Annotated in this window: 47 protein-coding genes and 7 pseudogenes (1 of these 54 only partly in view); 28 read left to right on the forward strand and 26 right to left on the reverse strand. The window is 40.7% G+C overall.

Annotation, left to right across the window (positions count from 1 at the left end; all coding sequences use genetic code 11):
* Positions 1–660, forward strand: a 660-nt coding sequence (locus P253_RS16030) for a multicopper oxidase domain-containing protein (RefSeq protein ID WP_023274433.1), incomplete at its 5' end; no start/stop codon positions are given.
* On the forward strand, positions 647–1,567 hold the full coding sequence (locus P253_RS13870) for a copper resistance protein B (protein WP_016658841.1): 921 nt from the start codon (positions 647–649) through the stop codon (positions 1,565–1,567). The genes P253_RS16030 and P253_RS13870, both read left to right, overlap by 14 nt.
* A gap of 56 nt (positions 1,568–1,623) precedes the next feature.
* On the opposite strand, the pseudogene P253_RS15655 reads toward P253_RS13870, so the two are convergent.
* From P253_RS15655 to P253_RS13890, 5 genes and pseudogenes are all read right to left on the reverse strand, one after another.
* Positions 1,624–1,899, reverse strand: a pseudogene (locus tag P253_RS15655) (integrase core domain-containing protein); the annotation flags it as partial.
* A gap of 55 nt (positions 1,900–1,954) precedes the next feature.
* Positions 1,955–2,995, reverse strand: coding sequence for an IS481 family transposase (locus P253_RS13875; RefSeq protein ID WP_016658839.1), 1,041 nt, complete (start codon positions 2,993–2,995; stop codon positions 1,955–1,957).
* Between the two features lie 102 nt (positions 2,996–3,097).
* A pseudogene (locus P253_RS13880) lies at positions 3,098–3,799 on the reverse strand (DDE-type integrase/transposase/recombinase); the annotation flags it as partial.
* A gap of 209 nt (positions 3,800–4,008) precedes the next feature.
* Positions 4,009–5,313, reverse strand: coding sequence for a Y-family DNA polymerase (locus tag P253_RS13885; protein ID WP_016658837.1), 1,305 nt, complete (start codon positions 5,311–5,313; stop codon positions 4,009–4,011).
* Between the two features lie 15 nt (positions 5,314–5,328).
* On the reverse strand, positions 5,329–5,907 hold the full coding sequence (locus tag P253_RS13890) for a LexA family protein (protein WP_016658836.1): 579 nt from the start codon (positions 5,905–5,907) through the stop codon (positions 5,329–5,331).
* A gap of 409 nt (positions 5,908–6,316) precedes the next feature.
* Here P253_RS13890 and P253_RS13895 point away from each other — a divergent pair, with 409 nt between their 5' ends.
* From P253_RS13895 to P253_RS13900, 3 genes are all read left to right on the forward strand, one after another.
* On the forward strand, positions 6,317–6,763 hold the full coding sequence (locus P253_RS13895) for a ribbon-helix-helix protein, CopG family (RefSeq protein WP_016658834.1): 447 nt from the start codon (positions 6,317–6,319) through the stop codon (positions 6,761–6,763).
* A gap of 717 nt (positions 6,764–7,480) precedes the next feature.
* Positions 7,481–7,810 (forward strand): four-helix bundle copper-binding protein, encoded by a 330-nt coding sequence (locus tag P253_RS15665; RefSeq protein WP_016658833.1) that lies wholly within the window; start codon positions 7,481–7,483, stop codon positions 7,808–7,810.
* A gap of 197 nt (positions 7,811–8,007) precedes the next feature.
* The gene (locus P253_RS13900; RefSeq protein WP_016658832.1) at positions 8,008–9,342 is read left to right on the forward strand and encodes an ISNCY family transposase; all 1,335 of its coding nucleotides are present in this window, start codon (positions 8,008–8,010) and stop codon (positions 9,340–9,342) included.
* Between the two features lie 82 nt (positions 9,343–9,424).
* On the opposite strand, the pseudogene P253_RS13905 reads toward P253_RS13900, so the two are convergent.
* The 6 genes and pseudogenes from P253_RS13905 to P253_RS13925 all read right to left on the reverse strand — a co-directional run bounded on the left by P253_RS13905 (position 9,425) and on the right by P253_RS13925 (position 14,077).
* Positions 9,425–9,717, reverse strand: a pseudogene (locus P253_RS13905) (type II toxin-antitoxin system RelE family toxin).
* Positions 9,707–9,952, reverse strand: a complete 246-nt coding sequence (locus P253_RS13910; protein WP_016658830.1) for a type II toxin-antitoxin system RelB/DinJ family antitoxin — start codon at positions 9,950–9,952, stop codon at positions 9,707–9,709. The pseudogene P253_RS13905 and the gene P253_RS13910 overlap by 11 nt, the downstream one beginning before the upstream one ends.
* Positions 9,953–10,042: 90 nt before the next feature.
* Positions 10,043–10,228: pseudogene (locus tag P253_RS15670) on the reverse strand (hypothetical protein); the annotation flags it as partial.
* 32 nt (positions 10,229–10,260) lie between these two features.
* The gene (locus P253_RS13915; RefSeq protein WP_016658828.1) at positions 10,261–11,574 is read right to left on the reverse strand and encodes an ammonium transporter; all 1,314 of its coding nucleotides are present in this window, start codon (positions 11,572–11,574) and stop codon (positions 10,261–10,263) included.
* Between the two features lie 395 nt (positions 11,575–11,969).
* The gene (locus P253_RS13920) at positions 11,970–13,286 is read right to left on the reverse strand and encodes an ammonium transporter (protein ID WP_016658827.1); all 1,317 of its coding nucleotides are present in this window, start codon (positions 13,284–13,286) and stop codon (positions 11,970–11,972) included.
* Positions 13,287–13,477: 191 nt separating this feature from the next.
* A complete protein-coding gene (locus P253_RS13925; RefSeq protein ID WP_016658826.1) occupies positions 13,478–14,077 on the reverse strand; it encodes a helix-turn-helix domain-containing protein in 600 nt (199 codons plus the stop codon).
* 281 nt (positions 14,078–14,358) lie between these two features.
* Between P253_RS13925 and glnT the strand changes: the two genes are divergently transcribed.
* The 8 genes from glnT to P253_RS13965 all read left to right on the forward strand — a co-directional run bounded on the left by glnT (position 14,359) and on the right by P253_RS13965 (position 26,888).
* Positions 14,359–15,750, forward strand: a complete 1,392-nt coding sequence (glnT, locus tag P253_RS13930) for a type III glutamate--ammonia ligase (RefSeq protein WP_016658825.1) — start codon at positions 14,359–14,361, stop codon at positions 15,748–15,750.
* A 44-nt stretch (positions 15,751–15,794) separates the two neighbouring features.
* Positions 15,795–16,706, forward strand: coding sequence for a class II glutamine amidotransferase (locus P253_RS13935; RefSeq protein WP_016658824.1), 912 nt, complete (start codon positions 15,795–15,797; stop codon positions 16,704–16,706).
* Between the two features lie 27 nt (positions 16,707–16,733).
* Positions 16,734–17,459 (forward strand): GltB/FmdC/FwdC-like GXGXG domain-containing protein, encoded by a 726-nt coding sequence (locus P253_RS13940; RefSeq protein WP_016658823.1) that lies wholly within the window; start codon positions 16,734–16,736, stop codon positions 17,457–17,459.
* Between the two features lie 28 nt (positions 17,460–17,487).
* Positions 17,488–18,822 (forward strand): FMN-binding glutamate synthase family protein, encoded by a 1,335-nt coding sequence (locus P253_RS13945; protein WP_016658822.1) that lies wholly within the window; start codon positions 17,488–17,490, stop codon positions 18,820–18,822.
* A 589-nt stretch (positions 18,823–19,411) separates the two neighbouring features.
* Positions 19,412–19,849, forward strand: a complete 438-nt coding sequence (locus P253_RS13950; protein WP_123785435.1) for a hypothetical protein — start codon at positions 19,412–19,414, stop codon at positions 19,847–19,849.
* A 41-nt stretch (positions 19,850–19,890) separates the two neighbouring features.
* On the forward strand, positions 19,891–22,215 hold the full coding sequence (locus P253_RS13955) for a hypothetical protein (protein WP_016658820.1): 2,325 nt from the start codon (positions 19,891–19,893) through the stop codon (positions 22,213–22,215).
* Positions 22,216–22,217: 2 nt separating this feature from the next.
* On the forward strand, positions 22,218–25,400 hold the full coding sequence (locus tag P253_RS13960; RefSeq protein ID WP_016658819.1) for a site-specific integrase: 3,183 nt from the start codon (positions 22,218–22,220) through the stop codon (positions 25,398–25,400).
* Between the two features lie 285 nt (positions 25,401–25,685).
* Positions 25,686–26,888 carry a tyrosine-type recombinase/integrase gene (locus tag P253_RS13965; RefSeq protein ID WP_016658818.1) on the forward strand — a complete coding sequence of 401 codons (1,203 nt, stop codon included), beginning with the start codon at positions 25,686–25,688 and terminating at the stop codon, positions 26,886–26,888.
* Between the two features lie 115 nt (positions 26,889–27,003).
* Here the strand turns inward: P253_RS13965 and P253_RS13970 are convergent, their stop codons facing one another.
* The 3 genes from P253_RS13970 to P253_RS13980 all read right to left on the reverse strand — a co-directional run bounded on the left by P253_RS13970 (position 27,004) and on the right by P253_RS13980 (position 29,682).
* Positions 27,004–27,975 (reverse strand): IS481 family transposase, encoded by a 972-nt coding sequence (locus tag P253_RS13970; RefSeq protein WP_016658817.1) that lies wholly within the window; start codon positions 27,973–27,975, stop codon positions 27,004–27,006.
* 134 nt (positions 27,976–28,109) lie between these two features.
* The gene (locus P253_RS13975; protein ID WP_016658816.1) at positions 28,110–28,385 is read right to left on the reverse strand and encodes a helix-turn-helix domain-containing protein; all 276 of its coding nucleotides are present in this window, start codon (positions 28,383–28,385) and stop codon (positions 28,110–28,112) included.
* Entirely contained in the window at positions 28,378–29,682 is a 1,305-nt protein-coding gene (locus P253_RS13980; protein WP_016658815.1) for a type II toxin-antitoxin system HipA family toxin, read from the reverse strand. Before P253_RS13980 ends, P253_RS13975 begins: the two co-directional genes overlap by 8 nt.
* 262 nt (positions 29,683–29,944) lie before the next feature.
* On the opposite strand from P253_RS13980, the gene P253_RS13985 reads away from it, so the two are divergent.
* The gene (locus P253_RS13985) at positions 29,945–30,649 is read left to right on the forward strand and encodes an IS6-like element IS1008 family transposase (RefSeq protein WP_001067790.1); all 705 of its coding nucleotides are present in this window, start codon (positions 29,945–29,947) and stop codon (positions 30,647–30,649) included.
* A 200-nt stretch (positions 30,650–30,849) separates the two neighbouring features.
* Here P253_RS13985 and P253_RS13990 read toward each other — a convergent pair whose 3' ends face one another.
* Together P253_RS13990 and P253_RS13995 are read right to left on the reverse strand one after the other, a co-directional pair.
* Complete coding sequence (locus P253_RS13990) at positions 30,850–31,749, reverse strand: cation diffusion facilitator family transporter (protein ID WP_023274434.1); 900 nt, start codon at positions 31,747–31,749, stop codon at positions 30,850–30,852.
* A gap of 82 nt (positions 31,750–31,831) precedes the next feature.
* The gene (locus P253_RS13995; RefSeq protein WP_004726718.1) at positions 31,832–32,440 is read right to left on the reverse strand and encodes a recombinase family protein; all 609 of its coding nucleotides are present in this window, start codon (positions 32,438–32,440) and stop codon (positions 31,832–31,834) included.
* 94 nt (positions 32,441–32,534) lie between these two features.
* On the opposite strand from P253_RS13995, the pseudogene P253_RS14000 reads away from it, so the two are divergent.
* Both P253_RS14000 and P253_RS15675 read left to right on the forward strand, forming a co-directional pair.
* Positions 32,535–35,497, forward strand: a pseudogene (locus tag P253_RS14000) (Tn3-like element ISAcsp1 family transposase).
* Positions 35,498–35,548: 51 nt separating this feature from the next.
* Positions 35,549–35,671, forward strand: a pseudogene (locus P253_RS15675) (helix-turn-helix domain-containing protein); the annotation flags it as partial.
* A gap of 91 nt (positions 35,672–35,762) precedes the next feature.
* On the opposite strand, the gene P253_RS14005 reads toward P253_RS15675, so the two are convergent.
* From P253_RS14005 to P253_RS14025, 5 genes are all read right to left on the reverse strand, one after another.
* Positions 35,763–36,182, reverse strand: coding sequence for a PaaI family thioesterase (locus P253_RS14005; RefSeq protein ID WP_000029507.1), 420 nt, complete (start codon positions 36,180–36,182; stop codon positions 35,763–35,765).
* 1 nt (position 36,183) lies between these two features.
* Positions 36,184–36,648: a PaaI family thioesterase gene (locus P253_RS14010; protein WP_000378064.1), complete on the reverse strand. Its 465-nt coding sequence runs from the start codon at positions 36,646–36,648 to the stop codon at positions 36,184–36,186.
* A 56-nt stretch (positions 36,649–36,704) separates the two neighbouring features.
* Positions 36,705–37,676, reverse strand: a complete 972-nt coding sequence (locus P253_RS14015) for a BtrH N-terminal domain-containing protein (protein ID WP_000186299.1) — start codon at positions 37,674–37,676, stop codon at positions 36,705–36,707.
* Positions 37,673–38,299, reverse strand: a complete 627-nt coding sequence (locus P253_RS14020) for a TetR/AcrR family transcriptional regulator (protein WP_000952904.1) — start codon at positions 38,297–38,299, stop codon at positions 37,673–37,675. Before P253_RS14020 ends, P253_RS14015 begins: the two co-directional genes overlap by 4 nt.
* Positions 38,300–38,382: 83 nt before the next feature.
* A complete protein-coding gene (locus P253_RS14025; protein WP_000149466.1) occupies positions 38,383–39,252 on the reverse strand; it encodes a metal-dependent hydrolase in 870 nt (289 codons plus the stop codon).
* Between the two features lie 656 nt (positions 39,253–39,908).
* Between P253_RS14025 and P253_RS16125 the strand changes: the two genes are divergently transcribed.
* Entirely contained in the window at positions 39,909–40,139 is a 231-nt protein-coding gene (locus P253_RS16125; RefSeq protein ID WP_004656998.1) for an IS5 family transposase, read from the forward strand.
* Positions 40,140–40,177: 38 nt separating this feature from the next.
* Here P253_RS16125 and P253_RS14040 read toward each other — a convergent pair whose 3' ends face one another.
* The 3 genes from P253_RS14040 to P253_RS14050 form a co-directional block, all read right to left on the reverse strand.
* Positions 40,178–41,392: an NAD(P)/FAD-dependent oxidoreductase gene (locus P253_RS14040; RefSeq protein WP_001193555.1), complete on the reverse strand. Its 1,215-nt coding sequence runs from the start codon at positions 41,390–41,392 to the stop codon at positions 40,178–40,180.
* 86 nt (positions 41,393–41,478) lie between these two features.
* Positions 41,479–42,972, reverse strand: a complete 1,494-nt coding sequence (locus P253_RS14045) for a cytochrome P450 (RefSeq protein ID WP_001089493.1) — start codon at positions 42,970–42,972, stop codon at positions 41,479–41,481.
* Between the two features lie 76 nt (positions 42,973–43,048).
* Positions 43,049–43,369 (reverse strand): 2Fe-2S iron-sulfur cluster-binding protein, encoded by a 321-nt coding sequence (locus P253_RS14050; protein ID WP_000078398.1) that lies wholly within the window; start codon positions 43,367–43,369, stop codon positions 43,049–43,051.
* 139 nt (positions 43,370–43,508) lie between these two features.
* Here P253_RS14050 and P253_RS14055 point away from each other — a divergent pair, with 139 nt between their 5' ends.
* The 3 genes and pseudogenes from P253_RS14055 to P253_RS14065 all read left to right on the forward strand — a co-directional run bounded on the left by P253_RS14055 (position 43,509) and on the right by P253_RS14065 (position 46,169).
* Positions 43,509–44,570, forward strand: a complete 1,062-nt coding sequence (locus tag P253_RS14055; RefSeq protein ID WP_016658810.1) for a transcriptional regulator CypR — start codon at positions 43,509–43,511, stop codon at positions 44,568–44,570.
* 225 nt (positions 44,571–44,795) lie between these two features.
* On the forward strand, positions 44,796–45,500 hold the full coding sequence (locus P253_RS14060) for an IS6-like element IS1008 family transposase (RefSeq protein WP_001067790.1): 705 nt from the start codon (positions 44,796–44,798) through the stop codon (positions 45,498–45,500).
* 39 nt (positions 45,501–45,539) lie between these two features.
* Positions 45,540–46,169 (forward strand): annotated as a pseudogene (locus tag P253_RS14065) (IS256 family transposase).
* 179 nt (positions 46,170–46,348) lie between these two features.
* On the opposite strand, the gene P253_RS14070 reads toward P253_RS14065, so the two are convergent.
* On the reverse strand, positions 46,349–47,521 hold the full coding sequence (locus tag P253_RS14070; RefSeq protein ID WP_016658808.1) for a replication initiation protein: 1,173 nt from the start codon (positions 47,519–47,521) through the stop codon (positions 46,349–46,351).
* Between the two features lie 856 nt (positions 47,522–48,377).
* Between P253_RS14070 and P253_RS14075 the strand changes: the two genes are divergently transcribed.
* Both P253_RS14075 and P253_RS14080 read left to right on the forward strand, forming a co-directional pair.
* Positions 48,378–49,151, forward strand: coding sequence for a ParA family protein (locus P253_RS14075; RefSeq protein WP_035363640.1), 774 nt, complete (start codon positions 48,378–48,380; stop codon positions 49,149–49,151).
* 14 nt (positions 49,152–49,165) lie between these two features.
* Positions 49,166–50,077: a ParB/RepB/Spo0J family partition protein gene (locus P253_RS14080; RefSeq protein ID WP_016658806.1), complete on the forward strand. Its 912-nt coding sequence runs from the start codon at positions 49,166–49,168 to the stop codon at positions 50,075–50,077.
* A gap of 162 nt (positions 50,078–50,239) precedes the next feature.
* On the opposite strand, the gene P253_RS14085 is transcribed toward P253_RS14080, so the two are convergent.
* Positions 50,240–52,579, reverse strand: a complete 2,340-nt coding sequence (locus P253_RS14085) for a DUF1989 domain-containing protein (RefSeq protein WP_016658805.1) — start codon at positions 52,577–52,579, stop codon at positions 50,240–50,242.
* Positions 52,580–53,089: 510 nt separating this feature from the next.
* Here P253_RS14085 and P253_RS14090 point away from each other — a divergent pair.
* The 6 genes from P253_RS14090 to P253_RS14115 all read left to right on the forward strand — a co-directional run.
* Positions 53,090–53,923, forward strand: coding sequence for a sensor histidine kinase (locus tag P253_RS14090; RefSeq protein ID WP_228130551.1), 834 nt, complete (start codon positions 53,090–53,092; stop codon positions 53,921–53,923).
* A gap of 2 nt (positions 53,924–53,925) precedes the next feature.
* Entirely contained in the window at positions 53,926–54,618 is a 693-nt protein-coding gene (locus P253_RS14095) for a response regulator (protein WP_016658803.1), read from the forward strand.
* A gap of 11 nt (positions 54,619–54,629) precedes the next feature.
* Positions 54,630–55,394, forward strand: a complete 765-nt coding sequence (locus P253_RS14100) for a PAS domain-containing protein (protein ID WP_042119772.1) — start codon at positions 54,630–54,632, stop codon at positions 55,392–55,394.
* A gap of 119 nt (positions 55,395–55,513) precedes the next feature.
* Complete coding sequence (locus tag P253_RS14105; RefSeq protein WP_016658801.1) at positions 55,514–56,878, forward strand: NAD(P)-binding domain-containing protein; 1,365 nt, start codon at positions 55,514–55,516, stop codon at positions 56,876–56,878.
* A gap of 205 nt (positions 56,879–57,083) precedes the next feature.
* Positions 57,084–57,614 carry a dimethylamine monooxygenase subunit DmmA family protein gene (locus P253_RS14110; RefSeq protein ID WP_016658800.1) on the forward strand — a complete coding sequence of 177 codons (531 nt, stop codon included), beginning with the start codon at positions 57,084–57,086 and terminating at the stop codon, positions 57,612–57,614.
* Positions 57,611–57,671, forward strand: the start of a protein-coding gene (locus P253_RS14115; RefSeq protein WP_016658799.1) for a PDR/VanB family oxidoreductase. 884 nt of this gene lie beyond the right edge of the window; the window shows 61 of its 945 coding nt (coding positions 1–61); its start codon is at positions 57,611–57,613; the stop codon falls past the right edge of the window. The genes P253_RS14110 and P253_RS14115 overlap by 4 nt, the downstream gene beginning before the upstream one ends.

Consider the following 57,671-nt stretch of genomic DNA (forward strand, 5'->3'; position numbering starts at 1 on the left):
ATGAATCACGATATGTCTTCTATGAAAGGTATGGATCATGATATGTCTTCTATGAAAGGTATGGATCATGATATGCCGATGAATAGCTCTACTGTTAAGGCGGCTTCAGACAAGAATGATAATACCGTATTTGGATGGGCAAATGCTTCAACACCTGAAGGTAATAAAGCATTGCAATATAGTGATTTGCAATCGTTAGATCCTCAAAAAGACACTCGTGCAGCTGAACGTGAAATAGAGATCCGTCTTGGTGGAAACATGGAGCGTTATATTTGGACAATGAATGGTAAAAAATTTAATGAAGCCGACCCACTAGTGGTGAAGTATGGTGAACGTATTCGCTTAAAATTTGTCAATGACAGTATGATGGCTCACCCAATGCACTTACATGGCATGTTTATGCAGCTTGAGAATGGTCAGGATCCAAGCAATATGCCAAACAAACATACGGTAATTGTTCCACCTGGGAAAACGATAACCACTCTACTCACAGCTGATGAGTTAGGTGAGTGGGCTATTCATTGTCACCTGCTTTACCATATGAGTGCAGGAATGATGAATAAACTCATTGTAGCTCAAGTGGAAGATGGTAATTCTACAAAGACTGTTCCTCAGTCCCAAGTAAATGAGAAGGGAGTAAATCCACATGCACATCACTAATAATTTGTTTTCAAAAACAACTTTGATGATTGCGCTATTTGGATTATCAAATCTAACGTTCGCTAAAAATGAAACTCCTGTACAAGAAAGTAATATTACAAATGGTATGAGAGTCTTATTACAGGAGTCTGGTGGCTTAAGATATAGCCCCCAAGAATTGTATCCAGAATATTATTCAATGGAAAATGCAAATGGGGGAGATAATATTATTTTGACTGCAAGAAAGAGATCAGACGGATCTCAGGATGATCATCTTAAAGAACATGGCGGACAAATTTATCAAGTAACAAATCTTGAAAATGCATGGATAGTTGATGAAGATGGTAAGGGTACACTAGAAACGAAGTTTGCAACTTTGATTGGGACAGATGAAAATCGTATATTTATCGAAGCGAATCTAGCAAAGCCAGAAAGCAGTGATATTAATTATGATATATCTGCACTCTATAGTCGTAATGTAGCCCCATTTTGGGATGTGCAAACAGGTGTTCGATATAGTGAAGATAAAAATAACAGCAGCAGCGATCGAGTGGATGGGGTTATTGGTATATTAGGTCTAGCTCCTTATTTCTTTGAAACACAAGCATATCTTTATGGCGGTGAGAATAATTTTTGGGGAGCAAGTTTTGAATTAGACCGTGATTTGCTTTTAACTCAGAAACTTATTACTCAACCTTATATCGAAGCAGATGTAATATTTAGCGATGATTCTAACTATGCTGCAAAATCAGGTTTATCAGAACTAAAAACTGGTATCCAAACCCGATATGAGATTACTAAGCGAATTAGACCTTTCATTGATGTTGCTTACCAATATGAAAAAGGACAGAAAGCCACTTCTATGCAAGAGGCAACAGAGTCTGAAAAGGGATGGAAATATGGTGCAGGTATCGAATTAGTTTTTTAAAATAATATGACTTGGAATCATGAATGGTAGCTTCGGCTACTATTCATGTGTGTGATTCATAGAGATCGTTTCAATTTAGCGATCTCTAAATCCATCTTGTAATTGGCGTGTTGAATCCGTTCATTAGATGGGTTGTATTGCTTATGGACCTCATCAGAGAAAGGGGTTTCTTCACATAATTCAAAGTACCTTTCCATCGGTGTTTTACCTTTCAAAGCTGAATGTGGTCTCATCCAGTTATAGTAATGCTGCCATTCGGCTAGCTTGTCTTGGATATCTTCAGAATTAATATCGACAGTAGCGTAGAACTCAGATTTATCAGTCTTTTGAGATGTACTAGCTCAAACCTGATCTGACAGTTACCCATTTTTTATTGTGCCTGTCAGGTTAAATTTGAGCTAAATTCTTCTCAGCCCAAATCCGTTTTCCATCAAGTAAAGTTTCAAGTGGTGTACGACCACAGCACATTTTTCCTTGATGAGTCCGTTCAGTATTATAGAATTTCAGCCAATCGTCTAGATCAACTTGTAATTCTTCCAATGAGCTATAAAGCTTCTTCCTAAACGTAATTTGATAGAACTCCTGCAAAATCGTCTTATGGAAACGCTCACAGATACCATTTGTTTGCGGCGAAGCTGCTTTTGTCTTCGTGTGATCAATATCATTAACTGCCAGATACAACTCATAGTCATGTTGTTCTACCTTACCGCAATACTCAGTACCTCTGTCTGTGAGGATGCGAAGCATTGGTAAGTCCTGAGATTGATAGAATGGCAACACACGATCATTGAGTAAATCAGCCGCTGTAATCGGTGTTTTTGTTGTATAGAGCTTGCAATGAACGACCTTGCTATAAGTGTCGATGAATGTTTGTTGATAGATTCGTCCAACACCTTTGAGATTCCCGACATAAAAGGTGTCTTGCGCGCCTAAATAGCCTGGATGAGCTGTTTCGATTTCACCACAAGCAACGTCATCCTCATGCTTACGTTCAAGTGCCGCAATCTGCTGATCATTTAATTCAATACCATCCTGTGCCACTTTAGCCTCAAGTGCTTTTAAACGCTTCTTAAAGTTTTCTAAATCATGACGAAGCCATATAGAGCGAACCCCACTCCCTGAAACGAATACACCCTTCTTGCGTAATTCATTACTCGTACGGTGCTGACCATATGCGGGATATTGAATTGCGAAATCAATAACAGCCTGTTCAGTAGTATCATCTACACGGTTTTTTAAATTTGGTACTCGACGGGACTTATTAATCAGTGCGTCAATATCACCAGACTTCACTAATTCCTGATAGCGATAAAATGTATCTCTTGAAACCCCCATCACTTTGCATGCTCTGGATACATTCTGAAGCTCTTCAGCTAAATTAAGCAGACCTACTTTGTGTTTAATGATTTGATTGTTAGTATGCAACATAAGAAAGTTACCTTTGTTTGATTAAGATTTCGACACCTTTATCAAAATGGGTAACTTTCTCTTTTTCAAGAAGAATGTACGATCAAGTCTGAACTAATACATTTGAGAGCGCTCTACCTTGCCATTCAAATGAGGTGAACCTGGTTTATTTGGCCTAAATTTGATTCCATGCTGCATCAATTTTTTCTGTACTTTCTCAGCAAAAAATTCCCGCCCACGATCGGTCTGTATTCGCTGTATGGGAAAAGGCATTTCTTCAATTACGCAGTCTAAAAAGTCGAGCGTATTCGCCGCTGTTCGGCGTTTATATATCCTTAAAACACGATATCGTGTGCAGTCATCGATAGATGTGTACTGATATAGCCCAGGACCCAGTTTACAGGTATCCATTTGAATTCTATCGCCTGGTAGTGGGCGTTCATAACGAATGAAATCTGCTTTACGACGGAATTTTTTAATTGGTTTGACTTGATGGGTGGATAGTACTTTATGGATAGTCGCTAAGGACAACGTGACTCCGTGCAGCCTCATCAATTCTGTTTGCAAACGTCGAGCACCCAGATTTCTAGCCGAGCGCATTTCCAATATTAAGTCCTCTAGCTCAGCATTGATTTTAGTATTTGGAGATTTTAATGGGCGTTTACTCTGACTACTTAATCCATCAATACCTTGCTCAGAATATCGTTTCCACCACTAGCGTAATGTTGGTCTAGAAATGCCACATCTCCGACAGACTAGGCCAGCATCATTGGTCTCTTCAAATAATTTAACCCATACGAGTCTTTGTTGAATTTCTCTGTTCATAGACACTAATTATATTGAAATGATGTCTATGAATCACACACATAAATGATGTAATGCCCATAAGCAGATAGTGTCTATGAAAACACTCATGTTTATGGGCATTTTTTATGTAGATAATCTTTGATTAGGTAGTTGTAAAATACAACTATTTGGCAATCAATAAACAACTATTGTGAAACCAAAACGAAATCAATTTATAGGCAGGATATTTACTTTACACAAAGCAGTTGATCCCACTTAAAGTAGTTCTGTGTTAGTCGATCTCGTGACATATTCCATGTTCTGTTCAGCATTAAACTCGCGCCTAAGGCAATTTTGGTTTTGCCATACTTAAGATGAATCGCTTCAAGGGAATCCATCAAGGAATTGCTGACTTCGATGTGTTTCATATCAGTGAACATGTCATACACATGGTTTTCCTTTGGTTCGAGACACGTCAGAATCACGCCGCATTTCTTGAATGCTATATCCTTTGCATACAGGCCATCAATCATCGTTGTAGCGAGTTTAGAGAGCACCAATAAGTTGTCGGTAGGTTCTGGTAAAGCTAAAGATAAAGATTTGTTGTAGAAGGGCTTTGAGCTATCAAATGGGTTTGATTGAACGAAACCAATCAGACAACCACACAACAAATTATCATCTCTCAGTCTGCTAACAGCATCCATGACATACAGCGACATGGCTTCCTTGAGATCATCTGTGTGATAGACCCTCTGCCCAAAGGAGCGACTAGCAATGATTTGCTTCTTTGCAGGTGGAGTATGTTCCAATTCAATGCAAGCAATTCCATGGAGTTCCAATAAGGTTCTGTGCATCACTACAGAGAATTGGTCTCGGATCATCAGAGGGGAAGCCAAGACAAAATCCATCACTGAATGAATCCCCATACTGTTGAGCCTCTTCGTATGCTTTCGACCAATGCCCCATACTTCACTTACATCAATTGCTTGATATACGCTCTCGGCTGAGCATGGATCCATTGAAACCAAGTTGCATACGCCATTGAAGTAATCGTTCTTCTTGGCAATATGGTTTGCGAGTTTCGCTTCAGTCTTTGAGCGTCCTATGCCAATACATACAGGTAAACCAAGCCAAGAAAACAAACGCTGACGAATCTGATGGGCATATTCAGTCAAGTCGTAATTCCCTGCATGAGCTGTCAGATCCAGAAAGCACTCATCAATCGAGTAAATTTCCTGCTCTTTAGGAGATACAAAATCGGATAGGATTTTTATGAATCTGCGAGACATTTCTGCATACAGTGCATAATTGCTCGATAGCACCTGAACATTATGGCGCTCTACGATGTCCTTGATCTGGAAGAGAGGAACACCCATTTTGATGCCCAAGTCTTTGGCTTCTTGGGAACGTGCCACAGCACAGCCATCATTGTTGGATAGCACAATGACAGGCTTATTGTTCAGACTAGGGTTGAAGACACGTTCACAACTGACATAGCAATTATTGATGTCTACAAGTGCATAGATCTTCTGGTGAGCTACTTGCATGAGCATGAAACCAATCAAGTATTAACGCTTTCTGAATGGCTTGATGACAAAAGTCACTACACCCCAAATTAGCATTTCCTGCCCATCTTGCAGATGAATGTCGGAATACTCAGGGTTCTCTGCTTTAAGCCAACGATTATCATCACTTTCGATCATGAGGCGTTTTACAGTGAACTCATTGTCGATCAGTGCAATCACGATGTCTTCATGCTTGGCTTCAATGCTACGGTCTACAATCAGTTCGTCATCAATCTCAATACCTGCATCTCTCATCGAAAGCGATGCGACCTTCACAATGAAGGTTGCAGCCTCGTTTTTGATGAGGTGTTCATTCATATCCAAGGTTTTGTCTATGTAATCCTGAGCAGGAGAAGGGAAGCCAGCAGCAACCTTTTCTGAAGCCAAGGGAATACTCATCACCGAGCTTGGATTCACTAAGGTAATGGATGCTATATCGTTGAATTTTGTCTTGGTTGATTCTGCTAGGTAGTTCTTGATTTCAATGACACGAGACTCTGGTACTCGAACGACCTTGGTTGGTTCATCATACAATGGTTTTCTTCCTGCACCATCTCTACTACCACCGCGTTGTCCAGCCATATAATTCACTCCCCAATAATTGAATATGTAACATAATCAAAGAATATGGAGAGATTTTTGCTAAGGCAATGAAATTACGATGAATGGTTGATGTGAATCATCAAATGATGTTCCTTTGAGCAGACCTTTACTATGTCAACGTAGAGGTCAAACCAAGAGGAAGAATAGTTAGTGCCGCCTTCGGCGGTGTTTTGGGATAACCGATTAATGCAAATCCAAACCAAAGGAAACCACTATGAAAATCATGAACCGTACCGGGTTTGTCGGAGAGTCAATATTCTCAGAGACTATCCCGATGACAAAATTAAAATATACCCCTGAAATCAGAGAAAGAGCGGTTCAAAAAATTTGAAACCACCATCTTAATGATATACTCTAATTGATATACATTTAGATTGGGTTGTTTATAATGTTGATGCTTCGATTACCTGTAGAATTAGAAAAACAGTTAGATCAACTGGCTGAAAAGAGTCAAAGAACGAAATCATTTTTAGCCAGAGAAGCTATTTCTATGAGTATTGAGAGCTTATCGAAAAAATATATACATGAAAACAAAGGGTTAAGTTACATGAATATTAATCTATATGAAACTCTCGTTAAATTTTTTTCTACACCAGTTAATTTAGAAACTGAATCTAGAAAATCTAAATTTATTATGTTTAGTGAGGACGGGAAATTATTTGTTCACAATAACAAAGATAATATTCGCCCTTTAAGCACTGATGAAGTTGATAATTTTTATAAGATTTTTAAGGAAACTGGAAGTCGATCTCCATCAACCTATACCGATGTAACCTTCAACTCATCATATATTCTTGCTGCACTATCTCATTTAAAAGAACAAGCTATTATTTAAATAGCTTATACAAATAAAAAACCCCGGCATCCTGCCGGGGTTTTTTATTGGAACATTAGGTCTTTGTGCTCTTGCATGTCTTATATAGCGCCATCCTGGTGCTTATTTTTTATTATATGGAACTTCCTGTTCCTGACCATTCAATAATATGAAAATTCCAGTATGCCGCATAGCAGCAAAGGGCCGAGATTCACGTAAGCCTAGGCCTACAAAATAGCCTAAATTTTATCCACAGCAATTGGGGATAGTTTCGCAACCTGGATCCGCATGGAATGGACACTTTCACTCGAATTGATCGTTTTTTAACCGATTTTACTGGCAAAATGTTACAGATCTGCTTAAAAACTCACCAACTTATTACAAAAGCAGATTTCTGCTGATTTATTGGTCATGACTAAATTTTTAAGTGATTGATTATTATATTAATATACAAGTGTACTTTGTATAATATCCATTATGTTAAATAGAGGGAAAATCTATTTTTAAAGTGATAAAATTATTGCAGTTATTTTAAGAATAGCTGCTTTTGATACTTGATCATCTATCCTAATTAAAAACTGTTTTTTAATAATTTGGAATATAAATAAGATTTAGTTAAAATTAACATTATTCATATAAATTAACATTATGTATTACATTTACTAATAATTTAAAATAATTAGTAGAAAAAAATTATGTTTTAATTATTTCTCTGATTATATAAGTTGAGAGTAAAAAATGATTAATACGGAATTTTCAAAGTGTATTTCTGCATGTACAAACTGTTCACTTATTTGTACTGAATGTGCAACTTCTTGTTTAAAAGAAAAAGATTTAGAGATGATGCGTGAATGTATTCAACGTTGTCTAGAATGTGCAGATATTTGTCAGTTATGTGTGCGTATGCAACAACATAACTCACCTTTCCTCAAAGAGATTTGTGAGCTTTGTGCTAAGATCTGTGAATATTGTGCGGAAGAGTGTGAAAAACATTCACATGATCATTGTAAAAAATGTGCTGAGGCTTGCCGTCAGTGTGCAGAAGAATGTCGAAAAATTGCCATGTAAAATACTTCAATAATGTTAATTATATGGCTCTAGACTAACATAATCATTCTGCTAGTCTAGAGCCTTTCCTAAAATTAACATAATACACCTTATACGAAGCCAAAATGTTAGAACCCATTTAAAGTGTCTATATTCTCACCAATAAAAATGTCTAGTTTATGATGGTTTTTATCACCATGGACTGGATATAAATATAGATGCTGATCACTATGTCTGACAAAGAAATTCAACGACTTGCAGTTCTGCAAGACGTTCGAGATCATCGTATTACCCAGGTCCGTGGTGCTGAAATCCTCAATCTTTCAACCCGTCAAATTACCCGGTTATTACAAAAGCTCAATCAAGATGGTGTCTCAGGTATGGCACATGCCAGTCGTGGTCAACCAGGTCATCGTCGCCATGATGATTTATTAAAATCAAAATGTCTTTCCATTATTTCTGAACATCTGCTTGGATTTGGACCCACCTTGGCCCATGAGAAGCTCAGCAGCATGTTTGACCTAGATATCCCGGTAGAAACGCTTCGGCGCTGGATGACTGCAAATGACCTCTGGATTCCGCGATCCAAGCGCCTTAAACGTCCATATCAGCCACGTTATAACCGGGATTGCTTCGGTGAGCTGATCCAGATTGATGGCTCATATCATGACTGGTTCGAAGGACGCGCTGCTAAGTGCTGTTTATTGGTGTATATCGATGATGCCACTGGAAAGCTGTTGCATCTGCGCTTCTGTGAGGCGGAAACGACCTTCGATTATATGCTTTCGACTAGAGCCTACATTGAGCAATACGGCAAGCCTCTGGCCTTTTATAGCGATAAACACTCGGTCTTCCGAGTGAATCAGAAATCGAGCCAGGACAGCAAGATCACGCAATTTGGGCGGATTCTGAATGAGTTAAACATTGATATTATCTTTGCCAACTCACCACAAGCAAAAGGACGTGTGGAACGTGCCAACAGGACACTTCAGGACCGTCTGATCAAGGAGATGCGCCTGGAGGGTATCAGTTCGATTGCCGAAGCAAATGCCTGGCTGCCCTGCTTTATTGAGCAGTTCAATCAGAAGTTCGCCAAATGTGCGCGAAACTCAAAGAATTTACATCGACCATTAACCGAATCTGATGCTGAGCTGGAGGATATTTTTACTTGGCAGGAACCGCGTAAGGTCACGAAGAACCTGACCATCACTTATGACAAGTGTATTTATATGCTTGAGCCAACAGCACTGAATCACAAACTTGTTGGGCAATACATTTCATTTCTGGAGTACCCGGATGGCACTGTAGCCATCATGCACGAAGGCCGAAAGCTCAATTACAGCATCTTCAATAAATTGGCTGGGCTACAGCAAAATGAGATTGTTGAGAATAAAAGATTAGGCTCAGTTCTGGCGCATATCCAGCAACAGCATGAAGAGTTGGAAAAACAAAATAAACGTTCCCGCCTCAAGAAAAGTATGCCGAGTCGTAAAGCTCAGAAAGCTGTTATTGAACAAAGAAATTTAAATCCTGTTCTTGACTCTTGCAGTTAAAAACAGGACATTTTAAATGGTTTATCGCATAGACATTTTAATTGGTGAATAACACAAAAATGGGAGCTTTAAGCTCCCATTTTTAGTCTTTAATTCGCTTTTTCGCTTCGTCATAAACTATGCTATCAGCTCGTTTTCCGACGGTAATGAGCAGGATAACTACCTGATCATCTTTAACTTGATAGACAAGTCGGACACCAGCTTTTAATAATTTGATTTTATAGCAACCTGCAAGATCGCCTCTAAGCATATTCTTTGGAATATGTGGCTGCTCTATGACTTTGGCTAGTTTCTTTTTAAATTGATCTCGTATAGCAACAGGGAGTTTTCCCATTCTGCTGTAAAGTCCTTGTGACGTAAAAGCTTATAAGTCATCTAATGTGACTTCCTCAAACATCTCTTTAGGATCATTAATGCGCTTACGGACAAGAGTTAATAATTCTTCATCTTCTTCCGAAAGCAAAGCTTTTTTGACAGGCAGTTTCCCAGTCGTAGCAACATACTCAAGAATACTAGTGAAGAAATCAGTAGGTGCAATACCTTGCTCTTTAAGGATTGAATAAGATTTTTCTTTAAGGGCTTCATCGATCCTGAAGTTAACAGTAGCCATCATATTTCCCAAGTATTTAATGTACTAGGAATATTGTAATGCAAATTGCATTACAAGTCGTGTTATTCCCAAGTAGAAATGTCCTACCTACTAACCAAATAGAAATGTCCTATATGGACATTTCCAAGTCAGGGCTAAACGCCAGTCGCGAATAGGCATATTCCACTTTTTAGATGCCGCATCAATTGCTAGGTAAATCACTTTACGTACAGAATCATCCGTTGGAAAGACTTTACGCTTTTTGATCGCCTGACGTATTACGCTGTTTAATGACTGAGCACGAGGCTCTTGTTGTTTACTGATTGGAATTAATGGTTATAAGCACTTTCATTGTGGTCAGTTTTATCAAGCCCCACTTGTTCTTGTTCTTCATCTGCACGTAGTGGCATGATTAGACCGACGATTTTGAATAGAATCCAAGACAAGACACCCACATATAAGAAGGTAAATAGAATACTTGCAATTTGAGCAAGGACTTGAGGCACAATCGAAATACCTTCGACATTACCACCCAGTGCCGGAACACAGAAAATACCAGTTAAGATACAGCCGACAATGCCGCCTACGCCGTGTACAGAGAATACGTCCAAAGCATCATCTACGCCCAATTTACGTTTCAAGACAGTGATTGAGAAAAACACTGCGATACTTGCCAAGAAACCAATCATGATTGCACCAAATGGACCAACGAACGCGGCAGCTGGTGTAATACCAACCAAACCACCAATTGTACCAGAAGCTAGACCGAATGCAGTGACATGGCCTGCAACTAGTTTTTCAATAAACATCCAACCTAGGATACCGCCAAGTGTTGCAAGCATAGTGGTCATGAATACCAGTGCAGTAGAACCATCAACAGCAAGTGTAGAACCCACGTTAAAGCCGAACCAACCTGCCCATAAGAAAGCAGCACCGACTAAAACGAACACAACATTATGTGGTGGATTTGGCGCAGTTGGCCAGCCTTTGCGTTTGCCAAGTACCATTGCACCGACAAATGCAGCTACGCCTGCACCAATGTGAACGGCTGTACCACCCGCAAAGTCGAGTACGCCCCAGTTATGGAATAAAGCACCATCACCACCCCAAACCATATGTGCCATTGGCGCATATACAATAATCGTCCATAGTGCAGAGAACAGCACCATTGCACCAAAATGCATACGTTCAGCAAAACCGCCCATTGCAATTGCTGGGGTAATCATGGCGAAGGTCATGAGGAACACAATCAAGATATATTCAGGAATACCGCCTGACATACTTTCGGGCGTAATCCCTGCAAGGAATGCTGTGTTTAAGCCTCCCACAAAACTACCAAGGTTATATACACCTTCTTCCATGCCAGTGGTATCTGTCGCAAGACTATATACAACCACGATCCATAAAATGCCGACCACACTTGCAATGGCAAAAAACTGACTGAAAATAGATAAAATATTTTTTGAGCGGACCATGCCCCCATAGAACAGTGCAAGTCCAGGGATAAACATGAGTAATACGATCACGATGGATACCATTACCCAGACGGTAGCTGGTGCATCAATCGTGTCCTGAGCAAATGCCATTGCTGGAGACAGCATACAGCTTGCGAGCAGTATTTTTTTTAAATTATCCAACATCATGAATGGCTCCCATTAATTACAATATGAATTACATTTAAAAAACCCGTGTTTTGTTGATTAAGCTATGTAGAGAGTATTCTTAAAAAGAATATTTATTTCATGTTTTGTTAAGCAATACATATGCCATACGTCTTAATAAATATTGAATTTTCAAGGGAATACGAAAGAATAAATAAGTTTGATTTTTATATAAATATATGAAAATAAAAGCAAATATAAATAATAAATGTGCCGAATATAGAAATTACACCAATAGTAGTGCTACTTAATGGTTAAGTAATACTTATATATGTGATGATTTAGGAGTATGTAAAATTGTCATAAAAAAACAAAACCGGAAAATGAAATAATTTCCCCGGTTTTGTTCAGTTTTAAGCTGATTCAATAGTGCATTGTTAATGATTATAAGCACGTTCGTTATGATCGCTCAGATCTAGACCACGATGCTCACTTTCAGGACTTGCACGTAAGCCAATCGTTTTATCAATGATTTTCATGATAATCCAGGTCAGAATGCCAGAATATAAAATGGTGACAATAACACTTGCAATTTGAGCACAAACTTGCGGAATAACACTGACATCAGCAACTTTACCGCCCAAAGCAGGAATACAGAAAATTCCGGTCAGAACACAACCGATGATTCCACCGATCCCATGTAGTGCAAAAACATCTAAAGCATCATCGATACCGAGTTTTTTCTTCAATACAGTGATTGCATAATAGCACCCGATGGCGCTGATAAACCCAATCAATAGTGCCCCAAGTGGTCCAACAAATGCACAAGCCGGTGTAATGCCAACTAGCCCGCCAATAGCTCCCGAAGCCAGTCCTAAACCAGTGACGTGCCCAGTTTTTAATTTCTCAACAACCATCCAACCTAAGATACCTGTACAGGTTGCTAGCATCGTCGTAACGAATGCTACAATTGCAGAATCATTGATTGCGAGCGCAGAGCCGACATTAAAACCAAACCAACCGAGCCACAAAAATGCCATGCCCATAAATGTAAAAATAACATTATGAGGAGGCATTGCAGTTTTTGGCCAACCATGACGTCGGCCGAGTACATAAGCGCCGACAAGTGCTGCAACACCAGAGTTGATATGAATGGCGGTTCCACCAGCAAAATCTAAAACGCCCCAATTATGGAACAATGCACCGCTACCACTCCAAACCATATGGTTGACTGGTGCATAAACAATAATTAACCATAAAACACTAAACAAAATGACAGCACTAAATTTCATCCGTTCAGCAAAACCACCAATGGCGATGCATGGGGTAATAATGGCAAAGGCCAACCCGAAGATGAATAGTACGTATTCAGGTACACCACTGACCAATGTAAATTCATCGATACCAATTAGAAAAGCTTTATCGAATCCACCGACAAAACTACCAATATTATAGAGACCTGCTTCCATACCCGTTGTATCAGCAGTCATACTATAGACAAAAGCCGTCCATAATACTGAGACGACAGCAGCAATGCCCATGAACTGAGTTATGATCGACAATACGTTTTTTTCACGAACCATCCCACCATAGAAAAGTGCAAGTCCAGGAATACACATTAATAGGACCAGTAAGGATGAAATGATCATCCAGACGGTGGATGCTTTATCCATTTCCGTCTCTGAGGCAAAACACAGAGAGGGGATTAGCATAATACTGATGATACAAAGTCTTTGTAGCTTGGATGGGTTCATAGTTGCTCCTCATGACAGAAAATTTACCGACTAAGACAAAATCTAAATAAATAAAATCTATTAAATATTCTCTTTGGGATATTTATTTTCCTGCAAGGAATGCAAAACCTATACCACTGCTAATTTTTAAATCAAATTTGCCTAAAAATAAAAAAAGATGGCAGTAAACCATCTTTTTGAGACTTCATTCTCTATTCGTCATGATATGTAGAATAGTTCACCATAGAGATCAGTCGAATAGGTACTTGAATGAGCTTTTCTGGTCCATGTGGGATTTCTCCTTCTAAGGTTAGGCAATCACCAGGTTGGAGGTGGAAGACTTCATCACCGTGACGATACAAAATTTCTCCTTCAATCATATAAAGCATTTCTGTACCTGGATGGGCGAAAGTTGGAAATTCTTCACTCGCATCATCCATACTGACTAAGTAAGCCTCAAAATTCTTATGCGGGCCACGCGAATGGGTGAGCAAATGATAGGTATGACCTTTGTCTGTGCCACGCCGTACCACCTCCATACCTTCTCCTTGTTTGACCAGCATAGCTTGACTGGCTTGCTGATCATACTGACTAAATAAAGTAGAAAGTGGAATTCCAAGAACTTCACATAAGCGGCTCAGCGTTTCTAGGCTGGTAGACACTTGGGCATTTTCAATCTTACTCAGCATACCTTGACTGATATCTGCGATCTGCGCCACTTCCGCGAGTTTTAGCCCCTGTTCCTGACGGTATTTCTTGATTTGAATACCAATATATTGTTCCAGCTTCATACCATTTTTATTTTGTCTCATTTTGGATCAACTCGCACTATTTTGATTCTCGGAATACTGCATCTCATTCAATCCTCTGAAGGAGTAACAATCGATTGGAATATTAAACCTATAAGAAAATTATATTCCCTTCAAGAATAATAATGTTTTTAAGAAAAAAAGTAAAAAAAATAAAAGTTGGCAAGGGATTTGCTTTCTTAATAGGAAAGAAATTTTCTTAAGCTGAATAATGTAATTTCAATAAAAAGATTTGCATTTTTCGAGCCAACCATCGTTTTTGTCATATCGGGAGTATGTCAATTATGCTGCAAAAGGCCGTAAACGAGTTGTTTGATCAACAGGATGTCATAAGCAAACCCATGTACCGTCCGGAAGTACAGCAGGTGATTGATCAGCACAAATTAAAATATGTATTGGCTCAATTCGTGGATATTCATGGTGCTGCTAAAACAAAGTCAGTACCCATCTCTGGCTTAAAAGCGATTGAAGGTGAGGGCGTCGGATTTGCTGGTTTTGCAATTTCAGGTATGGGTATGCAACCACATGGACCCGACTTTATGGTCAAAGGAAGTTTGTCTGACCTTATGCCAGTGCCATGGCAGCCAGGCTATGGTCGTGTAGTCTGTGAAGGCTATGTCAATGGCAAACCTCATCCTTATGATTCACGTTATGTGTTGCGCCGCCAGGTAGAGCGTTTAGCAGAAAAAGGCTGGACTTTAAATACAGGGCTTGAACCAGAGTTCAGTCTGTTCCGTCGTACTGAAGACGGTAAACTGAAAATGGTCGATGACTCAGATAACCTAGACAAGCCATGCTACGACTATAAAGGCTTATCTCGTTCACGCGAGTTCTTGGAAAAACTCACGGAAGCCCTTATTCCAGTCGGTTTCGATATTTATCAAATTGACCATGAAGATGCCAATGGTCAGTTCGAAATTAACTATACCTATGCAGATGCGATGAAATCTGCAGATATGTTCACCTTCTTCCGTATGGCGGCTGGCGAAATTGCCAATGATCTGGGGATGATCTGTTCATTTATGCCAAAACCAGATCCAAAGCGAGCTGGAAATGGTATGCATTTCCATCTCTCAATAGGAAGTGATGATTCTCAAAACTTATTTCATGACCCAAGTGATCCGAGTGGTATGGGGCTGTCAAAAATGGCCTATCACTTTATTGCCGGACTTCTGGCACATGGTCCAGCACTATGTGCCTTCTGTGCCCCGACCGTTAACTCATATAAGCGCCTGGTGGTAGGTCGTTCACTTTCAGGTGCAACTTGGGCACCAGCATTTATTGCTTACGGTTCGAATAATCGTTCTGCAATGGTTCGTATTCCTTATGGTCGTATCGAATTACGTCTACCTGATGCTGGTTGTAACCCATATCTTGTTTCAGCAGCGATTATTGCTGCGGGTCTAGATGGCATTGAACGTGAGCTGACCCCACCTCAACCATGCAATGAAAACTTATATGACCTGACGTTAGAAGAAATTTCAGCACGTGGCATTGAGACTTTACCGCAATCTTTAAAAGAAGCCGTGCAGGCACTCAAAGCAGATCCACTTTTCAGAGAAAAATTAGGTGTCGAAATTGTTGATGAATTTATTCACCAGAAGAGTATGGAGTGGGTGGAATACAGCCGCCATGTATCTGATTGGGAAATCCAACGTTACACCGAATTTTTCTAAAACTTTTAAGAAATAACAAATTAAATCCTCTTGGAGAAAAACTTATGTGTGGAATTGTAGGTTTATATTTAAAAAACCCAGCGCTTGAATCACAACTGGGCAAATTGTTTGAACCGATGCTTGAGTCCATGACTGGCCGTGGTCCTGACAGTGCAGGCTTCGCAATCTATGGTGATGAAGTTCAGGATGGTTGGGTCAAATTGACACTGCAAGCCGTGACAGAAGGTTTTGACTGGAACGTATTCGCGGACACAATAAAAGCAAAATTAAATACTGAAATCGATTGGTTCCAGAATGCCACAGCTGCCGTTGTGAAAGCCAAAACAGATGAAGATACGATTCGTGCAACGATTGCTGAAATTGCACCTGAACTCAAAATCATGAGTGCAGGTCAAAGTATTGAAATTCTTAAAGGTATGGGCTTACCAGTTGAAATTTCAGCACGTTTTGGTTTAGCCAACATGAAAGGCAGTCACATCATTGGTCATACCCGTATGGCGACTGAAAGTGCGGTGACTATGGAAGGTAGTCATCCGTTCTCAACTGGTGCAGATTTATGCTTGGTACATAATGGTTCATTGTCAAACCATGCACGTTTACGTCAAGAACTTAAACGTCAAGGCATTCATTTTGAAACAGAGAATGATACTGAAGTTGCGGCAGGGTATCTCACTTGGCGTTTACAAGAAGGCGATAGCCTTGCACAAGCACTCGACAATGCCCTTGATGATTTAGATGGCTTTTTCACCTTTGCGATAGGCACTAAAGACGGTTTTGCAGTGATTCGTGATCCTATTGCATGCAAACCAGCAGTCCTTGCTGAAACTGATGACTACGTTGCAATGGCATCTGAATATCAAGCCCTTGCTTCTTTACCAAATATTGACAAAGCCAAAGTTTGGGAACCAGAACCTGCGACATTGTATGTGTGGGAACGCTCAAAAGACGCGGCTTAAGAAAAGATCATCAGGAGAATTAAGATTATGAATAGTGCAGTAGCAGAACAATTAAATAAAGTGGAATTAAAAAACACTTACGATTTGAGTGTAGATAGCATTCGTGACCTAAACCAAGCTTTGCATACTCCCGAAGTAGTCGCAGAAATAACAGAATGGACTGTAAAAAATCCAGCGGGACAGCACAATATTGCAGTCGGTATTAAAGCACCGGTGAAAGTAACCATTGATGGCCATGCAGGATATTACTGTGCGGGTATGAACCAAGAAGCAGAAGTCATTGTGAATGGCAACGTGGGTGTCGGTGTCGCTGAAAACATGATGTCAGGTTATGTACATATCAAAGGCAATGCATCACAAGCAGCGGGTGCAACGGCACATGGTGGTTTGCTGGTGATCGACGGTGATGCAGGCGCACGTTGTGGTATTTCCATGAAAGGGGTCGACATTGTGGTGGGCGGTAGCATCGGTCATATGAGCTGCTTTATGGGTCAAGCAGGCCGGTTAGTGGTCTGTGGCGATGCTGGCGATGCGCTTGGTGATTCATTGTATGAAACACGTATTTATGTCAAAGGTGTTGTGAAGTCATTGGGTTCAGATTGTATTGAAAAAGAAATGCGTGAAGAGCATTTGGCGGAACTTGCAGAACTCTTAGAAAAAGCAGGATTTGATGAAGATCCAAAAGCATTCAAACGCTACGGCTCAGCACGTCAGCTGTATAACTTTAAAGTCGATAACGCGTCTGCATACTAATTAAGAACGTAATACGGAGAATAAGATCATGACTCAAACTTACCAAGAATACGAACCAGTGTTACGTGAATCCGCAACGTTTGACCGTCTAACGATTCAAGAAATTCAACGTGCAGCTGCAACAGGTATTTATGATATTCGTGGTGGTGGCACCAAACGTAAAGTCCCTCATTTTGATGACTTATTACTGCTTGGTGCGAGTATGTCACGTTACCCACTAGAAGGTTATCGTGAAAAATGCGGCACAGACGTGGTACTTGGAACACGTTTTGCAAAGAAACCGATCCATTTAAAAATTCCTGTAACGATTGCTGGGATGAGTTTTGGAGCGCTTTCTGCTAACGCTAAAGAATCATTAGGGCGCGGTGCATCCATGGTGGGTACATCAACAACAACAGGTGATGGTGGCATGACTCCAGAAGAGCGTGGTCACTCCCAAACATTGGTATATCAATATCTACCTTCACGCTACGGCATGAACCCAGATGACTTACGCAAAGCGGATGCAATCGAAATCGTATTGGGTCAAGGGGCGAAACCAGGGGGTGGCGGTATGCTTCTGGGTATGAAAGTGACTGAACGTGTAGCCGGCATGCGTACACTGCCAGTGGGAGTCGATCAACGTAGTGCATGTCGTCACCCTGACTGGACGGGTCCAGATGATTTAGCCATTAAAATTGCTGAAATCCGTGAAATTACAGATTGGGAAAAACCAATTTATGTAAAAATCGGTGCAAGTCGTCCATATTATGACGTGAAGCTTGCCGTAAAAGCAGGTGCAGACGTCATCGTACTTGATGGTATGCAAGGGGGTACAGCAGCAACTCAGGAAGTCTTTATTGAGCATGTCGGCATCCCAATTCTTCCTGCCATTCCTCAAGCAGTTCAGGCTCTACAAGAAATGGGCATGCACCGTAAAGTTCAACTGATTGTATCAGGGGGTATCCGTACGGGTGCAGATGTAGCCAAAGCAATGGCATTGGGTGCAGATGCAGTGGCTATCGGTACTGCAGCGTTGATTGCTTTAGGCGACAACCATCCGCGTCTCGATAAAGAACTAAAAGAAATTGGTTCAGCGGCAGGTTATTATGATGATTGGCAAAATGGCCGTGATCCAGCAGGGATTACCACGCAAGATCCAGAGCTGTCTAAACGTTTAGATCCTGTGGAAGGGGGACGTCATCTGGCAAACTACCTTCGCGTATTGGTACTAGAAGCACAAACCATGGCTCGTGCATGTGGTAAATCACATTTGCATAATCTGGATCCTGAAGATCTAGTTGCATTAAACGTTGAAGCTGCAGCAATGGCACGTGTTCCGCTAGCAGGAACGAACTGGATTCCAGGACAAGTGCAGTATTGATTCTGCAAATTCACAAAACAGGATGGCGCTTTGCCATCCTGTTTAATTTCATAGATACATCTTCTTAAACTATTAAAAATAATGCCTAAATAGCCTAAGCATATTAATGTTTTCAAAAAATTCGACCCTAACAAACAAAGCTTAGATAAATATTTGAGCCGTTTCACAGTGAAAAAATTACTTCGCTTGACTATGAACTTACCAATCTGATGAAACCAAAGCTCCAGTAGCAGCTGATTTCATATTGGCAATGGGGAGATCAATTTTTTATCCATGCTTTACGCACCGCTAATTTGAGGTGGCTTTATCTCCTGAAGGGGAGTCTATAACTGAGATCTTAAAACATATTCTTCTAATAATAACCATCTATTGTAATTTTAAGGGTAATAACGAATATTCATAAATAATTGGAAGAAAAATTTTTACACTAAAAATTAATATTTTTTAATATACTGAAATATATCAATAAAAAATGTTTTTTAAATTTTTCATGTGGTGATATTGATTTTACTATATAGCTATGAGAAATTATTTTTACTTGATGATTTTTATATCTTTAACTAATTTTTTGACCAAATGGTATATTGTTATGAGGGATCTTGAAAATTACTTACTTCAATTTGTTCTTGTCTATTGTGCCGATGATCCAGATGTAAATGCACAAGTTAAAAAAATACTGAATAACATCAAGCTGAAAAATAAAAATGAAACTTTATCCCCTCAGAAGAGGAGAGAAACATACATGAAATATTGGCAAAAGATTTTTGAACTTTTAAAAACCAGTCGCTCACTCCGAGCACATTGCTCGTATATACCAATCAAAATACTGATGATGAATTTGGATCGAATGATTAAACCCAAATTGCAAATTGAATTGTTTCAACTGGCTGCAGATAAACACCTAGATAAAAAATTTTTTCTGAATTATTTCGGCTTAAAGAGTTGTAAAGACTTTGAAACCATCCAGTTAAATCAAATCGATTCTGAGTATGTACAGCTACAAAAGCCAAAGAGGCCAGAGTATTAACTGTTTAGGTTGCTGAATAGAATAAGTAGGATGAACAATAAATGTTAAGCGATACAGGATTTCTTGAAGCTTATGAAAAATTAAAGCAGCAAATACTTTTTTTTGACTTTGAAAATATACCCACTGAACTGTCTGATGAGCTGATTAAACTCTATCAAAAAGCACATTCTATCCAGACTCAAATTATTGCAACAAGAAAAATAGGTGCGGAATTCAGATATGCAAGCCTCACTTATTTTGCTTGTATTCAAGCAGAATCCATCAGTAAAGATGCTTATCTGATACTGCAAGCCAGTTATGCTATTGATACATGTTACAGGCAACTAAAGCAGATTGAGGGTTCAGAGAACAAGCAGAAACAAGTTTATGATTTACATAGATATATTTCAAGATATTTACTGGAAATTCAGCCGAATACAGCGCCGTATCGTAGCGAGAGTATTCAAGCGCTAAAATTCTTGGTGAAATTCATTCGAGATTTAACATGTAATACCGAAAATAATAAAACCGAACTTTGGAACAAAATTTATTCTATAGATGAGTTCACACATATTGATATTAAAAATTATATTCATAGTTTTGAAATCATTCTAAAAAATATAGATACAGGAAGAATAACTCACAGATCAAGATTATCTAAAAGGACAGGTAAACTCAGTTGGGCCACTCCCGCCCAGAAATCGCGCTATAGCAGCAGAACAACCACGAGCACGATTGATTTAGGATATGGCGCGACTCTCGATATCCCTCCACCAGGAGTCATTATTGATGAAGATGGAGAGGTAGATATCGAAGAAGAGGCAGTAGAATACTATGCCCAAGATATAGATACTCAAGAGTTTCAGAAACAAATCGTCACTCCATACATTGAGGAAATCGCCAAACATCGTCAACGTCGGCTTCTGCCATTTATTTCTAATCCTTATTACATAGAACCTCAAGCTTTAGCTCGAATCATAGAATTATTTAGTCAGAAATTACAAACAGATACTAAAGAGGGGCAGATGTCTGCTGCCTGTTTACTTTCTCTTGTCACAGGACTCCCGCCTATAGAGCTATTAAATTATCGTAACCTAATCAAACAAGGTGTATTAAGTGAACTTAAGCAAAATAAAAAAACGATATATCTTTTGAACTTAGAGCTTAATATTAGCCAGCAAAAAATAAATATTCTAAAAAATCATCGTATCAATGATGATATATCACATCAACTTTACTTGCCTGCTGCATGGTTTGAGTATTTACCACAAGATACAAATAATATTTCAATCCAGGATATAAAAAAATATTTGAAAAACGTCACAAAAAATCAGTTTGTCGGTCATCTCACAATTGAAAAATTGCAAGCGCAAATCTACTTCCATATTCGATATCAAACATTTAATGAATATCTAGCACATTTGGTGGCTGGTAAGGACGCTAAACATAACTTGCCGGGAATGTACTATGGAGGCATTCCAAAGACAACAGTGAATGAGGCATATTTATGTTATCTAAAAACAGTATTTAATGATGCCGCATTTTTGGACGATAAAGAACTAACACAAGAATATAAAATCCTTGAAAAACGGTTTGCAGAAAATCCTCCTAAGCAAAATGAGCGTTTAGGTAGCCAATTGGCCTTGAGCAAAGATTTTGTAGCCGAAATATTCAGTGTATTGCATCATCACTGTCAAAAAAATATCCAAGTTTCACAGCACCCCATCAAGCAAATCAATGCATATGCTTGTTGGATGTGGCATTTGAATTTGCTTTGTCTTACACGCCGACCTCAGGAAAATTTATTAGGAAATCCTGAAGATTATCTAAGTGAACTTCAGTTTACTTATATAAATGATAAGAAAAACAGCAAATCTAGAAAAGATGGACGTTTTATTCCCATCCCACCGTTTTTTGACAAAGCACTTCAAAACTATCAAAGTTTTTTAAGCTATCTGATGCAACGCTATAAAGCGTTGTTCACTCGTATTTCAGTATTGGCAAAGGTCAATGAGAGTCATCTTTTTGGCTCGATCATAAAGTCTCCGAAGATTTTACCCATCAGTTTAAATGAATGGAAAAAAGTTAAATTAGAACCCCTATCTAGAAATTGGATAAAAAGCTATATGGAAGAGGTTTTACCCAAAAATATGTATGCCAACTGGCTTCGCCATTTTGGTATGAATATGCTTATGGAGAACTCATGTGGGGCATCAAATAATCTTAGTTTTCATTTTATTCAAGCGTTATACGGGCATGATCAGCGTGACCAAGAAATTTTTCATCCACATTCTTCCACTGTACCGCATACATATTTAACTGAGGTCATAGAGAAAATGGAAAAAGTTATCGCTGAACTTCATATCCAGCATTTGGTGCGGAAATAAGTATGCATACAGATGATAAAGAACTTATTCAATCGAAATTAAATGAATGGTTTAAAGGCATCAGAAAAAAATTAAATTCTGAAAAGAACCTCACTTCTACACGAATTAGTGAAGCTCAGGAAATTGAACTTGATCAATTCATACAGCGCAAATGGGATGATTTTAGAGAAACTTTCAAGTGTACTATTCATAAGTTTTCGAGTATTGAACGACGGGAATATATTGGTTATCTAGAAGCAGAATTTAAAAAATGCGCAGATAAGTTAAATGCTGAATATTCTGAATTTTATCAAATTAAGATTCGCCCAAAAACTCAAATTTTAATACTTCCGCCAAGAAAATTAGAAAGTACTGAAGCACGATCTGAAGCTGCAGAAATGCATGCTCATGTTTATAAAATGCTGCAGTCTTATTGGCAAAGTAATTTTTGGCAAGAAATGGATAATGAAAGTTTATGGGGTAACTTATATCTCAGTATGATTTATCTATCAGGTTGTTCAAATCAAGATGTACTTCAAATTTTACCGAATACATTCAGGGATGCGCTATCGAATAAATATTTGCAGAGTTTTCGACTGTATAAATATGAAAATTTAAAAGATAATCCCATCATTTTACATTTAAAAGTTAAAAGTGACTCCTATGGTAATGACTTTGAAAAAGATCAGCTTTATAAATGGACTAACATCTATCTTAACCCTTGGGCTCAATTCTTTTTGCAAACACTGTTATCACGCAGAAAAAAGCATTTTCATATAGACCAAAATACAGATATTGAGCAATGTATTTTAAAAAGTCTTCATCATTTGAAACAAACAAAATATGTGATTAAGTTATGTATGCTCCTGAGAAAAAAAGGGTTAAATACATTTCAACATGTACAAATGGCTCTGCAGTTTGACAGGGAATTAAATCTAGATATCTTTTTAGGCAATATACTTGCCCAAAACATAAATACTGTGGCACTCAGACCACAAGAACACATTTTTTTAAGTGCTTCTCATACGACAAATCCTTCTATTGAATTAACAGATATTAAAATAGAGCAAGAACAGCTTAAATCCACACAAGATGAACCCATATCAATTACTAAAAAGCTGAAGACTATTCCTTTTAAAATTCAATTATTTGAGAATAATCATTCCGCATCAACAAAAGCTAAAGGGGTGAGTACGCAAAGAAAGAAAAATAATAATTTTTATGAGCGATATACTCGGATTCAACAAGAGTTAGAGCAAAAAAGTCTGCAGGCAAGTTCAGAAGAGAATAATCTGATTCAAGCTCAACTACGCCTGATTGCATGGGTATTTCATCATAGAAAGAAGGGGTTAAAAATCTCGACTATAAGTAAATATTTAAGCTGTTTTGGCAAAGATTTTATATTTGAGGTATGGTTCCGAAAAATCGATCTTGAGTGCTTAAGTGAAGAAGATTATTCCGATCTTTATCAACAACTTTTATGGAATTGCCGTAAACGTGATGAAGCAGAAAAAATGAAAGATCAAAATAAATTATCGCGAAAGGGGCATAACAGTGAAGCTTATCGATTTGGGCGTTTAAAAGCATTTCATGCATTTTGCTGTGAAAAATTTAAAGCACCAGAGGTCAAACTACTCAAACAAACCAAATACAGACATATGCAAATCACAAATGCACGAATAATCAGTCCATCTGTGTTTAATAACATGCTTTACCATTTAGATTTTTTGGTCAATATCAACCAAAGTTGGTCTAAACATATTACCCCTCTGAAATTAATATATATTTTATCATACCGATTAGGGCTTAGATTAAATGAAGTTCGTTGTTTAACGCTTCAAGATGTAATATGCCCAGAATTAATATCTTTAAAATCTCATAAGGATGAGATTAAAAATATTACACTGTGCATTCAAAATAATCCGTATCGTCGGCTAAAAACCCCCAATGCTCATCGACATTTACCCATAAAATATTTACTCATGAAAAATGAATTTGAGATATTTAAGGAATTTTTAAAGAGTCGATATATACAGTGGAAAAATAATAAAGAGGATCACTTATTATTTAACTATAAGGATCAAGTATTAACAGAATTATGCATTACCCAAGTCACTTCGAATATACTCAGGGCGATTTATGGAGAGAATCACGGGTATAGTTTTCATTCCCTACGTCATAGTGCTGCGAATACATTGGCAATTCTTTTAGGAGGATCTCCTCGCCTTATTCACACTTATACAGATTACTCAATGCGACAAGTAAAATATATACGTGAACTTTTTTTTGGTCATGGGGCATATCGTCAACAAGATATGATTCAACAAAAATGGAAAGCCCTTGCAGCTTGGATGGGACATAGCAGTATTGAGCAAACTGCTTCTAACTATTGCCATGTATTAGAAATAATCGCCATTGATAGGATTGTAAATCATAACTATCTGATTAACAAAAATGTTATTTCAGAATCATTGAGTATGGACTCTAACAACGATGAATTTCACCCTATAAACGATGTGATTAATGCTCCAGAATTTGATTGGATGTGTACGAGAAGTACTGTAAAACAAGACAATAAACGACAATCAGCTTTAAAAGTTGAAAAAATTAAATTAAATCCATTAGAGAGAATCATGGCGGTAAAAGATGGATATTTGGAGGATAAACAGGCCAAAATGTGGTTACACCGTTGCAATTTTCTTAGTAAAAAATGGTCAAGTACGACTAGCTTTCACATTGAATATCAAAATTTTATACACGATGAAGATGAATTTTATTTTGAAGAGTTTTACGATCGAGTTAAAAAATTAAAACTTATAGATTCCAAAGATATCTTAGTTGCGATGGATAATCCAATACCAGAAAAATTGAGTGAAGTCTTAAGTGTGATGGTCGCTGAAGTAAAACAACGAAAAAATTTTCTACATTTTCAAATTCGACAGCCTAAACACAGACATCCAGTCAATGATAGTGATACCAATAATATTGATTCTAAGTTAAAAAAATTGAAAGACTTCATCAGTGGTATTTCTAGCATTCTAGAAAACACAATCTCAATTCATGTAGAAGATCTTGCTTCAAATCCAATTAAGAAAGAACAAATTCAACGCATTAGCTTTATAAGAACAGCGGACAAAAAGAATATTACGCTTGCTGTGCTCTTTCATTTAATGATTATGGCTGTTCAGATGGACTCACTTTGGTAGAAATATAGATTGATGCATTAGATCGTGGTCTAAAGATCATGATCGATGAACTTTTTATCCCATTTTTCATGCCTCATTACCCATAATCAATATGTTCCAAAATCAAGCCTCATTTTAATCATGGTTACTATATTGGTTACTAATATTTAATTATTTAAAATAAAATATTTAAAAAACATATATATATAATTTTATGTGATGCGTATCATACGCATCACACTAAACTTACATTATTTTGCTATAATAATTTTATTCACCCAATTGGTCTGCTTCATTTAAAAAAATATGAGTCTTACTGAAATTAAAGTTCGTCAGGCAAGAGTTCTTGATAAAACCTATTTTTTAGCCGATGAAGATGGCTTAAGTCTAAAAATTGAAACCAATGGCAGAAAAACTTGGTGTTTCCGCTATACAGATCCTACAACGAAGAAAAGAAGACGTATCAATTTAGGCACTTACCCAGATTTTTCGTTAAAGCAAGCTAGGCAGCAAAGAGATGATTATCGATTAAATGGCTTTTGCTTTGAATCGAATGCAACATTAAAAACTTTCTTTGATGTTGCAGAAGAATGGCTACAGTTTAAACGCCAAAATGCTTTCTATGATCTACCGCGTTGTGGTGTTCTTCAATTAGCAGAAAGGTCCCTACAAAAAGATATATACCCACAGCTTCAAGATATACCTTTCCAAAATATCAAACGTTACGACTTGGTATCCGTGATCAAGAAAATTGAAACACGCCAAGTAAAGGAGCCTGTAAAAAAAGCCTGTAGCTATTTGAGTCAGATTTATGATTATGCTGTAGCAATGGGTTACTGTGAGTACAATATTGCACACGGTTTAAATAAAATTGCCATTAGTAATAAAATTAAAAAAAACTACCCTTATTTAAAGGCTGAAGATTTATCTGATTTTATACATAGGCTAGGTAAATCAGATATTCATCCCATTGTTAAAAAAGCCCTTCTTTTTAAATTATATACAGGAGTTCGTGGTGTTGAATTGCTATTAGCGGAGCCACATCATATTGATTTAAAAAATAAAATTTGGAGAATACCAGCATTTCATATTAAACAGTTTCGACGTAAAGTTATATTGGGACATGAGATCCCTGATTTTTTAGTACCACTTTCAACCCAAGCTTTAGATATTTTAAAGGATGCGATGCAGTGGTCATTCGGTGAAAAATATATATTTTCCAGTCCTAGAAAACCTAATCAGCCAATTCACTTTAATACCCTTAATTTGTGCATTCGTAAAATGGGCTATGCACAGCATGAATTAACTGCACATGGTCTACGTTCCACCTTTAGTACGATTTTAAACGAATCAGGTCTATTTCAAGATCAATGGATTGAGGCACAACTTTCACATATTGATAAAAATCGTACTCGTGCAAGCTACAACCATGCCGAATATTTGGTGCAGCGAACTAAGATGATGCAATGGTGGGGGGATTTTATAGAAAACCATATGTTTCATTTGTAAGTTTTTTATACCTAGATTTTCAAATGAAGTGTAACAGAGATTAATTTTTTAGAAGGAAGCAAGATGAGTTAAATGCCAAATTCAAAAGAATTCCTGCAGAGATTAGATGTGTGATTCATAGAGATCGTTTCAATTTAGCGATCTCTAAATCCATCTTGTAATTGGCATGTTGAATCCGTTCATTGGATGGGTTGTATTGCTTCTGGACCTCATCAGAGAAAGGGGTTTCTTCACATAATTCAAAGTACCTTTCCATCGGTGTTTTACCTTTCAAAGCTGAATGTGGTCTCATCCAGTTATAGTAATGCTGCCATTCGGCTAGCTTGTCTTGAATATCTTCAGAATTAATATCGACAGTAGCGTAGAACTCAGATTTATCAGTCTTTTGAGAGCGCTCTACCTTGCCATTCAAATGAGGTGAACCTGGTTTATTTGGCCTAAATTTGATTCCATGCTGCATCAATTTTTTCTGTACTTTTTCAGCAAAAAATTTCCGCCCTCGATCGGTCTGTATTCGCTGTATGGGAAAAGGCATTTCTTCAATTACGCAGTCTAAAAAGTCGAGCGTATTCGCTGCTGTTCGGCGTTTATATATCCTTAAAACGCGATATCGTGTGCAGTCATCGATAGATGTGTACTGATATAGCCCAGGACCCAATTTACAAGTATCCATTTGAATCCTATCGCCTGGTAATGGGCGTTCATAACGAATGAAATCTACTTTACGACGGAATTTTTTAATCGGTTTGACTTGATGGGTGGATAGTACTTTATGGATAGTCGCTAAGGACAACGAGACTCCGTGCAGCCTCATCAATTCTGTTTGCAAACGTCGAGCACCCAGATTTCTAGCCGAGCGCATTTCCAATATTAAGGCTTCTAGCTCAGCATTGATTTTAGTATTTGGAGATTTTAATGGGCGTTTACTCTGACTATTTAATCCATCAATACCTTGCTCAGAATATCGTTTCCACCACTTGCGTAATGTTGGTCTAGAAATGCCACATCTCCGACAGACTAGGCCAGCATCATTGGTCTCTTCAAATAATTTAACCCATACGAGTCTTTGTTGAATTTCTCTGTTCATAGACACCAATTATATTGAAATGATGTCTATGAATCACACAGCTTATCCATGATTCGGGTTAATTACTTTTAATTTATAAAAAGTAATTACACAACATTATTTACAGGTTCTGCATTCAATTAATAACTTTTAACTCAATATCTAATAACAATCTTTAAACCAAAGGTGCTTAGGAGTTTCATCATAGATTCCAAAGTCGGATTACTATTGGGCTGTTCCATTTTTTGCAAAGTTTGGGGTGCTATTTTTGTGATTTTAGCCATTTCATTTAAAGTCAAATGAAGCTCAGTTCGGATATAACGAGCAACCTTATAAAATGGCCAGTCAGGATTTTGATTAATCGTCTCCAATATTTCTTGGCGCTTTCTTAACTGCTCAATTGCAGTCATAGGTTTATAGCGCTTATCCATGGGCTAGCTCCTGAATCTGCTGGCATATATTTTCAATCCGGTACTGACTATTCTGCAAAATTTCCTCAGAGATCTGCAGTCTGTGCATTTCAGCCATTAATCCTTGATAAAGAGGCAATTGCTTGACAAATTCTGACTGGATTTCATAATGTTCAATACCAGTTTTCGCTGCGACTTGTTCAATCACCGAACGCCAAATTGGCATACCACCATGATCATCTTTTTCCCAACGAGTCGTTCGTGCGATACCATCAGGATGTAACCACATCGGTGCAAAATCGTAGAGTGGAGTCAGTTGTATAATGCCATTATTCAAGCGTTGTATCGCTGTATTGCGGCTATGATTATCTTTATTGCCTAAGGCAACATTGGCCAAATCACGTTTAAGATATTCGAAGATCTCTTCTTTCGGATGACTACAACACTGTGTGAGTAATTCACAGATTTGATTATGAGTCATCCTAATCCCAAAACCAGCTTTTCCACTTAGAGATGCAAGACTTTCCTGTGCAATACGCTGGACTTTTCCATCCTGTACATAGCGATCAAATCTTGGAATAAACAGGGTTTTACCATGTAATTGTAACTCCTCATGTACACGTAAACCCAAATAATGAGCAATTTTCATATAGTGTGCTTCATTAGTTAAAATTTTATTCAGGCTTTCGTCACTACCACGACTGAACTTCACTAACCAATGTTTTTTTACCTGATGATCTGCAAGTGTGTGATCTAAATAAAATAGATCATCATGTCCTTGTGAGAGGAGTAGCTTTGGCCATTCACCTTGAACACCTGAAGAGCCGGCAATGAATAAGCCATAAGAGGCTAGCGATTCAATGAAGTGCTCTTTTCGTTCTATAATCTCACTTAGGCTAAAGCCTATATTTTGATCAGTCGGAAAGTTCCTTTGCAGCCACTCATGAGCTTCTTTAATACGTAAATGTCCAATCGGGTTGCCAGCTCCAGCTTTTAAAAGTGCCCAATCTGCTTGTTCTTGTGCATTTTCACTGTAATTCAGTTGTCTTAATAATTCTTTACGACCATAGCCCTGTGGAAGTAAATCCATTAAGAAAGCAGGCCAAGTTTCATTAATTTTATTTTGTACATTCACAGGAAAATGATAGGCGAGTGCATGGCCATCATGTAAGTCCATATAAGAAATTGCATATTCAAATAAATATGAAGTACGAGTTGGTGTTTGCCAACCATGCTCATTTTCACCCATCAACTCAACAATTGCACAGTCAAGCCACTGGTCATCCTGATAAATTTGAATGGTACAATATTTACTCATAATTTTATTAAAATAGTAAAATATATTAAATATTCTTATTATATACCTATTTTAATAAAATAATATCAATTATCTTTCTATTTGCTTGTTAGCCAGTATATTTCTACATGGGAATAACAAGCCACGTGAGTTGATCTCACCGGCTGCTATAAAATCAAGTTACTAGAGGTTTGAGGCAACATCGTCAATAAACATTAGCGGCACTGTTGCAAATAGGCTGACATGATAAGCTAAATATCTTATTTATTTCGAGATACAGCAGATGAATCCCTTCCATGGTCGGCACTTTCAAGGTGAAATCATTCTTTGGGCTGTTCGTTGGTATTGTAAATATGGCATCAGCTATCGTGAACTTCAAGAAATGCTCGCTGAACGGGGTGTGAATGTTGACCACACCACAATTTATCGTTGGGTTCAGCGTTATGCTCCAGAAATGGAAAAACGCTTACGCTGGTATTGGCGTAATCCTACAGATTTACATTCATGGCATATGGATGAGACTTATATCAAAGTGAAGGGGCGATGGACTTACCTGTATCGTGCAGTTGATCAACGTGGTCATACGATTGACTTTTACCTTTCCGCTAGACGGAACAGTAAATCAGCCTATTGTTTTTTAGGAAAAATCTTCAATACGGTGAAAAAATGGCAAATTCCACGGGTCATCAATACAGATAAAGCAGCGACCTATGGCCATGCTTTATCACGGTTAAAGCGAGAAGGAAAATGTCCAGTAGATATTGAGCACAGGCAGATTAAGTATAAAAATAATGTCATTGAATGTGATCATGGTAAGTTAAAGCGGATCATCAGGGCCACATTAGGATTCAAATCTATGAAGACGGCTTATGCCACAATTAAAGGTATTGAAGTCATGCGTGCACTACGTAAAGGACAAGCATCGTCATTTTATTATGGTCAGCCTCAAGGTGAAGTGTGTCTAATCAACAGGGTTTTCGGTCTCTAAGCACTTTTAAAAAGGAACTTCATCGACTCAAATCTCTATTTGCAACAGTGCCCCCAGAGGACTCATAAATTACATTCTTGTAATTTTAAAATGTCTCAGGATGGTGTTTAAAGTGCGTGTGATAAATAGAAGTGTAATACAGGAAAATGGTAAGGTTTATCAGCCTAGTCATCTGTCCATTATGTAGAAAGAGCAGCACTTTAATGTTTATGCTGTTCCAATGTATTACATTCCTTACTTTCTATTTGTAACGTAATTTCAGTAATATTATGATTATGTTTTAGAACTTCTAAGGCCTTTTGATAGAGCTGATCTGGATCGCTATTCGGAGCAACCAAATGAGCAGTTAAATGAATATTTTTTGAGGATATAGCCCAGACTTTCAACTGATGAATCCCTTCAACGCCCTCTAGCTTCAATAAATCATTTCTTAACGACTCAATATCAATCTCATCAGGAACTCCTTCAAGCAGAATATTAATACTTTGTTTTAATAAAATCCAAGTTCGAGGTAAGACCCAGAAGCCAATTAACACAGCGATTACGGTATCAACCCACATCCACTGGGTAAAATAAATAACTATTCCTCCGATAATCACGCCTATCGATCCTAGAGCATCACTAAGAACTTCTAAATATGCACCTTTTATATTTAGACTTCCTTCAGCACTAGCAGAAAGGATTTTCATTGAAATCAAATTTATGACCAAACCACCAACCGCGACAATCATCATTCCAACACTTTGAATTTCAGCAGGATTCGTAAAACGTTGATAAGCTTCATATACAATATATATTGCTACCACAAAAAGCATCACCGCATTAAACAGAGCCGCTAAAATTTCAAATCGCTGATAGCCAAAAGTTCTTTTATCATCTGCGGCTTTTTTACCAATTTTGATAGCGGCAAGAGCAATAGCTAAAGCGGCTACATCAGTAAACATATGAGCTGCATCAGATAACAAAGCCAAACTTTGGGTAATAAAAGCAGCGACAACTTCTACTATTAAAAAAGTAGTCGTTAAACCTAAGGCAACCATTAACTTCTTACTATTTTCTTCAGTAACAACCGCATGGCTATGATCATGATGTTCTGACATAAAATATTTTCCTTATTCTATTTATGATGAGCAGAGATATTGGATAACAGGGGTCGTCTCAGGAAACGGAAAATATAGCACGCTAAGGATTTTCACTCCGACTTCTTTTAACGATATCCAACACGGTATTTTTGCTTAGATTGACCAGCCGACCGACTTGTCGATAAGAGTGTCCAGCAGACACCAACTCCAACACTTTAGGTGCCAGACGATCTGACTTGGTACGTTGACCAGGACGACGACCAAACACAACGCCCCGCGCTTGTGCCGCTGCTACACCAGAGCGCACACGTTCACGTAGTAAATCTCCCTCAAACTCTGCTAATGCAGACATCACAGAAGCCATGAGCTTTCCCTGAGATGTGGAAAGGTCAAACTGCAAACCTGTTTGTGCCACCAGAGATACCCCGAAATGCCCAAGATCTTGTAATGACTGTACGAGATCCACGGTGCTTCTGCCCCAGCGTGTCAATTCCGTCACCAAGATGGCATCGATTTCACGAGATTGCGCCATGGTCATCAAGTATTTTCTTTGCAATCTCTCATCCTTACTGCCTGATGCAGTTTCTTTCCAAACACCGACAACATCGTAGCCGCAACGATTGGCGTAGGCACGTAGGTCATATTCCTGTCGTTCGCAGGACTGATCGTTCGTTGATACTCGGCAATAAATGGCCGCATTCTGTCCCAATTGAACCTCCTTGCGAAATTGCAGCGCAAAGCTAAGCGTGGCGGTACAAAATAATGTACCTTTAATAGTTTAGTTTATTTGGGACTAATGAGCCATGCCGCGCCATTCTATTTTGTCGTCCACGGAATTGGGAAGCCTGTTCGAAATTCCAGATGATAGAGCTTTTATGCTTCAGCATTACACTCTGAGTGATTCTGATAAATCCATAGTCCATCAACATCGAGGGGCATCCAACAAGCTAGGCTTTGCAATTCAACTTTGCTACATGCGTTACCCTGGAGTGATATTGGGTATTAACGACGAACCATTCAAACCCTTACTTTTCATGATGGCTGCTCAACTTAGTATATCAGTGGACTGCTGGAATGATTATGGTCAGCGCGAGCAAACAAGACGAGAACATATTGCCGAATTGAAAAAAGTTTTTGGGTTCAAACTATTCACCTTGAGTGACTATCGGCAATCGGTCAATATGATGGTGGATTTGTCCCTTCAGACAGATAAAGGTCTTATTTTAGCCACAACTCTCGTTGAAAATTTACGACAAAAATCAGTCCTTTTGCCAGCTATAAATGCAATTGATAGTATTTGCGCAGAAGCAATCACATCTGCCAACCGCATAATTTATACTGCTTTGACGAGCTCACTTTCAGAAACTCATCGTCAAAATATAGATGCTTTGCTGAACCGTAAAGAGGGCAGCAAACTGACAATATTGGGGTGGCTTAGACAGTCACCAGCTAAACCAAACTCAAAGTACATGCTTGAGCACATTGAGCGGCTGAAGTGCTTACAAGCCATCGATCTACCTGAAGACATTGGAAAACACGTTCATCAAAATCGCTTACTGAAAATTGCTCGCGAAGGTGGGCAAATGACTCCTGCTGATTTGGCCAGATTTGAATCTCAACGTCGATATGCCACTTTGGTAGCAATCGTTGTGGAGAGTATGGCCACGATCACCGACGAAATTATTGACCTGCATGATCGCATTATTGGAAAGCTATTTGCTATCGCAAAAAATAAACACCAGCAACAATTTCAATCATCAGGTAAAGCGATCAACGACAAAGTGCGTTTGTATGGGCTTATCGGGAAAGCCTTGCTAGATGCCAAGCAAAATGGCAGTGATCCGTTTGCCGCCATCGAAACTGTTATTTCATGGGATGCTTTTGCAGCAAGTATTACTGAGGCAGAAAAACTGGCGCAACCCGAAGACTTTGATTTTTTACCACGAATTGGCGAGAGCTATGCAACTTTACGCCGTTACGCGCCAGAACTTCTTGCCATACTTAAATTGCGTGCTGCCCCAGCAGCAAAAGATATGCTTGCCGCTGTAGAGTTGCTCCGCAGCATGAATGTTGATAATACACGAAAAATCCCCTCTAATGCTCCAATAGCGTTTATCAAAAAACGGTGGGCAAGACTAGTCTTTACCGATGATGGTATTGATCGCCGCTATTACGAAATATGTGTGTTATCTGAACTTAAAAACTCGCTACGGGCTGGGGATCTCTGGGTACAAGGCTCTCGCCAATTCAAAGACTTCGATGAGTATTTAGTGACTGCTGATAAATTTAATCAGCTAAAACAGTCCAATGAGTTACCTCTAACCATTACTACTGATTGTGATCTATATTTGCAAAGTCGCCTTTCACTATTGGAGCAGAAATTAGCAATCATTAATCGCATGGCAGCGACCAACGATTTGCCTGATGCGATGATCAATCTGGTCTAAAAATAACACCTCTCGATGCCGTGGCTCCTGATACAGCCCAAACTTTAATTGACCAAACAGCAATGCTGTTACCACATATCAAGATCACCGAATTATTAATGGAGGTCGATGAATGGACAGGCTTTACTCGACACTTCACTCATTTGAAAACGGATGACACTGCGAAGGATAAAGCGTTATTGCTCACGACCATACTGGCTGATGCAATTAATTTAGGGCTGACGAAAATGGCCGAATCATGTCCTGGTACAACTTATGCCAAACTCTCATGGCTACAGGCTTGGCATATCCGTGATGAAACTTATTCAACGGCATTGGCCGAATTGGTGAATGCTCAATTGAAACAACCTTTCGCTGAAAACTGGGGAGATGGCACTACCTCCTCATCAGATGGCCAACGCTTCCGCGCAGGTGGCAGAGCTGAAAGTACAGGACATATCAATCCAAAATATGGCGCAGAGCCTGGAAGGTTATTTTATACACACATTTCTGATCAATACGCACCATTTAGCAGTAAGCTGATCAATGTGGGCGTTCGTGATTCAACCTATGTTCTTGATGGGCTGCTGTATCACGAGTCTGATTTACGCATCGAGGAACACTACACCGATACGGCTGGATTCACCGACCATGTTTTTGCACTCATGCACATGCTAGGGTTTCGATTTGCACCACGAATTCGTGATCTGGGCGATACGAAACTCTATATTCCAAAGTCAGACATAGACTATGCCGCACTTAAACCCATGATTGGCGGCACACTGAATATCAAACAGATTCGTACTCATTGGGACGATATTTTGCGTCTGGCCGCATCAATCAAGCAAGGGACTGTCACAGCGTCGCTAATGCTACGTAAACTCGGTAGTTATCCACGACAGAATGGTTTGGCATTGGCATTACGAGAGCTGGGGCGTATTGAGCGCACACTGTTTATCTTGGATTGGTTGCAAAGCGTAGAACTACGCCGTCGGGTTCAAGCTGGATTAAATAAAGGTGAAGCCCGTAATGCATTAGCGCGCGCCGTTTTCTTTTATCGATTGGGTGAGATTCGAGATCGAAGCTTTGAGCAACAGCGTTATCGAGCCAGTGGCTTGAATCTAGTGACCGCCGCCATTGTATTGTGGAACACGGTTTATTTAGAGAGAGCGACTAACGCCCTACGAGGGCATGGTCGCACAGTCGATGATACCTTGCTGCAATATCTGTCACCGCTGGGGTGGGAGCACATCAATTTAACTGGGGATTATCTATGGCGAAGCAAAGCCAAGATAGGTGGTGGAAAATTTAGGCCATTGCGCGCAATTGAAAAACCTTAGCGTGCTATATTTTCCGTTTCCTGAGACGACCCCTACAAGGGCCGTAAGCCGTCACTGACTCCTGAACAAGTGGCTCTGCTGCATCAACGTCTTGAATCTGGCGACTACAAAACCAAGCGAGCATTGGCGAAGGAGTTTGGGATTTCTGCGCCAACGCTGTATCGGTATCAGTAGTAGTTCCAGCTATTTGATATTATTTGTCTATCTATTGAAAATTTTTCTGAGTAAAACAGGGTCGGCATCCTGAACTGAGCTTGCTCCAATTTTATTTGCTGCTAACCGTAAACAGGAATCGACCGATACAAACCAACTTGCCATCAAGTAGTAACTGAACCGATACTGTCGTAATGCGCCGACCCGCACGAACAATACTGGGGACTGCCTGTAACGTACCTATAAATGCTGGCCGCAGGTAATCAAAGGTCATCGTGGAGCATAAGGGCAGCTCATTATCACCACGCTGACGGGCAAGATAGGCGGCGGCGGCCACTTCACCAAAACTCGCGAGAATGCCGCCATGAAACGTGCCAATCATCGGGTTGCCGATATGCGAATCACGAAAGTCCATAAAGTACTGTATTTCTCCATGTTGCATTTCCTCACGAAAACCTAGAAAATCGACAAAAGGCTCGTCACACAATTTTAGTGGGGGTGTTTCCGCGCTCATCTGATTTACTATACTCATATCACTCGCCTCGCGCTTCATTGCTGTCAAAAGAGGGTCCCATCGTGCCGATTGCGAAAGAACCAGTGACAGTAGCCAGTAGCTCACCACTGTCTTCTGCAACCGCTCGGCCCGTGATAAAGGCCACCGTATCGGTTCTACCAATGCAATCCACTATCGCCTTTAAACCTACCGCAGAGGGAATACGTCGCAAAAAATCGACACGCAAATCAATAGTGGCAATCGGCTCTAACGACCGCAATGACGAAAAAATAGATAAGCCGCAAGTCGTATCCAGCAGCGTCACCAAAGCCCCTCGATGCAGTGAGCCTTTACGGTCAGAGAGTTGCTCAGAGAAGGGCATCGTCATCTCGGCATGACCATCGCTCACTGCACCAACACTAATATTGAACATATTGAATAAAGGGTGATTAGTACCAAAAAACGCCTTAGCCATGGTCAGGTGTGCCGTGTTATTACTGTCCATTTTTGAACTCCCGCCATTGCTGGCTGATTTTATTGCGAAAAAATTAGCGGCACGTCTCAAAGTGCAAGGGCGGCATCTGTATAATTACGTTCGGCCTGCATCACCGCCACAATGGCCTCTTCAATGGCGGCATATGGAAAGTTTGTGCTTTCCGAGGCAGACTTCAAACACATGGCTAATGCCGTCCATGCTTTTTCGCAAGCCCTCATTAACAGGGGCAGTCGATATTGCTGTACACTTGCGTCATAGTGAACCGCTTCATCAAGGAATTCAGCGTACATTTTGCGGAAGCCGCCGCCACCTGTGCCACGCTTTTCAATAATTTGGTAGGCAAATCGGGTCGTCCAGTGCCAATCGCCTGTGGCTCCCCAACGACTCAGTTCGGCCAGCCATGTTTCCAGTGCCGATATGCCACTCACAGCTAATGACTTGGCGTTGTCATGGATGACACCGGTAATCATCTCGGGGGTAATTTCGCCTTGAAACGCGGTGGGCGTGAACATATTGCCATAGTGAATAAATGGGGGCTGTGTAGAAAAACGTGCGCGGGTCAGTGCCTCTCGCGTCACCGACAAAACACTCGGACGCTCGGTATCGGTGACAAATACCGCACCTGTCTCTGGATTTCTCGACCAAGCGGCTATGGCGTGACCGGGAAAGTGCGTGCTGCTGTTGAAGTAAGGTAAATAAAAAATATCCGTCAGCAACAGGGTGGGGTGACCCGCATCCAAACATTTCTCCAGCGCGGTGGCTGCCGATTCGGGTGACTCGAAGGTTTGCCACTCAAAGGGTATACCGATACTTTCAAATACGCGCGCTTCAAACCCCAAAGACCGCACATGCACTAAAAATGGCACAGGGGCGTCAGCCATTTCCAAATAGGTCACGCCAAGCCCTGAGCCTAATCCAAAGCACATGGCCTCGGAAATATTCAGCCCATTAAACTCGAGCAAATCACGAATTGCGGAGCTGCCACAATGCCTCCCGATGGCGTGCGTGATACGGGATGGAGTCTTATAGTTGGTCACAGGTTTTTTGCCTCTTCGTGAAAATCTGGATTAAGGATGCCTCTTGTCATCATCTGCCATATCGCATCCGCGATCTGTTCAAGATTGTACTTACCATTTTCTTTATACCAAGTGGCAGCCCAGTTTATTGCTCCTAGCCCAATCAGTCTTAACAGATCTGCATCCACATCGTTTCGGATACAACCATAAGACTGCAGATCATCAAGAATTGTCTGCCAATATCGCTCGTATCTGTCTCTCTCAGCAATAATCTGCTCACGTGCGACTCCATGTACCGAGCGCCACTCAAACAACAACACATAAACCATATCGTCACCCGACATAAGGATATCGACATGTGTCTGCAGTGCCGATTGCATTTTTTTGAGTGGATCTTGAATCGCGGAAGTCGCCTCAACAATCCTGTAAATAGTTCTCTCAATAGCAAGCCGCATCATATCAACCAAAATATCGTCTTTACTACGATAGCGGTAATGCAGACTGCCTGGAAGAATACCACAAGCACTGGCAATTTCTCGCACACTGGTACGCTCAAAACCCTTTTCTCGAAACAGCTTGGCAGAAGCGGCTAATACTCTCTCGCGGTCAGCAACTTCGACTCGCGTAGATTCACTACTCAACATAGTTTGACTCATAACATTATATCAATAAGACAGGTTACTCGACTTGGTCAAGTCGAGTCGAGTCTTTCACGGTCTCTCCTGATCTATACAGCTTTTGCAATGGGGACATTAAAAACAATTCGTGACGCTTCCATAGGGTCTTGATGCTTATCATATTCAGCCAGCCAAGAATTAACCTTTTCTGGGATTTCGGTGTCGCTAGGATGGAAACCTGGCTTAAACCAGTCCAGATAGCGTGGAATAAGTCTGGTAATCAGGCCACGTGGTCCATAGAGGCGATAAAATCCCTTAGCAAGCACCAATGGCTGACCTTGTAGTTTGTCAATTTTCAACATATGCCAAAGAACTGAGCCAACCACCGCATGTACCAGTAGCGTTCCGATAATCAAAGCAGATGCGCGGGTGAAATACCCCCCACCTGCCGCTGTTTCGTAAACATCAAAGGCTACTGTTTTGTGTTCGACTTCTTCTACCCCATGCCACATGAACATGGCACGCATTGCGGGATGAGCATTCTTGAACATCTCACCCTCACCCTCCATAGCACCCTCGCCTAGTACAGCAGTAATATGTTCAAAGGCAGCTGTCATGGCCAACAGATACTTGGCGGGCAGGTGTTTTTGGGAGAGCCGAATAAATAATTTGAATCTTGCGATGACCTTTTCGACATGAATGCCTTGCGACTGCATCACCGCATTATACTGGTCATGCACAATGCCATGTTGCGCTTCTTGGCGAAAAAAGTTTTTGATATCTTCTCTCAGTTTAGGATCTGTGACCAGATCCTGATAGTTACGCACCGACTGAATAAAAAAACGCTCTCCATCGGGGAAGTGAATAGAAAGTGCATCAAAGAAGCGTGTTAACACCGGGTCACCGTCGTTCCAAAAAACTGGAACATCACTTAAATCAAACCGCGGCTTACGTGGCTGGATATTGATCATATGAGTCATGGCGAGAGTTTCCTTGTAAAGGCATCGAATGTCTGTAAACCTGCTATCACATTTGACCTTGAGCAATATTTTTCACCTTGGTCAGGCACAGCAAATATCACACAAGAATTCAACGGGTATTGGTCAAATGACCAAATGCATATTTTGAATATATATTGGTCGATTGACCAAATGTCAAGCCTGTCCTCAAAATTTGATAGAATGAGTTAACAACGCAGCAGGTGAGCCAGATCATCTTTGACATCGAATATAGCTACCAGACCTTTTGGCAGAGGTGTTTTTTTAATGTTAGTTTTTTTACATTAGAGTGTGTTGACGTTTGAAAATATTGATTGCAAATTGGAGGCAGACTCAGAGAATTAAAGCTCTCCCCATCCGAGTCCACCATGCCACGCTTTATGCTGAACGACCAACATTGAGCAAAGATTTCTCCTATGCTCAAGCAACAGGACATTGATCACAAACCAAATTTACGGCTCACCGTAGAAGCCATGCTCTACAGAATGTGGGTGAAATGTCCATGGCTAGACCTACCTCCTGACTGAGTTTGGTCAGCAGCCTAATCTCTACAAAAGATACAACGACTGGTCAGCAAAAGGTTTTTTCCAAAGCATACTCAGGGTTTTATCTACTGACTCTGATATAGAGTAGGGGTTATGGATAGCAATTACGTCAAGGCACATCAACATAATGCACGTGCTGCAACTCACGATCAGGAGGCGATTGGCTTAAGTCGAGGTAGCAAGACAAGTAAGATCCATCTTGCCGTAGATGGGTATGGATTACCCATCGTGTTTGCGATCACGGGTGGTGAATTACACAAAGCCAAAGCTGCACCTGACTTGCTCTCACAGGTATCTATCGATGCCATTCTGATTAACATCTGAATCAGCGTAATGCAAATCTAGCCTGATGTAGTTTTAAGCTACCCCATCAACGCCTGTACCGCAATCGACTCATCCGCCAACCGCAGTGGATCGACCGCCGTACCAGCCGTGATCAGCTTTTTGCTTAGCATAAACTCCTGCGGACGATTCACACAATCCGCCGCAATCAGGCGACCCGCCTGCAAATAAAACGCTGCAAAGCTACGCCTTTGCTGCACATCACCCCGAATCACGATCTGATCATACCCCTGACTGAGTCCCGCAATCTGCAACTTTAGATCATACTGATCTGACCAAAACCAAGGCAAACTCTTCGAGGTCCGCTGTAAGCCACACAAGGTCGCCGAGGCAATTTTGGCCTGTTCATTGGCGTTTGGTACCGACTCCAAGCGCATCCGCCGCTGATAAATCGGATTAAACGCATTGGCACAATCCCCGATGGCCACAATCTCTGGCGCACTGGTACGGCAATACTCATCAATCACAATACCATTGTCCACCTGCAAGCCCGCGTCCAGCGCCAACTCGATATTCGGTACAACCCCGACCCCGATGATCACCAGATCTGCATCGAACATCGAACCATCGGCACACAGCACCGCTTGCGCCCGCCCCTCACCCGTGATCGCCGTGACCGACACACCGGTATGAATCGTCACACCCTGTTCGCGATGAATCCGCGTATAAAAGTCCGACACTTCCGGTGCAGTTACCCGCTGCAAAATCCGCTCGGCGGCTTCCAAGACCACCACCTGCATGCCCTGCTCGGTCAATGCGGCGGCTGTTTCAAGACCGATATAGCCACCACCGATCACCACTGCTTTGCCGTTGGGTTGTACAAATGGCTGGATAGCCTGTACATCGCTGATATTTCTAAGATAATGCACACCTGCCAAATCAGACCCAGCCAGCGACACCGTCCTGACTCGTGCACCGGTACACAGCGCCAACTGGTCATACGCAAGCGTACTGCCATCTTGTAGTGTCACGCTGCGCGCTGCCCGATCAATCGCAACCACCCGCCCGTGCCGAAATTCGATCTGATTTTTTTGATAAAAAGCGGCTGGCCGAATCAATAACTCATCGACCAGTTGTGCACCGCATAAAAAGGTCTTGGACAACGGCGGTCGATGATACGGCAAATACGGCTCATCGCCGATCACCACAATCTCGCCCTGCCAGCCATCTGGCCGCAGACTTGCCGCCAACTGCGCCGCAGCATGACTTGCGCCAATGATGACGATTGTTTGCATATGAATTCACTCAGTTCATGGTTGATGCACAGCATCAATTGTTGCCGACGACAGTTGCAAAATGCCTCTGTCGCCTATTTTGATACCTACGCTTTGGCAGTCAGTTTGACCATCATCTTGGCATAGCCGCGCACAAAGTTAGATTGCACAATTTCTGGCTCACCCAAAACCTCAATATTTTCAAAACGCTGAAGCAGCTCTTCCCATAAGATTCGCAACTGCATCTCGGCCAAGCGATTACCCATACAGCGATGCACACCAAAACCAAATGACAGATGATTACGCGCACCTTTACGATCAATGATCAATTCATCAGGTCGCTCAATCACTCGCTCATCGCGGTTGCCAGAAACGTACCACATCACCACCTTGTCGCCTTTTTTGATGGTCTGACCGTTAAGCTCTACATCTTGCTTGGCAATCCGACGCATATAGGCCAGCGGGGTTTGCCAGCGAATAATTTCGGATACCATGTTCGGGATCAAGCTCGGATTGTTTTTGAGTTTGACGAACTCATTTGGAAACAGGTTAAGTGCGTATACCCCACCCGTCATCGAGTTGCGTGTGGTATCGTTGCCGCCGACAATTAGCAAGACCAAATTGCCCATAAACTCCATCGGCCGATAAATCAGGTCTTTAGTCGCTTCGTTTGACTGCATCAAGCTGATCAAATCATAGCCCATTTCAGCGCCTGCAGATTTTTGTGCGGCTTTTCTATGCCATAACTCCGCAAAATGCTTTGCTGCATCGACTGCTGCATCAAAAATCTCATCCAAATTTGTCACTGTCCCACCTGTGGCCTCCGCAGTGCCAGCCATCAAGTCTGACCATTCAACCAATTTGTGCCGCTTTTCGTATGGGAAATCAAATAATGTTGCCAACATACGGGCTGTCAGCTCAATCGAAACATTCTGCACCCAATCAAACGGCTGATCCGTTGGCAACTGATCCAAAACCTCTTGCACGCGTAGCCGAATCAAACCCTCTAGCTCTTTGAGATTTTTTGGTGCGACTACATCCTGTACGGCCTGCCGCTGCACATCGTGCTTGGGTGGGTCCATTGCAATAAACATTTCAGCATCTAACCCAGGAGGGGTGTTGCCAATCGCGATCACAGGTTCAGCTGAAAAAATCTCATGATTTTTATCGACATAGACAATATCATCGTAACGCGTGACCGACCAAAATGCCCCAAACGGACTGTTGGCTTGATAATGTACCGGTGCTTCATCACGCAGCCGCTTAAAGTAAGACTGCCATTTTTTTTGCTTGTATAAAAATGGGTTGCTAACATCAATCTCAGCAAGTGCCAGTGTTGCAACTTCTGGAATCGGTTGCTCGATAAATGCAGGAAATTCTTGCACGTTAAACACACGGAATTTGGCTTTTTGCATCCACTGAATGCCGCGAACCTGCGTGTGCAATGGGACAAAACGGGTCACTTGACCATGCAAAAACTGCTTGCCCGTTTGAAACTGCTCATTAGACTTGACTTTATCCGTAACCGTGGTTGCTACGTCTGCAGCGGTGCTGGTGACAGTTTGGGTTATTTTCTCAAAAATTTCTGCGACTGAGTTCATGATGGTCTCCTGACTGAGCATCGTTGACGAGGTGTGTTTGTTAAGGCGGTTGATCCGCTGGGTTACAGCTGACGTGTTACATCTGAAACTCAGGCAGATGTACCGTCATGCCATCCATTGCATCGGTCACTTGGATACAACACGCCAAACGTGAGGTGGCAGCACGCTCTGGGGTCATTTCCAACATCTGCTGCTCATTCGCTTGTGCCGTACCCGCAACATCCGACCACTCAGCACTGACAATCACGTGGCAGGTACCACAGGCGCATTCGCCACCGCAATCCCCATCAATTCCGGCAACACCGTTTTCAACCGCCAACTGCATTAGTGACTTACCCGCTTCGATTGCAACGCTGGTTTGTGCACCATCGTGGGCAATAAATGTAATTTGGCTCATGGCTACGACTCCGATTTGGCTTAATTTCACTGTTCAAGCTCAAGATTACGCACTCTCTGCGGTTCTGTAGAGGTTATTATTTGACAAATAGAGGTCATAAAAAGACAATATTACCTCGTCAGCCAATAAAGCATATTCCATGTATCAGACTCACTCAGGCAAAGAACCCGCGATCATTCCGTGTAGCTATACCCGTTTGATCGGTCGAGAACTGGACTTACAAGCGCGCGATCTGCCGAAATTATTAAAATTCACTGCGCTGACCACTGAGCAACTGATGCGTGATGACACCATGATCACGGCCAGCCAACAAGCTCAGATCCTGCAAAACAGCATAGATCTATCAACATCTGAACAGTTCGGTTTGCGCTTGGGTCAGCGCCTAACTCCCTCAACGCATGGTGCGATGGGCTTTTTAATTAATAGCAGCCCGAACTTATTGGCCGTGTTACAAGCGTTTCAAACTTTTTTGCCGACCCGTATGAGTTTGATTAGGCTCGAAACACACACCAATGCTGAGTGGACGACCTGCTTGATTTTCTTTGAGCAGACCTTGAGTCATGCAGTACATCGGCTACTGTCCGAAACTGTTGCGGTGATTTTTTCGGAATGTGCCGAATTTATTGTTGGACGACCGCTGACCGAGGCGGTGATTCAGTTTAGCCATCCCGCCCCCGATCATCATGCCTGTTACGCGGATTATCTTGCCGGTACCTATCAGTTTGATCAGCCACAACTGTCGATCCGAGTGCCGACCGAGTTGTGCTTGATTGCCAATGCATCCGCGCAGCACGATAGCTATCTGCTGGCGATGCAACAATGCGAAATGATCCTCAACCGGCTCAAGACCCAACAACACAGCACCACCTACCAAGTGGAAAAAGCCATGCTGTCCTATCCGCTCGGGCAACTGAGTGAAGAGGATCTGGCTGCAGCCTTGTTTATGAATAAGCGTACGCTGGCCAGACGTCTGGTCAAAGAGAACACGAGTTACCGGCTGATTCGAGATCGGATTTTATCTGAGAAAGCCAGTAGTTATTTACATGACCCTCAAATATCGGTCGAGGCAATTGCCAGCTTACTGAATTACCACGACTCTGCTAATTTTCGGCGCGCGTTTAAACGCTGGTTTGGTGTATCACCAAGTGCTTATCGGCGAAAAATCACCCATCGGCAAGAAGAAAATGACCTGAGAGAATGAGGTTGTTCGTATGATTGTTAATACGTTGAAACATCAATACGCCCTAGAAAAATACCTTAAAACGCTATGTCAGAGATGGCAATCATATGGCAGCCCTCCACTTCCAATCCGATAACCTCAACTCAACCCAACGCTTGCAACCCGCTGTGAACTCTGTAGAGGGGCACTGTTGCAAATAGGCTGACATGATAAGCTAAATATCTTATTTATTTCGAGATACAGCAGATGAATCCCTTCCATGGTCGGCACTTTCAAGGTGAAATCATTCTTTGGGCTGTTCGTTGGTATTGTAAATATGGCATCAGCTATCGTGAACTTCAAGAAATGCTCGCTGAACGGGGTGTGAATGTTGACCACACCACAATTTATCGTTGGGTTCAGCGTTATGCTCCAGAAATGGAAAAACGCTTACGCTGGTATTGGCGTAATCCTACAGATTTACATTCATGGCATATGGATGAGACTTATATCAAAGTGAAGGGGCGATGGACTTACCTGTATCGTGCAGTTGATCAACGTGGTCATACGATTGACTTTTACCTTTCCGCTAGACGGAACAGTAAATCAGCCTATTGTTTTTTAGGAAAAATCTTCAATACGGTGAAAAAATGGCAAATTCCACGGGTCATCAATACAGATAAAGCAGCGACCTATGGCCATGCTTTATCACGGTTAAAGCGAGAAGGAAAATGTCCAGTAGATATTGAGCACAGGCAGATTAAGTATAAAAATAATGTCATTGAATGTGATCATGGTAAGTTAAAGCGGATCATCAGGGCCACATTAGGATTCAAATCTATGAAGACGGCTTATGCCACAATTAAAGGTATTGAAGTCATGCGTGCACTACGTAAAGGACAAGCATCGTCATTTTATTATGGTCAGCCTCAAGGTGAAGTGTGTCTAATCAACAGGGTTTTCGGTCTCTAAGCACTTTTAAAAAGGAACTTCATCGACTCAAATCTCTATTTGCAACAGTGCCGATTAAATACCGAAGGCCATAAAGAACCGCTGGGTCTTTACCTGTCAGAAAGTGAAGGTGATAATTATTGGCTCAGCGTACTCATAGATTTGCAGAACCGTGGCATACAAGACATCCTGATGCCTGCATTGATTGGCTTAAAGGCTTCCCTGAAGCAATTGCTACGATATTTCCGCAGACAGAAGTACAGTTGCATTATTCACCAAATCCGCAATAGCTTGCCTTATGTGGCCAGTAAGGATCAAAAAGCTTTTATGATAGATCTGCAGCCTGTTTACCGAGCAGATATCAAGCAGGCAGCTAAAATGGCGCTAGATGAGCTGGAAGCCAAATGGGAAGATAAATACAAGAAAGTCATTCGTTGATAGCGTGAAAAATGGCATTTACTCAGTGCCTATTTCAAATATCCCAAAGCAGTTAGGGAGCCGATTTATACTACCAATGCGGTTGAAGCAATACATCGCCAATTCAGAAAACTGACAAAAAACAAAGGGGCTTTTCCGAATGAAAATAGCCTGCTGAAATTGCTGTATATTGGTATTCAACAGGCTTCTGAAAAATGGACGATGCCCGTAAAAATTGGGGGAAAATCATCTACAGTGATCGATTTACTTTGAAAGTAGACACTTGCGGAGCAGTGCTCCTCATATAATTAAACTCTAGGCAATTAAGCTGACACAGAATTTAGAACGCTCTCATTACCTATTTGCATTTGTGTTCAGGAGCAGCCCTGTTAATCCATTATACCTTATAAATAGATTATTTCTTCAGTGTAGCAACTTGCTACACTTTTTTTCTAAATCACTTCTTTACCGAAAATATCATTTAAACGATCACGAATACTTTGTACAAATTCAGGATTATTTTTCAACTTGTGCTTCATATTACGTTTGAAATCATTCAGGCTCATTCCGATTTCAGCAAAATCCATCTGGAATAAAGTATCGTTAACTACAATATTGGCTTGAGAATCAGTTAAACATCCAACTTTTTTGAACCACTTCTTGAACTGATTGTATTTTTCATCATTAATAAAAATATACCAGGAACGCACATTAGTATCGAATTTTGCACCCAGCTCTTTGACAAGAGCGTTATCTTCAAATGCTACATCTAAATAAATTTTCTCAACTGTTAGAGTATCACTAACATTCTTTTCAGCAATACGGTGTTGTAATTTGAAATTTACACCTACTATGGGACGTCCTTTCTTAATTGTTTCATATTCCAACTGTAGATCAGTATTTTCATTAATTTCTGCCACAATCTTATCTAGAACATAACGTCTGAAATCTACCCAGCGATCATACTTTGTTTCATTAATATCAATGATGGCCTTAAGATTTTCCAAAAGTAGTGGAATTTCATAACTTTTTTGATTCGTGTACTTAAATTCATTTTTGATAAAGTAAGTATATAAACTCATGCTTGCTACAGAATCTAATGCAAATAGATGTTTGAGCTGATAGGTTGTGAAATTCCCTCCAGCAAGTTGAGTAAAATATGGTAGAACTTCACTGGTAAAACGAATCTGTATGGCATTTTTTGAATCATCTTCCCATCGCAACTCTCGAATGATAGGCACTACAGAATGTACTTTTTTGGTCTTTCTTTTACCATCGTCAGCAGGTTCTTCAATAATAAAATGTGCAACTCTTGACGAAAGCTCTTTGTAAATCCGGTCAATTGCCACATTAATTGAATTACGTTTACTAAGGCCTAATAGATCAGCAAGATCATCTTTGTACAAATATATATAGGTCTGTTCAGTAATTTCACGGTCTACGCTATTTTTTTCTCCATAATTAGCTACAGCCATTGCATACAGAAGAGCTTTGTATTCATTCGCAGATAGCTCAATCGGACGGATCAAGCGGTTACTGGTACTAACTACTCCATTATGGCGAATATTGCCAATACAGTAAGGGATATAGTTCGATTCTTCTTGCAATGGATAGGATTCTGTCATAACCGTGATATTTATAATTTGACTATGATTTTATATACAAAAGTGGAAAATCTTTCAAGGCTTTCACCAAAACAATGCAAAGGTGGAAGGTTTGTCATCAAAAAGGTGCATAAAAGGATCAATTCGATCACATAAGTGGAAAATAGCATTTTTTTCCACTAATAAATGACAGATCTTCCACTTTTAAGGAAATAAAATCGACAATAAGATAGATTTCAACCTATTCAACACTTAGTTATAACTTATTTGTTTAGAATTGAAACACTGATGTGACAAGGCTTCCACCTTTACTTAATCAGCGAGGGAGAGGAAAGAGTATATAATCATCAATAATTTTTTAGATAATTTTAAGTTATCCACAACAAAACTAAGATAAATGACAAATCTTCCACCAATGAAAGGGAAAATAAAGATTTTATCCACATAATAAAAGATTGTTTTTATTATATTTTATTTAAAAAAATCACTATATTTAATTAATGCATGACAAACTTTCCACTATAGTGACAAGTCTTCCACTTTTCGATGACAAACCTTCCACTTTTAAGTGACAACTACTACACTTTTCGATGACAAGTCTTCCACTTTTAAGTGACAAACCTTCCACTTTTCGATGACAAGCTTTCCACTCTTAAAATCATAAGTTACTGTTTTTTAAATCAAAAAAACGGCTCTAATTATTAATTAGCTAAATATATAATTATACTAATTTTAATTAAGCTAGCTTAACTAAAAATTTAATTTTTAAGTTGTTTTACATCTGAACAAACAGGGTTTATAAATTTAAAAACTATAGTAAGTTTAGTGAAAGTTATTTATATTAACTAACATTCGAATACGGAAGCATATGACACGTATGTCTGCAAAAATTATTGCTGTTGCCAATCACAAAGGTGGGTGTGGTAAAACAACAACAGTTGTTCATTTGGCATCAGAACTTGCAAACTTGGGCAACAAAGTTCTAGTTATTGATTTAGATCCACAAGCAAATGCAAGTTTGCATATTGGAGTTCAACATCCTAGTGAAATGGCTGTTACAACGGCCGAATTACTCGTGGGTGATATTTCTTTGCTAGCTGATGCCTTACAAGAAGAAACCAATTTTGATAATGTATCATTAATTTACGGATCCCTGAATTTGGGAAAAACCGAAGACCAGCTTAAAGAAGAAGCACCACGTCCCTCTGAAGAACTCGCAATCAAACTAAAATTACTGAAAGATCTGTACGATTTTATACTTATTGATTGTCCACCTAGCCTAAAATTATTGACCAGTAATGCTTTAGCATCATCTACCCATGTGATCATTCCCATTGAATCAGGATCACAATATGGTCTTTATGGGGTAACAGACCTTCTAAACCATCTTGAAAAAATTAAGCGTATTAACCCAGATCTCAAACTATTAGGGGCATTATTGATCAAACATGATGAACGCCAAAATGTTTGCAAATTGATTCGTGATGAAGCTTTGAAGCAAGTTGGAAAAATTTTAGAAACAACTATTCCTCAAAGTACCAAAGTTAACCAGGCAGCAATTTTGCAGCAGTCACTTTTGAAAGTTGAAAAAGGCTCAAAAGTGCGTAAGGCATTTGAAAGTCTGGCATCTGAAATTGTGGCTAAAGTATAAAATCTGAGAATATTATGGCGAGCACGAAAGAGCTTTTAGCTCAGAAATTGAAACAGAATACGCAGAAACATCAACAAGCACAGAAAGATAATATTAAGGAATTGAAGGAGTTTCGGCGTAATGTTCCAATTGAAGATATCAGTAGGAGTCCAAATCAGCCTCGCAAAACATTTGACGAACTAGAGCTGAAAGAACTAGCTGATTCTATTGAAGAAGTAGGACTTTTACAGCCAATTACTGTTCGTAAACTTGATAATTTGAAATATGAACTGATTGCTGGTGAACGTCGTCTACGTGCGCATCAGTTACTCGGTAAAACAGTTATTGAAGCGATCATTATTGATGCTAATAATGATGAAGCTTCCTTATTGACGCTTGCTGAGAATTTAAAACGCCAGGATTTGACGGATTATGAAATTTTTGTTGGTCTGAATGCATTAGATGAGAAATTAAAGAAAAACAAACAACGTTTGGCTAAGTCTCTCGGTTTAAATCGTGAAGATATGTATAAATACCTATCTTATGAAAAATTACCTGAAGTGATATTAAAAGATTTAGATGCTGAGCCAAATTTACTGGGTCGTACTGCTGCTACTGCATTCAAAAAGTTCCTATCAGATCATCTTCAGCAGCTTTCAGAAGCTGAAACAGTACTCCTTAAAGCTTGGGAAAAAGTTAAAGATAAAAAGCTTGAACAGACTAAGGCAGCAGCATATGCGGAAAAATTATTTAGTCAGGGTTCAGATAAGCTCACGACCGCCTCAGTCGTTAGAAAAATAGAATATGCAGGTAAGGTTGCTGGAAATATTAAGCTTAGTGATAAACAACTAAAAGTCTCACTAAATATTTCACAAATTGATGAAGCAAGCTTACAGCAGCTTGAGAACTTCCTGAAAGAGTTAGTTCAGAAAAATGAAAAAGTGTAGCAACTTGCTACACTCTTCTTTACGAGATCTCTAAAAGTATAATTTTTAGAATATATAAAAATGCTTAGCCTATTGTTGTGAACGTTGGCGGTATAAGTGCTAAAGAGTGAAGAGAACCCAGCCGAGGCCAGGTTCTCTTCGTTTGGTTTAGGGGAACTGTGACTAGGAGCGTACGCGGCTACGCTCGGGATCATAGAAAGGCAGGCTGACCACTTTGGCATTCAGACGCTTTTTATGACCATCTAGTTGACCGACCTGAACTTCTTTATCGACCTGGGCATATTCTGGTGCCAGTCTGCACATCGCGATTTGTTTTTTTAATAACGGTGAGTTCGTACTGCTCGTGACAATACCAACAGGATACCTGCCTGCATAGATAGAATCACCATGATGGACGGGCTCATTGCCTTCCAGTATCAGTCCCATCAGTTTGTGGCGACTGGCTGGGTTCTGGTTTTGTATGGCTTGTTTGCCAATAAAATCATCTTCTTTGGTTTTTAAGGGGGTAGTAAACCCAATGCCTGCCTCAAATGGATTGGTCTGTGCATTGAATTCATGTTCAGCAAAGATCAGGCCCGCTTCAATCCTTAACATATCTAAAGCATCGAACCCCATGGGTGCGATTTGGTATTGTTGGCCTTCCTGCCAGATAGTATCCCAGAGCTGTTCGGCATGATTGGGATGACACCAGACCTCAAAGCCCAGCTCTCCTGTATAACCAGTACGTGAAACCATCAGTGGGATACCCGTTGGACCGCCGAGCTTGCCCAAAGTAAAGTGAAACCAGGCCAGTTTTTCAATCTCTGGTTGATGTTCTGGTGTCCAGATGATTTTTGCCAGTAATTCCCGACTTTTTGGACCTTGTACAGCGAGGTTATTAATCTGAGTAGAGGCATTGCGGATACTGACCCGAAAGCCCTGTTCCTTGGCTTTCTGTTTAAGCCAGGTACCTGAATATTCATCACCACAAATCCAACGGAAATTTTGTGTGCTCATTTTAAACAGGGTGCCATCATCGACCATTCCTCCAGTTTCCAGACAGGAAGCGGAATACACGATTTCCCCAATGGCAAGTTTGCGTACGTTGCGGGTCAGGACATATTGTAAAAAAGCTTCTGCATCTGGACCTGAAATATCAAATTTACGTAGCGGGCTGAGGTCCAGCATGGCGACCCGTTCTCGGCAGGCCAGATATTCGGCAACGCTTCCCCAGCCATCATATTCATTGGCAATCCAGTAGCCTTTGTACTCACTGATTTTGGAGGTCAGGGCGGAAATACGTGAATAAAATCCGGATGTCATGGTCATTCTTGGCTGCTCCTCAGGATGTATCCGATAATGTTGTGAGCGTTTAAATTCTTCGGTTTCTGCATAGATACGGACATGGATATCGGTAGGAACCCAGCCGTTGGATGGATCAATTTCATCCGGACAGGCAGAACTGGCGCAGACCAGGTCGCGATTGGCGCGTAACAGCACATAATCTCCTGGTCTGGACCAAGGTTCATCTAGGCCGATGCTGCCGCAATCCTGAACAAAGGTGTTATAGAAGAAGTTAATCGCCGGCCAGGCATCACGTGCTGCGATACCATAAGGTTTCAACACCTGATTAAAATTATCGGTACAGGAAATATGACCAAAATATCCAGCGTCATTATAAAACTTGGGGCTGCATGCAGTTAGAAACATGTCATGCCGGCCCACGGTATCCTGGATTACTTCGACCATGCTTTGCATATCACTGCCATAAAAGCGTGAATGTAAACCAGGTCTAGGTGTACTCTGACCCAGAATAGTTCTAGTGGCAACGGCATCGAGACCGATTTCATGAGCTTGTTCCAGCGCCTGCTGATCAAAAGCCAGAAAGTCCGAGCACTGTTTTCCTGATACGTCAATAATCTGGATCCATTGCCCTTTTTTGACGTGATAGGTTCGTGCAGAGGCACGGGGAACATGGATCTCTTGTACAGGGTTTGCCAAAGGTTCCGGTAAATAGGCATCAACTGGCTGGGCTTTGTGAATGATGACTTTGATTTCATCCAGGCAGGCAGGGCTGGTGATATCTAGATCTGGACCGGTATTCAACACAAAGACCTGAACGGCAGTCTTTGCTTTTATTTTGAGTATTTCAAAACCTTCAATGCAAGAGACTTGTTGCAAATGCTGTGTACAGAGCTGGTACTGATCAAACTGCTTTTGCAATGCATGGGCGGTGTGGCTTTCCTGCTGAAGTTGCGCCAAGGTGTGCTGTGCGCTGGTCATTAGATAGGTGGCAGGCGTAAGAATATCAATCTTTTCCAAAGCTGGGTGTCCATCCTGATCCAAAACCAAGAGCTCGACACTTCCATTTGCAGCTTCTAGAACCATTTCATCATTTTCATCCAGCTGAAAACGATTCAGTCTTTGTGCAGCGATCTGCATTTGTAGGATATGAATAGGTGGCTGTAAATGAATAATTTCATCGCTGAATGGTTCAGCAGGGAGTACTGATAAATGCTCCATGATCTCACCTGATCAGATAAAGTGTTTGACAGTTATCTTTTCCTTTTTTTCATGCTGCAGCTATTTCCCGGAGGGAATACCTCTCTAGAGATAAGAGAATTTTGGCATGATTCATGCTCAAGAAAATTTACTATGAAGAATAATTGCAAGGCATTTAATTGATGGATATTTATGAGTGCAGCAATGACAGCAAATGAGATGGATGCATTATTAGAACAGAGGCAAAACAGTGCATCATGGCAGGTGACGCAATTACAGCAAGAACTTGCAATACAAAAATTTGAAACTCGTTGCTTACATTTTAAAAATCAGCTGAGCAGAATTCGCCATCTGAGCAGTGAGTTGCCACACTGTCTTGCATCTTTGAAAGGGCTTCAGCCTTTGAAAAATGCACCAGAATTCGCCATTGTGACTTGTTATCCGTTTTCACAGGAATGTTTTATTTATCATGCTGTGGAGACTGGTCTGTCGTCCCAAACTCTTCGTAAGATCCAACAGGTTTTATTGCCATTGTCATCAGGAAGCAATGATGAACAAAATTTACAGCATTTGAAGATTGATCAGCATATAGCAAACTTGCTGTTCACTGGGCAGGACTTTCTCGTATGGCGGATCTATTTAGATGTCCAAGATCTAGAGCAGATCAATCATCCTATTTTCATGTTGCTAGATCGGTGTATCCGTGAAGGCTTTCAGGAAAGGGATCAACAGCACCGATATATGCAGGACATATTACAGCAGGAACGTCGGGCTTTTTCTGCAGACCTACATGACAGTATTGCGCAAATCCTGGGATATCTCAGGCTAACGTCTGCACAGCTTTACCAGCAGTGCAAGCAGCCTGCTTATCAGGAGCTCATCGAGCAGGTAGAGGACATTTCTAACTATACCCACTATGCCTACCAGCAGGTACGTGAACTGATTACGGCATCGAGGCTGGCCCAGGAGCTGGATTTTATCAAGGCGCTAAAAAAAGTGATTCAGGAATTTGAACAGCAGTCGAGTATTGTCTTTGAGCTGGATCACCGTGCTCATCATATCAACATCCAGCCTAGACATTCGGTACAGGTGCTGTACATCATTCGGGAAAGCCTGAGTAATATCGTGCGCCACTCGCATGCCTCCTATGCACGAATTTATCTGCATGTTGAGGAGCAAAAATTACAGGTCCGTATTTCTGATAATGGGCAAGGGATTGATTTACATAGAAAACGCAAAGACAGTTTTGGTCTAGACATCATGCAGGAACGTGCGGAGCGTATTGGCGCTATTTTAAAGATTTATCCAGAACAGCCACAGGGCACCTGTGTTGAGCTGACACTGAATTTAAAAGGTGGAGAATAATCATGAACAGGATTCAGGTAAGTATTGTCGATGATCATGCCCTGTTCAGGCGCGGTGTGGCAGACATCATACGCTATTCCGGGCAGTTTGAATTGCTACAGGAATATTCCTCAGGTCAGCACTTTTTAGATCACTGCGAGCAGAACTGTCCCGATCTTTTATTGCTGGATATCCAGATGCCCGATATGTCCGGGATTGAGGTACTGAAGAAACTGATGGAATATCCACTGCCGTTAAAAGTCATCATGCTGACTGCATGTGAGGATGATCAGGCAGTTTTAGATGCCATACGTTATGGTGCACAGGGCTTTTTGGCCAAAGATACTTTGCCAGAAGTTATTCTGGAAAACCTACAGCAGGTCTATGCTGGCAAGACAGTTTTACAGGAGCGCAGTGTGCATATTCTGGCTCAGCAGTTCCGGCAAATGCCAATGGATACGGCAATGACCAGGACATCGGTGCAGCAGCCTCATGCTCATCTTCTGAATGAAATGACACAGCGTGAACAGGAGACTTTAAGACTGATTGCTAAGGGGTTGAATAACAAATTGATCGCTCGCGAACTCGGAATTAGCGACGGTACGGTAAAAGTCTATGTCAAAAACCTATTGCGTAAACTCAATGTACATTCACGACTGGAGCTATCGGTCTGGGTGCATCAGAACCTGAATAGCTCAGAATTTAATATTGAATAGTGATGTAAGGAATGATGCTACAAAAACAGAAAGCGCAGAAAATTGATCAGCCAGATGAATATTGGACACCTGTTTTTGACCAGTTGAATGAGCCGGTGATTTTTTTTGATGATCAGCTGAATATTTTACGCTGTAACGCAGCTTGGAAAAATTTCAGTCGGAATACAACTACGATTTTAAATCACTATATTTATCCGGAAGACCTATACGTATTTATCCGGTCAATGCAATCGGGATTTTCCCACCCTATTCATATCCGCCTGATTCAGGATGCGGAGCATCTGGCATGGTTTGAAGTCAAAATGCAGAAAATCCAGATGATGGATTGGCATGTTCCACGTTATTTTTGGTCTATGATGGCCTGTGAACAGACCGATCTGATCAAGGCCCGTGATCTGAAAGATGCACGGCAAAGGATATTGAAAGGCATCCTGACACGTATGCCTATCATGCTGTACCGTTCGCGTAACAATCGTGACTGGACCATGGAATATGTCAGTGAAGGTTGCAAGAAGATTACCGGACATACTGAAGCTGAACTGATCAATAGCCCACTGTATGGGCAGCTCATTCATCAGGATGACAGGGAATATGTCTGGAACAATATTCAGGAGGCATTACAGCGGCATGGCTGTTTCCATATTCGTTATCGTCTGAATGTGGCAGAAAACCAGACCCATTGGGTACAGGAAATTGGTCAGGGAGCTTACTCTGAAAGTGGCATGGTTCTGGGTATCGATGGCATCGTGTTTCAGACACAGGCGGAAATATTCTGATTTTGCGTAAATTTTATACATAATGGCGTACCCATTCTGAGGAATTATCGGAACAAAAAACTCAGGCTAAGTTAGTTGCAAAGCGTTGCTTGTTATTCATCTTACATGGAGATAAGACCATGACACGTGTTGCAATTATAGGGGCAGGACCAAGCGGAATGGCACAGCTCAGAGCCTTCCAGTCTGCCCAAGCCAGAGGCGCTGAAATTCCTGAGATGGTGTGTTTCGAAAAACAGTCCGACTGGGGCGGGCAGTGGAATTACACCTGGCATACAGGTCTAGATGAGCATGGTGAACCGGTACATAGCAGTATGTATCGCTATCTCTGGTCGAATGGCCCAAAAGAGTGTCTGGAATTTGCAGACTATACTTTCGATGAGCATTTCGGTCGTCCAATCGGGTCATATCCGCCACGTGAAGTGTTGTGGGATTATATTAAAGGGCGTGTAGAGAAAGCCAATGTTCGCCAATATGTACGTTTCAATACTGCAGTTCGTTTTGTCAGTTTTGATGAGACCACCAGACTCTTTACTGTGACGGTACAAGACTATGAAAAGGATCGTATTTATACAGAACAATTTGATTATGTCGTCGTAGCTTCAGGGCATTTTTCTACCCCAAAAATTCCTGAATTTCCAGGATTTGAACATTTTGGTGGGCGTATTCTGCATGCGCATGATTTCAGAGATGCCTTAGAGTTTAAAGATAAAAATGTCCTGATTGTGGGCAGCAGCTATTCAGCAGAAGACATCGGCTCACAATGCTATAAATATGGTGCCAAAAATATTATTAGTTGTTACCGTACTGCCCCAATGGGCTATAAATGGCCAGAAAACTGGTCAGAACGTCCACAGTTAACGCATGTCGATCAGACTCATGCCTATTTCAAAGATGGCAGTTCAACAGCTGTGGATGCCATTATTTTATGTACAGGTTACTTACATCATTTCCCATTTCTGGAAGAATCCCTGCGACTGAAAACCAATAATATTCTTTATCCATTAAATTTGTATCAGGGGGTTGTCTGGGAACAAAACCCGCAACTGTTTTACCTGGGCATGCAGGATCAATGGTATTCATTCAACATGTTTGATGCCCAAGCCTGGTATGCAAGAGATGTCATGTTAGGTCGGATTCAATTACCCAATCTGGAGGAAATGCAGGCGGATACGCAGGTCTGGCATGAACAGGAACAAACATTGGAAGATGTCCATGCCATGTATAAATTCCAGGGTGACTATATCATGCGCCTAATTGAGCAGACCGATTATCCTACCTTTGATATTGAAGGCGTCAGAAAGACCTTTATGGCATGGAAGCAGCATAAGAAGGAAAATATTATGACCTTCCGTGACCATACCTACCGTTCCTTAATGACCGGAACCATGGCAGCACCTCATCATACTACTTGGCTGCAAGCGTTAGATGACTCATTAGAAGCTTATTTGCAGGAGCTTGCACCAGTACAGCAAAAAGTAGGCTAATCATCCATCCATTTTAAATCGCGGCAGTTTTCCTTTTTGGCAGAGCCATCTCTCTAGGCTCTGCTTTTTTTATGAATCAATCTGGTTTCTACAACCTGATCTCATTAAATGTTACCTCCAATGGAGTATGTTTTTTAGGGAATAGTACCGGTCTGTATATTCCTTTAAAAAATCTTTATCACATTTTTTTGGATGGGTTCAGTGTATGTCGACTGCCATGTTCAGTACTCCAAACTATCAAAACTATACGGATATAAAAACTTCAGCATCTGGTTATCTGGTTTTGCTCGAGCAGCAGGATGATGAACTGATCCACCAGCTATCAGGTCTGATTCCTGTTGATTCACCTATACAGGTCATTGTGCAGAATCAAACGGACGATGCGGCACTTGCAGATTTCCTGAATGCAGTGACACAAGCCCTGCAGGCTAAGAAAGCCGGGATTCATAGTGTGGTGATTGGGAGTGAATCTTTTATCTGGATGACTCATCAATGTTTGCAGACATTCGGTTGCCTGAAAGAAGAAATGACCCTGATTCTGAATATTAAGGCAGGACAAAAACGTAACGTCTATTGTGTACATTGCGGACACCAGCAACAGACAGAAGAGCAAGAATTCTGTACCTGTGAACACTGTCAGGTACATCTGTATATCCGGACTCATTTTTCACAGCGTTTGGGTGCGTATATGGGCGTATGTGCGAATGCCCATGATCCGATGGGGGTGGCATCATGAGTTCAACAGTTGCAGTGCGTGTCAAACAGATCAAGCAGATTACCCCCGTGATCCGTG

This window comes from Acinetobacter indicus CIP 110367 (genome assembly GCF_000488255.1).
GTDB classification, from domain to species: Bacteria; Pseudomonadota; Gammaproteobacteria; order Pseudomonadales; family Moraxellaceae; genus Acinetobacter; species Acinetobacter indicus.

Excerpts from the sequence above, each read along its gene's own strand:
- P253_RS13915 (WP_016658828.1), bottom strand. The coding sequence starts at position 11,574 with ATGATGTTGGATAATTTAAAAAAAATACTGCTCGCAAGCTGTATGCTG.
- P253_RS14020 (WP_000952904.1), bottom strand. The coding sequence starts at position 38,299 with ATGTTGAGTAGTGAATCTACGCGAGTCGAAGTTGCTGACCGCGAGAGA.
- P253_RS13935 (WP_016658824.1), top strand. The coding sequence starts at position 15,795 with ATGTGTGGAATTGTAGGTTTATATTTAAAAAACCCAGCGCTTGAATCA.
- P253_RS14105 (WP_016658801.1), top strand. The coding sequence starts at position 55,514 with ATGACACGTGTTGCAATTATAGGGGCAGGACCAAGCGGAATGGCACAG.
- P253_RS13885 (WP_016658837.1), bottom strand. The coding sequence starts at position 5,313 with ATGCTCATGCAAGTAGCTCACCAGAAGATCTATGCACTTGTAGACATC.
- P253_RS16125 (WP_004656998.1), top strand. The coding sequence starts at position 39,909 with ATGGATAGCAATTACGTCAAGGCACATCAACATAATGCACGTGCTGCA.
- P253_RS13900 (WP_016658832.1), top strand. The coding sequence starts at position 8,008 with ATGCTGATCACTATGTCTGACAAAGAAATTCAACGACTTGCAGTTCTG.
- P253_RS14080 (WP_016658806.1), top strand. The coding sequence starts at position 49,166 with ATGGCGAGCACGAAAGAGCTTTTAGCTCAGAAATTGAAACAGAATACG.
- P253_RS14060 (WP_001067790.1), top strand. The coding sequence starts at position 44,796 with ATGAATCCCTTCCATGGTCGGCACTTTCAAGGTGAAATCATTCTTTGG.
- P253_RS13945 (WP_016658822.1), top strand. The coding sequence starts at position 17,488 with ATGACTCAAACTTACCAAGAATACGAACCAGTGTTACGTGAATCCGCA.
- P253_RS14070 (WP_016658808.1), bottom strand. The coding sequence starts at position 47,521 with ATGACAGAATCCTATCCATTGCAAGAAGAATCGAACTATATCCCTTAC.
- P253_RS14040 (WP_001193555.1), bottom strand. The coding sequence starts at position 41,392 with ATGCAAACAATCGTCATCATTGGCGCAAGTCATGCTGCGGCGCAGTTG.
- P253_RS13985 (WP_001067790.1), top strand. The coding sequence starts at position 29,945 with ATGAATCCCTTCCATGGTCGGCACTTTCAAGGTGAAATCATTCTTTGG.
- P253_RS14050 (WP_000078398.1), bottom strand. The coding sequence starts at position 43,369 with ATGAGCCAAATTACATTTATTGCCCACGATGGTGCACAAACCAGCGTT.
- P253_RS14075 (WP_035363640.1), top strand. The coding sequence starts at position 48,378 with ATGTCTGCAAAAATTATTGCTGTTGCCAATCACAAAGGTGGGTGTGGT.
- P253_RS13920 (WP_016658827.1), bottom strand. The coding sequence starts at position 13,286 with ATGAACCCATCCAAGCTACAAAGACTTTGTATCATCAGTATTATGCTA.
- P253_RS14085 (WP_016658805.1), bottom strand. The coding sequence starts at position 52,579 with ATGGAGCATTTATCAGTACTCCCTGCTGAACCATTCAGCGATGAAATT.
- P253_RS14025 (WP_000149466.1), bottom strand. The coding sequence starts at position 39,252 with ATGACTCATATGATCAATATCCAGCCACGTAAGCCGCGGTTTGATTTA.
- P253_RS13910 (WP_016658830.1), bottom strand. The coding sequence starts at position 9,952 with ATGGCTACTGTTAACTTCAGGATCGATGAAGCCCTTAAAGAAAAATCT.
- P253_RS14010 (WP_000378064.1), bottom strand. The coding sequence starts at position 36,648 with ATGGACAGTAATAACACGGCACACCTGACCATGGCTAAGGCGTTTTTT.
- P253_RS14005 (WP_000029507.1), bottom strand. The coding sequence starts at position 36,182 with ATGAGTATAGTAAATCAGATGAGCGCGGAAACACCCCCACTAAAATTG.
- P253_RS13870 (WP_016658841.1), top strand. The coding sequence starts at position 647 with ATGCACATCACTAATAATTTGTTTTCAAAAACAACTTTGATGATTGCG.
- P253_RS13970 (WP_016658817.1), bottom strand. The coding sequence starts at position 27,975 with ATGAACAGAGAAATTCAACAAAGACTCGTATGGGTTAAATTATTTGAA.
- P253_RS13890 (WP_016658836.1), bottom strand. The coding sequence starts at position 5,907 with ATGGCTGGACAACGCGGTGGTAGTAGAGATGGTGCAGGAAGAAAACCA.
- P253_RS14095 (WP_016658803.1), top strand. The coding sequence starts at position 53,926 with ATGAACAGGATTCAGGTAAGTATTGTCGATGATCATGCCCTGTTCAGG.
- P253_RS13990 (WP_023274434.1), bottom strand. The coding sequence starts at position 31,749 with ATGTCAGAACATCATGATCATAGCCATGCGGTTGTTACTGAAGAAAAT.
- P253_RS14055 (WP_016658810.1), top strand. The coding sequence starts at position 43,509 with ATGTATCAGACTCACTCAGGCAAAGAACCCGCGATCATTCCGTGTAGC.
- P253_RS13965 (WP_016658818.1), top strand. The coding sequence starts at position 25,686 with ATGAGTCTTACTGAAATTAAAGTTCGTCAGGCAAGAGTTCTTGATAAA.
- P253_RS15665 (WP_016658833.1), top strand. The coding sequence starts at position 7,481 with ATGATTAATACGGAATTTTCAAAGTGTATTTCTGCATGTACAAACTGT.
- P253_RS14100 (WP_042119772.1), top strand. The coding sequence starts at position 54,630 with ATGATGCTACAAAAACAGAAAGCGCAGAAAATTGATCAGCCAGATGAA.
- P253_RS14045 (WP_001089493.1), bottom strand. The coding sequence starts at position 42,972 with ATGAACTCAGTCGCAGAAATTTTTGAGAAAATAACCCAAACTGTCACC.
- P253_RS13940 (WP_016658823.1), top strand. The coding sequence starts at position 16,734 with ATGAATAGTGCAGTAGCAGAACAATTAAATAAAGTGGAATTAAAAAAC.
- P253_RS14110 (WP_016658800.1), top strand. The coding sequence starts at position 57,084 with ATGTCGACTGCCATGTTCAGTACTCCAAACTATCAAAACTATACGGAT.
- P253_RS13960 (WP_016658819.1), top strand. The coding sequence starts at position 22,218 with ATGCATACAGATGATAAAGAACTTATTCAATCGAAATTAAATGAATGG.
- P253_RS13980 (WP_016658815.1), bottom strand. The coding sequence starts at position 29,682 with ATGAGTAAATATTGTACCATTCAAATTTATCAGGATGACCAGTGGCTT.
- glnT (WP_016658825.1), top strand. The coding sequence starts at position 14,359 with ATGCTGCAAAAGGCCGTAAACGAGTTGTTTGATCAACAGGATGTCATA.
- P253_RS13975 (WP_016658816.1), bottom strand. The coding sequence starts at position 28,385 with ATGGATAAGCGCTATAAACCTATGACTGCAATTGAGCAGTTAAGAAAG.
- P253_RS13955 (WP_016658820.1), top strand. The coding sequence starts at position 19,891 with ATGTTAAGCGATACAGGATTTCTTGAAGCTTATGAAAAATTAAAGCAG.
- P253_RS13875 (WP_016658839.1), bottom strand. The coding sequence starts at position 2,995 with ATGTTGCATACTAACAATCAAATCATTAAACACAAAGTAGGTCTGCTT.
- P253_RS13895 (WP_016658834.1), top strand. The coding sequence starts at position 6,317 with ATGTTGATGCTTCGATTACCTGTAGAATTAGAAAAACAGTTAGATCAA.
- P253_RS13950 (WP_123785435.1), top strand. The coding sequence starts at position 19,412 with ATGAGGGATCTTGAAAATTACTTACTTCAATTTGTTCTTGTCTATTGT.
- P253_RS13925 (WP_016658826.1), bottom strand. The coding sequence starts at position 14,077 with ATGAGACAAAATAAAAATGGTATGAAGCTGGAACAATATATTGGTATT.